The organism is Blastococcus sp. TF02A-30, from assembly GCF_003319185.1.
GTDB lineage: Bacteria > Actinomycetota > Actinomycetes > Mycobacteriales > Geodermatophilaceae > Blastococcus.
Window position 1 is genome coordinate 113,294 of the sequence record NZ_QOHJ01000004.1, and the last position, 55,496, is coordinate 168,789.

Consider the following 55,496-nt stretch of genomic DNA (forward strand, 5'->3'; position numbering starts at 1 on the left):
CGCCGAGGTCGACGTCCGGCGGCGGCTCGAACGCGCCCGCCGGCCCGGTGGCCTTCGGGGTGCCGACGACGCGGGACAGCCGGAAGACGCGCGGCTGCTGCCGGTCGAGATCCAGCCCGCCCAGGTACCAGCGGCCGTGCCACGCGATGACGCCCCAGGGCTGCACGTGCCGGCGGCGCGGCTCCTCCTCGTCGGGACGGCGGTAGTCGAACTCGAGCACGCGCCGGTCGCGGGCGGCGGCGTAGGCGGGCTCGAAGGCGGGCTCGCCGGCGTCCAGCCGCGGCTGCAGCGGGATGCCGCGGCTCGCGTCGACGTCGACGCCGGCGGCCTTCAGCTTGACCAGTGCGCTGTGCGCGGCGCCGGCCAGCTGGGCCGATTCCCACAGCCGCAGGGCCAGGCCGACGGCGGCGGCCTCCTCGCCGGTGAGCGTGATCTCGGGCAGCTCGTAGTCGGCCCGGGCGATGCGGTAGCCGTCCTCGGTGTCGAAGGCGCTGGTGCGTCCGGTCTCCAGCGGGACGCCCATCTCGCGCAGCTCGGCCTTGTCCCGCTCGAACATCCGCTTGAAGGCCTCGTCGGCGCGGTCGGTGCCGTCGTCGGGCTCGTAGCCGGGCACGGTCGCGCGGATGCGGGCCGCCGTCACGTACTGCCGGGTGCTGAGCAGCGCGATGACCAGGTTGACCAGCCGCTCCGCCCGCTTCGCCGCCATGGCGGACAGGCTAGATCAAGGACCCCCTGCCCCCCTCCGCGCGCACGCTCGCGCGGGACCCTGCAGCGGGCCGACCACCGGCCGGCGACATAGGCTGCCCGCGTGCCGAACTCCTCCCGCATCCGCTGGCGCCGCGGCGAGGTCACGGCCGTCGGCCGGGCGTGGCGGGACGCGCTGGAGCTGACCGTCGCCGTCCCCGACGACGGCGAGGTGCGGGCGCTGGCCTACCCGTCGCTGGTGGGCGTGCCCGAGGTGGGCGACGCGGTGCTGCTCAACACCACGGCCTGGGCGCAGAACCTCGGCACCGGCGGGTACGCGCTCGTCGTCGCCGTCCCCGACCGCCTGCCCGCCGACCCCACCGGGCCCGGCCACCTGGTGAAGGCGCGCTACACGCCGTTGCAGGTGACCGTGCAGGGCGTCGACGAGCAGGAGACCGAGCACCACGCGACGCTGGCCGAGGCCGACTCGCTCGAGGGCATGCCGGTCGTGGTCGCCGACCTGCACTCCGCGCTGCCCGCCGCCCTCATCGGGGTGCTGGCCACCGACCCGGACCTGAAGGTCGCCTACGTGATGACCGACGGCGGCGCGCTGGCCGCCGGGTTCTCGCGGACCCTCGACGGGCTGCGGAAGTCGCTCGCGGGCGTGGTCACGGTGGGCCAGGCGTTCGGCGGCGACCTGGAGGCGGTCACCGTGCACACCGGGCTGCTGGCGGCCAGGCACGTGCTGGGCGCCGACGTCGCCATCGTGGCCCAGGGCCCCGGCAACCTGGGCACCGGGACGCCGTGGGGCTTCTCCGGGGTGGCCGCCGGTGAGGCGTGCAACGCGGTGACGGTGCTCGGCGGGCAGGCCATCGGCGCGCTGCGGATCTCCGACGCCGACCCACGACCGCGGCACCGCGGGGTCTCCCACCACTCGCTGACCGCGTTCGGCCGGGTGGCGCTGGGCGGGGTCACCCTGGTCGCGCCGCGCGGGCTGGGGTCGGAACTGGGCTCGCAGGTCGACGAGGACCTCGCCGGCCAACCGGCGCGCAACCCGGTGGTGTGGGTGGACACCGACGGCCTGGAGGAGGCCCTGGGCCTGTCCCCCGTTCCGCTGCGGACGATGGGCCGCGGCATGCCCGAGGAGCGGGCCTACTTCCTGGCGGCCGCGGCCGCCGGCCGCTACGCGGCGCTGGCCGTCCCGGTGCCGGTGGAGCCGGTCGGCGACTGATCCGCCGAGTGCGACGAACTCGTGGCCATCAGCGGCTCATGGCCACGAGTTCGTCGCACTCGCTCGCTCACGTGCTGGCGATCAGCTTGTCCACGCGGTCGTCGACGGCCTTGAACGGGTCCTTGCACAGCACGGTGCGCTGGGCCTGGTCGTTGAGCTTGAGGTGCACCCAGTCGACGGTGAAGTCGCGCCGCTTCTCCTGGGCCTTGCGGATGAACTCCCCGCGCAGGCGGGCGCGGGTGGTCTGCGGCGGCACGTTCTTCGCCTCGAAGACCCGCGGCTCGTGGGCCACCCGCTCCACCTGACCGGCGCGCTCGAGCAGGTAGTACAGCCCGCGGGTGCGGCTGATGTCGTGGTAGGCGAGGTCCATCTGCGCGACGCGGGGGTGCGACAGCGGGAGGTCGCGGCTGGCGCGGTAGCGCTCGATGAGGCTGTGCTTGATGGCCCAGTCGACCTCGCGGTCGATGAGGCTGAGGTCCTCGGTGTCCACCGCCTTGAGCACCCGGCCCCACAGCTCGAGCATCTGCCGGTGCACCGGGCCGAAGCCCTCGCGATCGGCGAACTCCATCGCGCGGTCGTGGTACTCGCTCTGGATCTCCAGGGCCGACATCTCGCGGCCGTTGGAGAGCCGGACCTTGCGCCGTCCGGTGATGTCGTGGCTGATCTCGCGGATGGCGCGGATCGGGTTCTCCAGCGTCATGTCCCGGATCGGGACGCCGGCCTCGATCATCCGCAGCACGAGGTCGGTCATGGTGACCTTGAGCAGCGTCGTCGTCTCGCTCATGTTCGAGTCGCCGACGATGACGTGCAGCCGGCGGTAGCGCTCGGCGTCGGCGTGCGGCTCGTCGCGGGTGTTGATGATCGGCCGGCTGCGCGTGGTGGCGCTGGAGACGCCCTCCCAGATGTGCTCGGCGCGCTGGCTGACGCAGTAGATGGCCCCGCGCGGCGTCTGCAGCACCTTGCCGGCGCCGACGACGATCTGCCGGCTGACCAGGAACGGGATGAGGACGTCGGCCAGGCGGCTGAACTCGCCGTGCCGGCCGACCAGGTAGTTCTCGTGGCAGCCGTAGCTGTTCCCGGCGGAGTCGGTGTTGTTCTTGAACAGGTAGATGTCGCCGGTGACGCCCTCCTCGGCCAGCCGCTGCTCGGCGTCGACCAGGAGGCCCTCGAGGATCCGCTCGCCGGCCTTGTCGTGCACGACGAGCTCGGTCAGGTCGTCGCACTCGGCGGTGGCGTACTCGGGGTGGCTGCCGACGTCGAGGTAGAGCCGGGAGCCGTTGCGCAGGAAGACGTTGGAGCTGCGGCCCCACGACACCACGCGGCGGAACAGGTAGCGGGCGACCTCGTCCGGGGAGAGCCGGCGCTGCCCGCGGAAGGTGCACGTGACGCCGTACTCGGTCTCGATGCCGAAGATCCGTCGGTCCACGTCCCGAGACTAGGCCCGTGGAGCGACAGCGGCCGGGTGCGCAGCGCCGGTCTCGCTACCGGCGCTCGTCGACGCGCCGGAGGAGCTCGTCGAACGCCTCCTCGACGTCGTCGTGCCCGTTCTGGGCGGCGCGCTGCTTGCCGTGGATCAGCGCGGCGCGGTTGACCGTCCGGAAGTCCCCGTAGGGGAACCGGTGGCGCGCCTTGGTCTCCTCGTTGGCGTCCTCGTCGATCGCGAGGTGCCAGGCGGCGTAGGCGTGCCAGCCGTGCTCCTCCAGCTCGGTGTTGCCGTCGTCGGCGGAGGGCGCGGCGTCCGACCACTCGGTGGTGTCGTCGACCTTCCCGTCGTCGATGAGCTGCCGGGCCTGCTTCACGGCGTCGTGGTTCACGCGGTAGGTGGGCATGCCGCTCCCCTACCCCGGCGGCGTCAGCTGTTCTCGTCCTCCCCGGTGTCCGGGTGGGCCTCGCCGGTGTGCTCGGCGCCGCCGGCGGTGTCCGGCGCGGCCGGGTCGCCGAGGCCGGCCGGCGTGCCGGGGGCCGGGTGCGACGGCGCGTGGTGGGCGGTGCCGTGCTGCGCGCCGTGCGGTGCCTGCTCCCCGAGCAGCGAGCGCAGCGCGGCCCCGGTGATCCGCCGGAACGCGCGCTTGGGCCGGCGCCGGTCCAGAACGGCGACCTCGAGCTGCTCGGCGGTGAGCGTCGTGGGCCCGCCGTTGCCGGAGCCGGCGGTGACCGGGCTGACCGCCGACAGCGCCCGGACGCCGACCTGGAGCGCGTCGGTGAGGCTCATGCCGGGGTGGAAGTTGTCCCGCAGGTGGCCGGTGACCGCCTCGGCCTGGCCGCCCATGACCACGAAGCTGGGCTCGTCGACGACCGAGCCGTCGAAGGTCAGGCGGTAGAGCTGGTCGCTCTCGGGCCGGTCGCCGACCTCGGCGACGCACAGCTCGACCTCGTAGGGCTTCATCTGCTCGGTGAAGATGGCGCCGAGGGTCTGCGCGTAGGCGTTGGCGATGACCCGGCCGGTCACGTCGCGGCGGTTGTAGGAGTAGCCGCGGACGTCGGCCAGGCGGACACCGGCGACGCGCAGGCTCTCGAACTCGCTGTACCGGCCGACGGCGGCGAAGCCGATCCGGTCGTAGATCTCGCCGACCTTGTGCAGGGTGGAGCTGGGGTTCTCGGCGATGAACAGCACGCCGTCGGCGTAGGTCAGGACGGCGACGCTGCGACCGCGGGAGATCCCCTTGCGGGCGTACTCCGAGCGGTCGCGCATGACCTGCTCGGCGGAGGCGTAGTACGGCATGGTCATGGCTCAGGCCTCCCGCGTCATGTTCTGGCGGTCGGCAGCCGCCCGCTCGGTGACGATCGTGTCCGCGACGGCGGCCACCTCGGCGTCGGTGAGCCGAACGGCGCCCTCGGCGTCGACGCGGTAGACGATCGGGTAGAGCCGGCGCACCGGGTCCGGGCCACCGGTGGCGGAGTCGTCGTCGGCGGCGTCGTAGAGCGCCTCGACGACGGTGCGGACGGCGGCGGGGGCGTCCAGGCCCTGGCGCCAGGTCTTCTTGAGGCTGTTCTTGGCGAAGAGGCTGCCGGAGCCGACCGCGGCGTAGCCCCGTTCCTCGTAGTTCCCGCCGGTGACGTCGTAGCTGAAGATCCGGCCGGGGGTCGCGCCGGGCGCGGCGTCGAGGTCGAAGCCGGCGAACAGCGGGACGACGGCGAGGCCCTGCAGGGCGGCGCCGAGGTTGCCGCGGATCATCTGGGCGAGGCGGTTGGCCTTGCCGTCGAGGGACATCGTGAGCCCCTCGATCTTCTCGTAGTGCTCCAGCTCGACCTGGTAGAGCTTCACCATCTCGATGGCGATGCCCGCGGCGCCGGCGATGCCGATGACGCTGTAGGAGTCGGCCGGGTAGACCTTCTCGATGTCGCGGGAGCTGATCAGGTTGCCCATCGTGGCGCGCCGGTCGCCGCCCATGAGGACGCCGCCGTCGTAGGTCGCCGCGACGATCGTGGTGCCGTGCGGGGTGATGTCACCCACCGGCAGCTGCGGGACGGGGCGCCGGCCGGGGAGCAGGTCCGGCGCGGTGGACGCCAGGAAGTCGGTGAACGAGGAACCCACCCGGTCCAGGTACGCGGGCGGGAACCCGCTCCGGCCAGCTGACGACTCGTTCACCCATCCGCCTCTCCCGCCGTCTTCCGTCGGCGTGACCTGCTGGTACGGCCCGTGCTGCGAACGCTGCCCGGGCGTCGGTCCGACCCTACCGGCGCCACGTCCACCCGGATGGCCCGGACCGATGGGAAGCCCGCCGCGTGGAACATCGCTATCAAGCGTTGGCTCATGGCGTGGAAGCGGACGTACTCCGCCGCGGCACGGAGGATCTCCGGGTCGTCGCGGAACTGGCCGAGCCCACCGTTGCAGTTGAAGCACAGCAGGGCGCGGACCGCGCCGGTGCCGTGATCGTGATCGACGTGCACCGCCGGCGCTGACCGGCAGATCGCGCACAGGCCACCCTGCTCGTCGAGCATCGCGTCCGCCTCGGCCCCGGTCATGCCATACCGCCGGCGGAGGTGGTAGGTGCGCTCGCCGCCGACCGCTTCCTTCGAACGGCGGGTCCGCGCGTTGTGGCATGGCTTGCAGTAGCTGTTCAGGCCACTCCGTGCGGCTGCATTTCGACCGAAGGCCTCGAGCGGTAGCACCTCTCCGCAGTCTGGGCACCACTTGTGGCCCTCAGGCACCTGGATGCCGCGTGGAGAGCGACGTCCGGGACCGCCCGTGCGGCGGTCACGGCTGTCCTGATGCCGCCTGCGCGCGTGGTCACGGCAGTAGAAGGCGTAACCGTCCCTGGAATTGCGGTTACGCGTGAACTCGGAGAGTGGACGTTCTTGCCCGCAGTCCCGGCAGAACTTCTCCTCCATGCCGATGGATTACGGAACAAGATCGTTCACTGACCCCCTTTTTGCACGTACGAGCGCACGAACTCCTCGGAATTCTCCTCGAGGACGTCGTCGATCTCGTCGAGAAGAGAGTCGACGTCCTCGGTCAGCTCCTGGCGGCGCTCGGCGGCCTCGGTGTCGACCGAGGCCTCGACCTCGTCGGTCTCCTCGCGCGACCGCGTCGCCTTCTGCTGCCCGCCGGTGTCCCTGGTGGCCATGTCATGCCCTCCCGTCGTGGGAACTGCTGCTGAGCGTGAAAGTACCCGCCGGATGTGACATCCGGGGTCCGCCGGACGGGTGCCGTGGACGAGCTTCCGGACCTGTGGATCAGCCGCCGGTGATGGTGTCGACCAGCTCCTGCGCCGTCGCCGACGCCTCGAACAGCGCACCGACGTGCTCGCGGGTGCCGCGCAGCGGCTCCATGGTCGGGATCCGCACCAGGTTCTCCCGGCCGAGGTCGAAGACCACCGAGTCCCAGGAGGCGGCGGCCACCTGCGCCGGGAAGCGCCGCAGGCACTCGCCGCGGAAGAACGCCCGGGTGTCCGACGGCGGCGAGGTCATCGCCCGCGTCACCTCGTCGTCGGTGAGCAGCCGCTGCATCGAGCCGCGCGCCACCAGGCGGTTGTAGAGGCCCTTCTCCGGCCGGACGTCGGAGTACTGCAGGTCGACCAGCTGCAGCCGCGAGTCCCCCCAGCCCAGCCCGTCCCGCGACCGGTAGCCCTCCAGCAGCCGCAGCTTCGCCGGCCAGTCCAGCCGGTCGGCCAGCCGCATCGGGTCGACCGCCAGGTCCTCCAGGACCTCGGACCACCGCTCCAGCACGTCGGCGGTCTGCTCGTCGGCGCCCTCGCGCTCGACGAACTTCCGCGCCTGCTCCAGGTACACGTGCTGGATGTCCAGCGCGGTCATCGTCCGGCCGTCGCGCAGCCGGACCGTGTGGGTCAGCGACGGGTCGTGACTGATGGCCTGGAGCGCCTCGACCGGCTCCTCGAGCGCGAGGTCGCGCGGGAGGTAGCGGGCCTCGATCATCGCCAGCACGAGCGACGTCGTCCCGACCTTGAGGTAGGTGGACAGCTCGGCGAGGTTGGCGTCGCCGATGATCACGTGCAGCCGGCGGTACTTGTCGGCGTCGGCGTGCGGCTCGTCGCGGGTGTTGATGATCGGACGCTTGAGCGTCGTCTCCAGGCCGACCTCGACCTCGAAGAAGTCGGCGCGCTGGGACAGCTGGAAACCCTGGGTGCGGCTCTCGGTGCCGATGCCCACCCGTCCCGCACCGGCGAAGACCTGGCGGGTGACGAAGAACGGCACGAGCCCGCGGATGATGTCGATGAACGGTGTCCGCCGGTCCATCAGGTAGTTCTCGTGCGAGCCGTACGAGGCACCCTTGCCGTCGGTGTTGTTCTTGTACAGCTGGATCGGCTGGGTCCCCGGCACCCGCGCGGCCCGTCGGGCCGCCTCGGCCATCACCAGCTCCCCCGCCTTGTCCCAGAGGACGACGTCGCGCGGGTTGGTGACCTCGGGCGTCGAGTACTCGGGGTGCGCGTGGTCCACGTACAGCCGGGCACCGTTGGTGAGGATGACGTTGGCCATCCCGGTGTCCTCGTCCAGGTCGTTGTGGTCGAGCGCCTGGGCCGGCGTGAGGTCGAACCCGCGGGCGTCGCGCAGCGGCGACTCCTCCTCGAAGTCCCACCGCGCCCGCCGGGGCGTCGGCGCCTCGGCCACCGCCCAGGCGTTCACCACCTGGCTGGACAGCGTGGTGGGGTTCGCCGTCGGGTGCCCGGGCACCGAGATGCCGTACTCGACCTCGGTGCCCATGACCCGCCGCACGCTCATGCCCCAACCCTAGGCGGCTGCCGCGGAGGCGGCCGGGACAGGATGGCGGCGTGGACGCACCGCCCTTCGGGCTCTTCCTGGACGTGGACGGCCCGGTCTCGAGCCCCGCGACCCGCACCGTGCCGGCGCCGCTGCTGGACGACCTGCTCACCCTGCTGGCGCGCGGGATCCCGGTCGTGCTGAACACCGGCCGGTCGACCGACTTCGTCCTGGCGCAGGTCGTCGCCCCGTTGCGCGACCGCGGCCTGCCGGCCGGTGCCCGCCTGCACGCGGTCTGCGAGAAGGGCGCCACGTGGGTGTCCGCCGGCGACGGCCGGGTGCACGCCGATCCCGAGCTCACGGTCCCCGCGGTCTGCCACGAGCTGCTGGAGACGCTGATCGCCGACTACGGCGACGCGATGTTCGTCGACCGCACCAAGCGGGCCATGGCCACCGTCGAGGCGCGCACCGACGTGCCGCCGGAGGTCTACGGCCGGCGCCAGCGGGAGTTCGACGCCGACCTGCTCGCCGGGCTCACCGCCGCCCGTCTCGGCGTGCGGCTGCGCGACCAGCGATTCCCGGACGCGGACGGGCGGACCCCGTGGCGGATCGACCCGTCGGTCATCGCCACCGACGTCGAGGCCGATGCCTCGGGCAAGGCGCTCGGCGCCCGCCGCGGCCTGGCCCTGCTCGCCGCCGACGGCCCGCTCCCCCGGGCCTGGCACACCGTCGGTGACTCGCGGTCGGACTACGCCATGGCCGACGAGCTGCACGGCCGCGGCGACGACGTCACGCACGTCGACGTCAGCCCGCAGGGCCCGCTGACTGGCACGCCGTACGCGGTCACGGCCGTGCCGGGGCTCGTCTACGAGGCCGCGGGTGCGGCCTACCTCTCCGGGCTGCTGCCCACCTGACGACGGCGGCCCGGCCCGCGCTCGCGCGCGGACCGGGCCGCCGGCCGGTCAGAGGTACTGGCCGGTGTTGGTCGCGGTGTCGATCGCGCGGCCGGACTCGCTGCCCTTGCCGCTGATGAGCGTGCGGATGTAGACGATCCGCTCGCCCTTCTTGCCCGAGATCCGCGCCCAGTCGTCGGGGTTGGTCGTGTTGGGCAGGTCCTCGTTCTCCTTGAACTCGTCCACGCACGCCTGCATCAGGTGGCCGACCCGCAGACCGCCGGTACCGGTCTCCAGGCGCTCCTTGATGGCCATCTTCTTCGCGCGGTCGACGATGTTCTGCAGCATCGCGCCGGAGTTAAAGTCCTTGAAGTAGAGGACCTCCTTGTCACCGTTGGCGTAGGTGACCTCGAGGAAGCGGTTCTCCTCGCTCTCCGTGTACATGCGCTCGACGGTGCGCTGGATCATCCCGGCGATGGTCGCCTCGCGGCTGCCGCCGTGCTCGGCCAGGTCGTCGGGGTGCAGCGGCAGCGACGGCAGCAGGTACTTGCTGAAGATGTCCCGCGCCGCCTCGGCGTCCGGCCGCTCGATCTTGATCTTCACGTCGAGTCGGCCGGGCCGCAGGATCGCCGGGTCGATCATGTCCTCGCGGTTCGAGGCGCCGATGACGATGACGTTCTCCAGGCCCTCCACGCCGTCGATCTCGCTGAGCAGCTGCGGCACGATCGTCGACTCGACGTCGGAGGAGACCCCCGAGCCACGCGTCCGGAAGATCGAGTCCATCTCGTCGAAGAACACGATGACCGGCGTGCCCTCGCTGGCCTTCTCCCGCGCCCGCTGGAAGACCAGGCGGATGTGCCGCTCGGTCTCGCCGACGTACTTGTTGAGCAGCTCGGGGCCCTTGATGTTGAGGAAGTAGGACTTCCCCTGGCCCTCGCCCTTGAGCGCCGACACCTTCTTGGCCAGCGAGTTGGCGACCGCCTTGGCGATCAGCGTCTTCCCGCACCCGGGCGGGCCGTACAGCAGGATGCCCTTCGGCGGGCGCAGCTGGTACTCGCGGAACAGGTCCGCGTGCAGGAACGGCAGCTCCACGGCGTCGCGGATCTGCTCGATCTGCCGCGACAGCCCACCGATGTCGGTGTAGTCGATGTCGGGGACCTCTTCGAGGACGAGCTCCTCGACCTCGCTCTTCGGGATCCGCTCGTACACGTAGCCCGACCGCGACTCCAGCAGCAGCGAGTCACCGGCGCGCAGCGGCTGGTCGGCCAGCGAGTCGGCGAGGTAGACGATCCGCTCCTCGTCGGTGTGCCCGATGACCAGCGCCCGCTGCGTCACGCCGTCGACCGGCTCCAGCAGCTCCTTGAGCATGACGACGTCGCCGGCGCGCTCGAAGCCGCGCGCCTCGACGACGTTCATCGCCTCGTTGAGCATGACCTCCTGGCCGGGGCGCAGCTGGTCACCCTCGACGTTGGGCGAGAGCGTCACCCGCAGCTTGCGGCCGCCGGTGAAGACGTCGACCGTCCCGTCGTCGTGCCGGGACAGGAAGACGCCGTAACCGGACGGCGGCTGCCCGAGCCGGTCGACCTCCTCCTTGAGCGCCACCAGCTGCTCGCGCGCGTCGTGCAGCGTGCCGGCCAGCTTGTCGTTGCGCTCGGACAGGAAGGCCGCGCGGCCCTCCGCCTCGGCGATCCGCTCCTCCAGCACGCGCACCTGGCGCGGGCTGTCGGCCACCTTGCGGCGCAGCAGGCCGATCTCCTCCTCGAGGTAGGAGATCTGGCTGAGCAGGGCGGCGACGTCGCGCTCGCGACGCGCCTTCATCTCGTCGGGACCGTTGCTCGGACCTGGGCCCATCGCGCACCTCCGCACACATCGGGAGAGCCAGGAGCCAAATCTATACACGCGCGCCGACAGTCCGCTCCGGGCTCGCGGGCACCGCGCGCAACGTCCGCGTGAACCACCGTCCCAGCCGCCCCAGGGGCGGCTGGGACCGTCAGTGCTTCTGGGCGCGGCGCTGGCGGATCGGCGCGACGGCGCCCTCGGCGAGCCGCCGGGCGGTCACCAGGAACGCCGTGTGCGCCACCATCCGGTGCTCCGGGCGCACCGCCAGGCCGACGGCGTGCCACGGCCGCAGCAGCGTCTCCCAGGCGTGCGGCTCGGTCCAGACGCCCTGCGCCCGCAGCGCCTCCACGTAGGTGGACAGCTGCGTCGTCGTGGCCACGTAGCCCACGAGGACGCCGCCGGGCCGCAAGGCCGCGGCCACGGTCGGGAGCACGGCCCACGGCTCCAGCATGTCGAGGACGACGCGGTCGACGACCTCCTCGGCCGGGTGCTGGTCGAGGTCGCCCAGCCGGAGCGACCAGTTGGCGGGCACCTCGCCGAAGAAGGCGCCGACGTTGCCGCGGGCGACGTCGGCGAAGTCCTCGCGCCGCTCGTAGCTGGTCAGCGATCCCTCCGAACCGACCGCGCGCAGCAGCGAGCAGCTCAGCGCGCCCGAGCCGGCGCCGGCCTCGAGCACCCGCATGCCGGGACCGATGTCGCCGAAGCCGACGATCTGCGCGGCGTCCTTCGGGTAGATGACCTGCGCCCCGCGCGGCATGGAGAGCACGAAGTCCGCCAGCAGCGGCCGGAACGCCAGGTAGCCGGTGTTGGCGGTCGAGTGGACGACGGAGCCCTCGGGGGCGCCGATCAGGTGGTCGTGCTCGATCGCGCCGCGGTGGGTGTGGAACTGCTTGCCGGGCTCGAGGACGACGGTGTGCATCCGGCCCTTGGGGTCGGTCAGCTGCACCCGGTCGCCGACGACGAAGGCGCCCTCCACCGGCTCGCCGCGGGGCGCGGGCGCCGGCTCGGTGGGCACGTCGACGTCGGGCTGCTCGATCTCCACGGGCGACGAGCGTACGGACGGGGTCGGTGTGACCCGTGTCCCCGGTGCGGCGCGGGCGCTCGGAACTGTCGGACCCCCGGCCTAGCCTCGGGTGCATGACGGCGATCGACGCGCAGCCCGCTCCCCCGGAGGCCACCGCCCCGCGCCGTCCGTCGCTGTCGCCCAGCCGCGCGGCGGACTTCAAGACCTGCCCGCTGCTGTACCGCTTCCGGACCATCGACCGGCTGCCCGAGCGCAAGTCGCTCGCGGCGGTCCGCGGCACCCTCGTGCACAGCGTGCTGGAGAAGCTGTACGACCTGCCGGCCGCCCAGCGGACGCCGGAGAGCGCCCTGGAGCTGGTCGAGCCGGCCTGGGCGGAGCTGCGCGACGAGCCGGGCATCGCCGAGCTGTTCGAGACCTCCCAGGACGACGGCGCCGAGACCGACGCGAACGCCCCCGAGTCGGTGGCCGCCTGGCTCGCCTCGGCCGGGAAGCTGGTCGAGAAGTACTTCACCCTCGAGGACCCGCGGCGCATCGAGCCGCACGGTCGCGAGGAGCTGGTCGAGGTGACGCTGCCCGACGGCCTGCTGCTGCGCGGCTACGTCGACCGGCTGGACGTCGCCCCGAACGGTGCGCTGCGGGTGGTCGACTACAAGACCGGCTCGATGCCCCGCGAGGCGTTCGAGGCCAAGGCGCTGTTCCAGATGAAGTTCTACGCGCTGGTGCTGTGGCGCACCCGCGGCGTGGTCGCCGCCCAGCTCAAGCTGCTGTACCTCGGCGACGGCGACGCGCTCACCTACGCGCCCGACGAGGCCGAGCTGGTGCGCTTCGAGCGCACCCTGCTGGCCATCTGGGCGGCGATCGAGCGGGCCGTCGCCACGCAGGACTTCCGGCCGAGCCCCAGCCGGCTCTGCGGCTGGTGCGACCACCAGGCGTTCTGCCCGTCCTTCGGGGGCACTCCCCCGCCGTTCCCGACCGAGGCCGCCACGGCCGCCGGCTGGCAGACCCTGCCGATCGTCGAGCGCGACTGAGCGCAGCGTCAGTTCTGCGCCGGCTCGGCGCGGACGTAGGCGACGAGGGCGTTCGCGTGCCCGTGGCCGAGTCCGTGCTCGTTCTTGAGCCAGTTCACGACGTCCATGTGCTTCTGCAGCGGGCTGGCGCGGACGAGGTCCAGCCACTCCCCCACCGGGCGCCCGTACTTCTTCTCGATCGAGGGGAAGTAGGACGCCGGTCCCTTGACGCTGCCCGCGCTCACGCTGCTCTCCTGCCATCCGGTCACGGCCCCACGTGGGCCGCCGTCAGGAGATCAGACCAGGGCAGCGCCCGGAACCCATCGGTGGGAGGTCAGCTCGCCGGGCTGCCCGCCGGCGCCCGCCCGTTCAGCGCCGCGGCGAGGTCGTCGACCGCGAGGCCCACGAGCGACTCCACCTGGGTCAGCCCCGGCGCCGGCGGGACCTGCTGCATGCCCGCCACCCCGAGCACCGCCGCGCCCGCGGTCAGACCCGAGGTGACGCCGGTCAGCGAGTCCTCCACGACCACGCACTCCCCCGGCCGCACGCCGAGGGCCGCCATCGCCTGCAGGTACGGCGCGGGGTCGGGCTTGCGCGCCGGCACCTCGTCGCCGCAGACGGTGAGGTCGAACGGGCTCTCGCCGTCGAACGCCGCGACGACGTGCGCGATCACGAGATCGGCGACGGCGCGGCCCGTCGTCGTCACCAGGGCGGTCCGCAGGCCGGCCGCGCGGACGGCCGCCAGCAGTTCCCGCGCCCCGGGCTGCCACCGGACCGACCGGGCCATCATGTCCGCCACGGCGGACTCGATGCCGGCGATGTCCTCGGCCTGCTCCTCCGGGGTGCGCACCACGCCGAGGTCGGCGTAGAGGATGCCCATCGACACCGCCATGCTCGACCCGACGGTGCGGGCCCGGGCCTCCGCGGACATCCGGCCGCCCAGCCGCGCGGCCAGGGCGAACATCGCCTCGCCCCAGTACTCCTCGGTCTCGACGAGCGTGCCGTCCATGTCGAAGAGGACGGCGCGCAGCTCCGGTCGGCTCATCCCCGGTAGTTCACGTGCACGTGGTCCATGTGGTTGGCCGTGGCGCTGCCGCGGTCCTCCATGGTCTTCCACGAGCCGCCCGGGGAGGAGAGCATCCGCTGCTTCCAGATGATGTACTCCACGCCCAGCTCGTCCCAGTGCGCCCGGTGGTAGTCGACGATCGCGTCGCCGAGGGCGCCGCTGGTCATGTAGTCCAGGGCGAGGCCGGAGGGGTGTCCACCAGGGTCGGCCGCGCTGGCGCGCGTGCCGCCGATGGTCATCCCGGCGGCACCGGGCACGTGGGTGACGACGGCGTTCGCGGCGGCCTGGGCCACCGCCTTGATCGGGCCGGCGCTGTTGCTGATCCGCGCGACGGCGGTGGCGGCCGCCGGAGCGGCGGCGGCGACCTCGGCCACCTGGGCGGCCTTTGCGGCCTCCGCCTCGGCAGCGGCCCGGGCGGCGGCAGCCGCGGCCGCCTCGGCAGCCGCACGGGCCTCCGCCTCCGCCTTCGCCGCGGCGGCGGACTCCTCCGCCTGCGCCTGCACGGTGGCCGCCTCGACCTGCTCGGCGTCGCGCTCGGCGCGGCTCGCGGTGAGCTCCTGCAGCTGCTCGGGTGCCGCCGAGGCCGCGGCGTCGGCGGACGACGCGGTGATGCCCAGGGCGTCCGCCACCGATGCCGCGTCGCGGGTGCCGGCCTCGGCGGGCTCGCCCGGGAGCAGGTTCACCACGGCGATCGCGCAGACGCCGGCGATGCCCAGCGAGTAGGCGACGCGGGAACTGGGGGCCGGCCGGAACCGGCGGGCGGTGCGGGTGGAACGGGGGGCGGCGACCTCGTCGGTACCGGTGGCGCCGTCGTCGTGCACGTGCGTGTTCAGGCTCGCCACAGGGGCGGAACTCCGTTCTTCCAGTACCGCCTACCGGGTTAGCTGACGGGTTCGGGCGGGAAGACGCCCTACCGGCGCGCAGGCACGCGCGCAGGATTCACCCCAGGGGAACCATGGGTCCCCGGTCCGCGCGCGGCACTCCACCGTGCGCGGTTCGGCGGCGTCCGGCCGAGGTCCTCGTTCTGAGGCGCGGGGCTCGGGCAGACGGAGAACAAACCTACTCACGTCGTCGGCCCACGGCACCTCCACGACCGGACCGGTCCGTCACGCGGTACCCGTCGCCGCAGGTGAGCGGAGCGCGCCGTCCCGGCCCATGGCGCAGCTCACGTGCCCGCCGGCGTGTCGCTACTCGTCCTGCGTGCGGTAGCCGAGGTTCGGCGACAGCCAGCGCTCCGCCTCCGCGAGCGTCCAGCCCTTGCGCCGGGCGTAGTCCTCGACCTGGTCGCGACCGAGCCGCCCCAGGACGAAGTAGCGCGACCGCGGGTGCGAGAAGTACAGCCCGCTGACCGCGGCACCGGGCCACATCGCCATGCTCTCGGTCAGCTCGATGCCGGTGCTGGCCTCGACGTCGAGGAGCTCCCAGATGGTCTGCTTCTCGGTGTGCTCGGGGCAGGCCGGGTAGCCCGGCGCCGGGCGGATGCCGGTGTACTTCTCGGCGATCAGCTCGTCGTTGCCCAGGTCCTCGCCGGCGGCGTAGCCCCAGAACTCGGTGCGCACCCGCTCGTGCAGCCGTTCGGCGAACGCCTCGGCCAGCCGGTCGGCCAGCGCCTCGAGCATGATCGCGCTGTAGTCGTCGTTGTCCTCCTTGAACGCCATGACGCGCTCGGTGGAGCCGATCCCCGCCGTCACCGCGAAGGCGCCGACGTAGTCGGCCAGGCCGGTCTCCTTGGGCGCCACGAAGTCGGCCAGGGACTTCCGTGGCGCGCCGTCGCGCCCCTCGGTCTGCTGGCGCAGCTGGTGCAGCACGGTGCGCACCTGCGCGCGCGACTCGTCGGTGTAGACCTCGATGTCCTCGCCGTCGACGCGGTTGGCCGGGAAGAGGCCGAAGACGCCGTTGGCCCGGAGCCACTTCTCCTCGACGATCCGGTCGAGCATCGCGTTCGCGTCCTCGTACAGCCTGCGCGCGGCCTCGCCCGTGGTCGGGTTGTGCAGGATGTCGGGGAACCGCCCCCGCATCTCCCACGCCAGGAAGAACGGCTGCCAGTCGATGTACTCGCGCAGCTCGCCGAGGTCGTAGTCGGTCAGAGTCTTCACGAACTGCGTGGCCGGGTGGCTCCGGTGGTCGCAGGCCGGGCCGGCGCAGGTGTCCAGCGCCTGCTGCAGCAGCATCCGTGGGCGCGGCGGCCGGTACCCGCTCCAGTCCAGCTCCGGGGCGTTGGCGCGGGCGGCGGCCAGGGGCAGCAGCGTGCGGGTGTCCTGGCGGGCGGCGTGCCGCTCGCGCAGCGCCTCGTAGTCGGCCTCGGTGTCGGCCAGCAGCTTGGGCCGCTGCTCGTCCGACAGCAGCGCCGCGACGACCGGGACCGACCGGGAGGCGTCCTTCACCCAGATGACCGGCCCGTGGTACTTCTGCGCCACCTTGACGGCGGTGTGCGCGCGCGACGTCGTCGCCCCGCCGATCAGCAGCGGGATGTCGAAGCCCTGCCGCTCCATCTCCGACGCCAGGTTCACCATCTCGTCCAGCGACGGCGTGATGAGCCCCGAGAGGCCGATGACGTCGGCGCCCTCGTGCTTGGCGGCGTCCAGGATCTTCTGCGCCGGCACCATGACGCCGAGGTCGACGACGTCGTAGTTGTTGCACTGCAGCACGACGCCGACGATGTTCTTGCCGATGTCGTGGACGTCGCCCTTCACGGTGGCCATGACCACCGTGCCGTTGCTGCGCTCGGCGTCGCCCGGCTTCTTCTCCGCCTCGATGTACGGGATCAGGTGGGCGACGGCCTTCTTCATCACGCGGGCGGACTTCACCACCTGCGGCAGGAACATCTTCCCGGCGCCGAACAGGTCGCCGACGACGTTCATGCCGTCCATCAGCGGGCCCTCGATGACCTCGATCGGCCGGCCGCCGCGGGAGGCGATCTCGGTCCGCAGCTCCTCGGTGTCGGCCTCGACGAACTCGTCGATGCCCTTCACCAGGGCGTGGGTGATCCGCTCCCCCACCGGCAGCGACCGCCACTCCTCGGTGGCCGCCTCCTTGACCGAGCCGTCGCCGGCGTAGTCCCCGGCGATCTCGAGCAGCCGCTCGGTCGCGTCGGGGCGGCGGGCCAGGACCACGTCCTCGATCCGCTCCCGCAGCTCGGCCGGCACCTCCTCGTACACCTCGAGCGCACCGGCGTTGACGATGCCCATGTCCATGCCGGCGCGGATGGCGTGGAAGAGGAAGACGGCGTGGATCGCCTCGCGGACGGGGTTGTTGCCGCGGAAGGAGAACGACACGTTCGAGACGCCGCCGGAGACCAGCGCACCGGGCAAGTTGTCCTTGATCCAGGCGGTGGCCTCGATGAAGTCCAGCCCGTACCGCGCGTGCTCCTCGATGCCGGTGGCGACGGCGAAGACGTTCGGGTCGAAGATGACGTCCTCGGCCGGGAACCCCACCTGGGTCGTGAGGATGTCGTAGGCCCGGCGGCAGATCTGCTGCCGCCGCTCGAGGGTGTCGGCCTGGCCGTCCTCGTCGAAGGCCATGACGACGACGGCGGCCCCGTGCTTGCGGCACAGCCGGGCCTGCTGCACGAACTCCTCCTCGCCGTTCTTGAGCGAGATGGAGTTGACGATCGACTTGCCCTGGATGTTCTTCAGCCCGGCCTCGATGACCTCCCACTTCGAGGAGTCGACCATCACCGGGACGCGGGAGATGTCGGGTTCGGCGGCGATCAGCTTGGTGAAGCGGTCCATCGCCTCGACGCCGTCGATCATCCCCTCGTCCATGTTGACGTCGATGACCTGTGCGCCGGCCTCGACCTGCTGGCGGGCGACGGCGAGCGCGGCCGGGTAGTCACCGGCCTTGATCAGGTTCCGGAAGCGGGCCGACCCGGTGATGTTGGTCCGCTCGCCCACGTTGACGAACAGCGATTCGTCGGTGACGACGAGCGGCTCCAGGCCGGACAGCCGCAGCGCGGCGCGGGAGACGGCCGGCGTGCGGGGCGGAGCCCCCTCGACGGCGCGCGCGATGGCGGCGATGTGCGCCGGCGTGGTGCCGCAGCAGCCGCCGACCAGGTTCACGAACCCCGCCTCGGCGAACTCGCCGACGATCGCGGCGGTCTCCTCCGGCGCCTCGTCGTACTCGCCGAAGGCGTTGGGCAGACCGGCGTTGGGATAGGCGGAGACGAAGGTGTCGGCGATCCGCGACATCTCGGCGACGTAGGGGCGCATCTCCGCCGCACCCAGCGCGCAGTTGAGGCCCACCATCAGCGGGGCCACGTGCCGCACCGAGTGCCAGAAGGCCTCGGTCACCTGGCCCGACAGCGTGCGGCCGGAGGCGTCGGTGATCGTCCCGGAGATCATCACCGGCCAGCGGCGGCCGTGCTGCTCGAACAGCGTCTCCAGCGCGAAGATCGCCGCCCGTGCGTTGAGCGTGTCGAAGATCGTCTCGACCAGCAGCACGTCGGCGCCGCCCTGGACCAGGCCGTCGGCCTGCTCCAGGTAGGCCTCCACCAGCTGGTCCCAGCTGACGTTGCGGGCGCCCGGGTCGTTGACGTCGGGCGAGATGGACGCCGTGCGCGTCGTGGGCCCGAGCGCACCGACGACGTAGCGGGGCTTGTCCGGGGTGCGGGCGGTCATCGCGTCGGCCTCGGCGCGCGCCAGCCGCGCGGAGGCGACGTTGAGCTCGTGCGCCAGGTCCTGCATGCCGTAGTCGGCCAGCGAGATCCGGTTCGCGTTGAAGGTGTTGGTCTCGATGAGGTCCGCGCCGGCCTCGAGGTACTCGCGGTGGATGCCGGTGATGATCCCGGGCTGGGTGACGCTGAGCAGGTCGTTGTTGCCCTGGACGTCGCTCGGCCAGTCGGCGAAGCGCGTTCCCCGGTACCCCGCCTCGTCCGGGCGGTCCCGCTGGATGGCGGTCCCCATGGCGCCGTCGAGCACCAGCACGCGCTGCCGGAGCAGGGCGGTCAGCTCGTCGGTGGCGTCCGGGCGGAGGTCAGCAGACACCGACCAAGACTAGACGCGCGGGACCGGACGGAGGTTCCCGCCACGTGGACCCGCCCGCGCCGATCGGGCGAGGAGCAGGGGCGTTGTCGGCGGACCGACGTAGGCTCGGAGGGGTGATCGACCCGATGTCCGGCACCGACGACCTGCCCGAGCTGACCGACGCCGTGGCGGTGGTCGCCTTCGAGGGCTGGAACGACGCCGGGGACGCCGCGACCGGGGCCGTCGAGCACCTCGAGCTGATCTGGGACGCGAAGCCCCTGGCCGCCCTGGACCCCGAGGACTACTACGACTTCCAGGTGAACCGGCCCACCGTCTCCCTGGTGGGCGGGGTGAACCGGCGGATCGAGTGGCCGACCACCCGGCTGTCGGTGGCCCGGCCCCCGGGCAGCGACCACGACATCGTGCTCATCCGGGGCATCGAGCCCAACATGCGCTGGCGGGGCTTCTGCGAGGAGCTCATCGAGCTGCTCCAGGAGCTCGACGTGCAGACCGTCGTCGCGCTCGGCGCACTGCTCGCCGACACGCCGCACACCCGGCCCACCCCCGTGACCGGCTCGGCCTACGACGACGAGTCGGCGCAGGCGTACGGGCTGGAGACGTCTCGCTACGAGGGGCCCACCGGCATCCTGGGCGTGTTCCAGGACGCCTGCGTGCAGGCCGGCATCCCGGCGATCAGCTTCTGGGCCGCCGTGCCGCACTACGTCTCGCAGCCGCCGTCGCCGCGGGCGACCGTGGCGCTGCTGCAGCGCGTCGAGGAGGTCCTGGAGCTCACCGTGCCGCTCGGTGCGCTGCCGCAGCAGGCCGACGACTGGGTCAAGACCGTCGACGAGATGGCCCGCGAGGACGACGAGGTCGTGGAGTACGTGCGCTCCCTCGAGGAGCGGGCGACCGAGGTCGACCTCTCCCAGGCCAACGGCGACCAGATCGCCCGCGAGTTCGAGCGCTACCTCAGGCGCCGTGGCGGCTCCGCCGGCGGAGCCTGACAGAGGGCCCCCTCCTCCCCACCCCTCGCACGCTCGGGGCGGTGCCCTGGAGGGGGCCGGAGGCGCTCGGCCCTAGCGCAGCAGCGGCCGCATGCGGGCGCTGGCGTCGTCGCCGAACAGCCGGTCGTGCGTGTTGAGCGCGAACCGGTCGGTCATGCCGGACACGTAGTCCACGACCTGGGTGAGCACGTCGGCCTCGGGGTCGCGGTAGCTCTCCGGCATCAGCTCCGGGTGCGCGACGTGGTGGTCGACGAGCCGGCGGATGACGCTGATGGTCAGGTGCTTCTGCCCCGCGGCGGTCTCGGAGTTGTAGACCCGCTCGAACATGAAGGCCCGCAGCTCGTGCATCGCCTCCAGCGGCTCGGGCGACATGACCACGCGCCCGCCGTCGGCCAGCGAGCCCTCGACGACGGCGTCGATCATCGCGCCCACCATCTGGCTGCCGGGCTCGCCGAACACCGCGCGGGCGCGGGCGGGCAGGTCGGTCGGCCGCAGCACCCCCGCCCGGACGGCGTCCAGCGCGTCGTGGGACAGGTAGCCGATCCGGTCGGCGTACCGCACGCACTCGCCCTCGCGGGTGGACGGCGGCGGGTCGATCTTCCAGCTGTGCGCGCGGACCCCGTCGCGGACCTCCCAGGTGAGGTTCAGGTGCTCGAGGACCTCCACGATGCGCACGCCCTGGGCGGCGTGGTGCCAGCCGCCGGGCACGTAGGGGTCGAAGGCGTCCTCGCCGATGTGTCCGAACGGCGAGTGGCCCACGTCGTGCGCCAGCGCGATCGCCTCGGCCAGGGTCTCGTTGAGGCCGAGCGCCCGGGCCAGCGAGCGGGCCACCTGGGTGACCTGCAGCGTGTGGGTCAGCCGGGTGACGAAGTGGTCGCCGTCGGGGTTGAGGAAGACCTGCGTCTTGTGCTTGAGCCGGCGGAAGGCCTTGGCGTGCAGGATCCGGTCGCGGTCGCGCTCGAAGGCGGTGCGCAGCGGGTCCTCGGGCTCGGGGCGCTCGCGGCCGCGGGTGGCCGCCGACCGCGTGGCAGAGGGGGCGAGCAGCTCCTCCTCGCGCTCCCGCGCCGCCCGGTCGGTGAACCGGAAGGCACCGCCGCCGGCCATCAGCAGTCCTGCAGCGCCACGCCGAGCAGGGCGTCGACCGTGTCGCACACGACGGCCGGGGCCTGCTCCTCGCGCTCGCCCTCGCCGGAGAGGGTGGCCGCGGCCCACGCGTCGACCAGCGCGATCGCGCCGGGGCTGTCCAGGTCGTCGGCCAGCCGCTCCCGCACGCCGTGCAGCACCGGGCCGGCCGGTGCGCCGGAGTCCTGGGCGACGGCGCGGCGCCAGGTGCCCAGCCGCTGCTGCGCCTCGCGCAGCAGGTCGGGGGTCCAGGCCCGGTCGGTGCGGTAGTGGCCCGACAGCAGCGCCAGCCGGATCGCCATGGGGTCGACGCCCTCGCCGCGGAGCTTGGAGACGAACACCAGGTTCCCGCGGCTCTTGCTCATCTTCTCGCCGTCGAGGCCGATCATCGCCGCGTGCACGTAGGCCTGGGCGAAGGGCTTGGTGCCGGTGAGCGCCTCGCCGTGGACGGCGGAGTACTCGTGGTGCGGGAACACCAGGTCGCTGCCGCCGCCCTGCACGTCGAAGCCCATGCCGATGGTGTCCAGCGCGATGGCCGCGCACTCGATGTGCCACCCCGGGCGGCCCTTCGCCCCGCGCGGGCCCGGCCACGACGGCTCGCCCTCGCGCTCACCACGCCACAGCATGGGGTCCAGCGGCTGGCGCTTGCCCGGGCGCTCCGGGTCTCCCCCGCGCTCGGCGAAGAAGCCCAGCATGGTGGCCTCGTCGTAGCGGGACTCGCTGCCGAAGCCCGGGGCCCGCGAGATGTCGTGGTAGACGTCACCGGTGCCGTCGTCCAGGACGTAGGCCAGCCCCTCGTCGAGCAGCGTCTCGATGTAGCCGACGATGCGCGGGATCGCCTCGACGGCGCCGACGTAGTCCTCCGGCGGCAGCACGCGCAGCGCGGTCATGTCCTCGCGGAACAGGGCCGTCTCGCGCATGGCCAGGACGATCCAGTCCTCGTTGTCGCGGTCGGCGCGCTCGAGCAGCGGGTCGTCGATGTCGGTGACGTTCTGGACGTAGTGCACCGCGTGCCCGGCGTCCCGCCACACCCGGTTGACCAGGTCGAAGGCCAGGTAGGTGGCCGCGTGGCCGAGGTGCGTGGCGTCGTAGGGGGTGATCCCGCAGACGTACATCCGCGCCGTGCGGTCCGGGTTCGTGGCCACCACCTCGCCGCGGGCGGTGTCGTGGACCTTGAGCACGGGGCCGGTCCCGGGCAGGGTCGGCAGCAGCGGAGCGGGCCAGGAGAGCACGGCACGAGCCTAGTTCGCAGGTCCGACGCCGCTGGGCCGCCGGTCGGCCCGGCCGACCCGGGAGGGGGATGCGTGGAGGTCGACCAGTACCTGCCGGCGCTGCAGCGGGTGAACGCCCGCTTCGCCGACGTCGTGTCGGAGGCGGTGCTCGCCCACGGGTGGCGCGCCGCGGTCCCGGGCTGCCCCGGCTGGACGCTGGCCGACCTGGCCTGGCACCTGGCCGAGGTGCAGCACTTCTGGGCCTGGGTGGTCCGCACCCGCGCCCAGGACCCGTCCACGTACGTCGAGCCCCGACGGCGCACCGACGACGAGCTGATCGGCTACGTGCTCGCCCAGAGCGCCGAGCTGGAGACCGTCCTGGCCGGCGCCGACCCGGCGGAGCGGGTGTGGACGTGGGCGCCGCGGCAGGACGTCGCCTTCGTGCTGCGCCGGCAGGCCCACGAGGCGACCGTCCACACCGTGGACGCCGAGCAGGTCATCGGCGACGTCCGCCCGATCCCGGCCGAGCTCGGCCTCGACGGCCTCGACGAGTGGCTCGAGGTGATGGTGCCCGGCGCGCTGCCCGGCGGAGCGCCCGAGGGCGCGCACCCGGTGGTGTTCCACGCCGTGGACGCCGACGCCGAGCGCACCCTGTTCCCCGGCTCCCGTCCCTTCCCCATCGCCACGCTGACCGGGACGGCCGGCGACCTGCTGCTGGCCGCCTGGCGCCGGGTGCCGCTGGAGGTGGTGACCGTCGACGGCGACGGCCTCCAGGCGGCCGCGATGATCGGCCTGGTGGAGCTGGACTGACGCCTGCGGAGAGCTCAGCAGACGAAGGCCGACCAGCAGAGCTCGTTGCGCCGCCGCTGGTCGTCGAGGACCAGCTCGCGGACGGCGTCCGGCAGCTGGTCGCGCTGCCACCGGCACTCGCGCCGCCCGGCCGCCTCCGCCTCCCCCGGTGGGGCCGCCGCACGGGCGGCCTTGATGGCGTACGCGGCCGCTCCGAGGTCGTGCTCGGCCACGTGCGCCACGACCGCCGCCTGCCCCGCGGCGTAGGCGGCGTGCCGGGCGGCGCCGGTCAGGTCCCTGGCCGCGCCCATCGCGTGACCGCCCGCGGCGCGCGCCCGCATCATCGGCAGGTCCCCGCCGGCCCAAGCACGTGCGGCCTCGATCGCCCGCCGCGGCCTCGGGTCGTCGGGCCGGACCGCCTCGAAGAACGGTAGGACGTGCTCGGCGCACGCCGCGGCCCACAGCGCGAGCAGGTGGTGGTCCTCGTCCGTGAGCGATCCACCACGGCGGACGGTCACCAGGCGGGGGTCGCGGACCTTCGGGAGGATCACCGCCCGGGACGGTACCGGGCAGCGCGGGCGCTAGCGTCTGGCGGATGTACGTCCCGCAGCACTTCGCGATGGGCCATGCCGACCTGCGCGCGCTGCTCGCCCGCCCGGCCGGGGACCTGGTGACCGCGACGGCGGACGGGCTCAAGGCCACGTTCCTCCCGTTCGTCCACGACGCGGGCGCCGGTCCGCACGGCGCGCTGCTGGGCCACCTGGCCAGGAACAACGACCAGTGGCGGGTGCCGCCCGTCGGCGAGGCGATGGTGGTCCTGCGCGGGCCGGACGGCTACGTGTCGCCCGGCTGGTACGCGTCGAAGGCCGAGCACGGCCGCGTCGTCCCGACGTGGAACTACGTCACGGTGCACGTGCACGGCGAGCTCGTCGTCCACGACGACGTCGCCTGGCTGCGCGACCTGGTCGGGAGGCTCACCGACCTGCACGAGGCCGGCCGGCAGGGCCCGTGGTCCGTCGCGGACGCCCCGGACGCGTTCGTGGCCGGACAGCTGCGCGCCATCGTCGGCGTGGAGCTGCGGATCAGCCGGATCGAGGCCAAGGCCAAGCTGAGCCAGAACCGCCCGCCCGCCGACGTCGACGGCGTCGTCCGCGGTGCCCGCGCGGCCGGCGACACCGCGCTCGCCGACGCGGTGGAGGCCGCCCGCCGCTGACCGCTCAGGGCCAGCTGACGGCGTGGCGGTCGAACTCCTCGCCGGTCTGCACGCCGACGACGCAGAACACCAGGCCGGCCGGGTCGAGCAGCTGCCAGAACGAGCCCATGTCGCGGTGCCGGGTGGCGCCCAGCGCCTCCAGCCGCGCCACCTCGGCGGGGATGTCGTCGGTCTCGATGTCGACGTGCCACCGCGGCGGCGTCCCCTCGCCGGTGCGCTGGACCTCGACGTGCCAGCCGTCGGCGAAGGAGCCCAGCGACGCCCACTTCTCGTCGGTGGGGTCGGCGTCGGCGGTCCGGCCGGTCGCGCCGGCCCAGAACGCGGTGCCGGCGGCGTGGTGCTCCGGCGGCAGGTCGAGCAGCAGGATGGACAGGCGGCTGCGGTGCGGCATGCCCGCAGGCTAGGAGCCACCCCCGACGAGATCTGCGCACTCGGGGCTCTCCCGCGGCGGGAAGCCCCGAGTGTGCAGATCTCGCGGGGTCAGAAGGGGGGCCAGGGCAGGGCGGGCCACTCGCCGCTGGGCTCGGGGTGCAGCTTCGTGCGCAGCAGCTCGGCCACCCGCTGCTGCGTGCACCGCACCTCGCGGCGGGTCAGGTGCTCGTGCAGCTCCTCGCCCAGGTCCCCGCGGAGGTCGTCGGCGAGCTGCTCCAGCACCTCGAGGGCGGCCAGCGGGACCGGCCGGCCGGCCCAGCGCCACAGCAGGGTGCGCAGCTTCGGGTCCACGGAGAAGCAGATGCCGTGGTCGACCCCGTACGCGTGCCCGTCGGGCATCGGGATGATGTGCCCGCCCTTGCGGTCGGCGTTGTTCACCACCGCGTCGAACACGGCCATCCTACGCAGCGCGGGGTCGTCGCGGCGGACGTACTCGGCCAGGTCCACCTCGGGGTCGCCGTCCACCCAGAGCTGCACCATGCCCGGCCCGAACAGCCCCTCGCGCAGCACCGTCGGCGGGACGACGCGCCACCCGGTGGCCTGCGAGACCAGGAACGCGGAGATCTCCCGCCCGGCGAGCGTGCCGTCCGGGAAGTCCCAGAGCGGCCGCTCCCCCGCGACCGGCTTGTAGACGCACTCGGCGGCCAGGTCACCGGAGCGGACGGTGCCGACGAGCGTCACGTTGGACGCGTCGAGCATCCGCCCCTCGAGGTCGATCTCGCCGTCGCGCAGCAGCGCCAGCGCCTCGGCGTCGTCCCCCGGGGCGCGCAGCGCCGGGTCGAGCGGCTGCTCGCCCATGGCGGGGCCGCCGCTCAGCGGCGGTAGCCGTTCTGCCGCGGGCAGACGTGCCCGGTCGGGTCCAGCGGGAGCGAGCACAGCGGGCAGGACGGACGGCCGGCGGCGATCACCCGGCGGGCACGGGCGATGAACGCGCGAGCGGCCATCGGGGTGATGGTCACCCGCAGCGCGTCGGGGCCCTCGTCGCTGTCGGAGAGGATCGCGTCCTCCTCGATCGGCTCCTCGCCGGCGGCCACGGCCTCGACGACGACGGCCTGCTCGGCGCCGTCCCAGGCCAGGCCCATGGCGGCGACGCGGAACTCCTCGTCGATGGGCGCGGTGAGCGGGTCGAGGTCGTCGACGTCGGCGTCGGGCGGGATGACGGCGTTCGCCCGGCCCGCGACCTCGTCGAGGAGCTCGGCCATCCGGTCGGCCAGCACCTGCACCTGGTTCTTCTCCAGCGCGACGCTGACCGTGCGGCCGGTGTCGTCGGAGGCCTGCAGGTAGAAGGTGCGGTCCCCGGGCTGGCCCACGGTTCCGGTGACGAACCGGGTCGGACGGTCGAAGAGATGGACCTGACGGGGCACGCGCCCAGGTTACGCGGCGACGGCGACCGGAGCCGGGGACGACGGCGAGGTCAGACCGCCGTGCCGGCCCCGCCGCCCACCACGGCGTCGGAGGACGCCTTCTTCCGCCGTCCGCGCTTCGGCGGCGGGATCAGGGCGGAGACGTCGCCGCCGGTGTCGTTCACGCGGACGACGAACGGGCGGGTGTCGGTGTAGGTCACCACCGAGATCGAGGCGGGATCGACGACGATCCGCTGGAACTGGTCCAGGTGCAGCCCCAGCGCGTCGGCCAGGACCGCCTTGATGACGTCGCCGTGGCTGCACGCCAGCCAGACGGCGTCCGGGCCGAGCCGGGCGTTCCACTCGCGGACGGCGGCGACCGCGCGGGCCTGGGTGTGCGCCAGCCCCTCGCCCTCCGGACCGGGGAACACCGCCGCGGAGGGGTGCTGCTGCACGACCTTCCACAGCGGCTCCTTGGCCAGCTCCTTGATCGTGCGGCCGGTCCAGTCGCCGTAGCGGGCCTCGCCCAGCCGGTCGTCGGTGGCCAGCTCCACCGACCGGCCGTCGAGGACCGCGGTCGCCGTCTGCACGCAGCGCTCCAGCGGGCTGCTCACCACCGCGGCGAGCGGCACCGTCGCCAGCCGCTCCCCCACCGCGCGCACCTGCGCCGCACCGGCCTCGTCCAGCTGCACGCCGGGCGTCCAGCCGGCCAGGACCCCGCCCGCGTTCGCCGTCGTCCGCCCGTGCCGGAGCAGGATCACCGTGGTCACGGGCGGGAGCCTACGAGGACGTCGTCGCCGAGTTCGGGTCGAGGACGCCGGCGAGCACGAGCGCGAGGATCAGCAGGCCCAGCAGGATCCGGTAGACGACGAACGGGGTGAACGACCCGCGGTCGAGGTAGCGCAGCAGCCAGGCGATCACGGTCAGCCCGACGCCGAAGGCGAGCACGGTGGCCAGCAGGGTCGGCCCCCAGCTGATGCCGGGGCCCTCGGTGTCGCCGGTCAGCGCCTCGTAGACCTGGAAGAACCCGGACGCGAGGACGGCGGGCACGGCCAGCAGGAACGAGTAGCGGGCCGCCGCCGCGCGGGAGTAGCCCAGGAACAGCCCGGCGGTGATCGTGCCGCCGGACCGGGAGACCCCCGGGATCAGCGCCATGGCCTGGGCGAAGCCGAACCCGATGCCGTGCGGCACGGTGAGGTCCTTCAGCTCCCGCTGCTTGGCACCGATCCGGTCGGCCCAGAAGAGGATCAGCGAGAACAGGATCAGCGCCGTCGCCACGATGCGCAGGTCGCGGAACGTCGTCTCGATGTCGTCCTGGAACAGCAGGCCGAGCACGCCGATCGGGAGGCTGCCGACGATGATCAGCCAGCCCATCCGGGCGTCGGGGTCGCCCTTCCGGCGGCCGCCGAGCGAGCCGACCCAGGCGGTGATGATCCGCCAGATGTCGTGCCGGAAGTAGAGCAGGACGGCCGCCTCGGTGCCGATCTGCGTGATGGCGGTGAAGGCCGCACCGGGGTCGTCCCAGCCGAACGCCTCGCCGACGACCCGCAGGTGGGCGCTGGAGGAGATCGGCAGGAACTCGGTCAGCCCCTGGACGATCCCGAGGACGACGGCTTCGAGCCAGCCCATCAGCGGGCCTCGGCGGGGGCGGTGGTCAGCGGGGGCACGAGGGGTCACCTTAGGCGTGACGCGCCCGACACCCCCGGCAGCGCTCCGGACGGCGGGTGCTCCCCGGTCGGTGTCCTCGCGCGCCGGTAGGTTGGCCGGTCGTGGAGCAACGCGCGCTGGGACGCAGTGGTCTGGTCGTGTCCCGGCTGGCACTGGGCACCATGACCTGGGGCCGCGACACCGACGAGGACGAGGCCGCCATGCAGCTCACGGCCTTCGTCGACGCCGGCGGCACGCTGGTCGACACCGCCGACGTGTACTGCGACGGCGAGAGCGAGCGCGTCCTCGGCCACCTGCTGGCCGACGTCGTCCCCCGGTCCGACGTGCTCGTGGCGACCAAGGCCGCCGGCCGCACCGGCTCCGGACCGATGGGACGCGGGTCCTCCCGCGGCCACCTCATCTCCGCCCTCGACGCGTCGCTGGAGCGGCTCGATCTGGACCACGTCGACCTCTGGCAGCTGCACACCTGGGACGACGCCACCCCGCTCGAGGAGACGCTGGCCGCCTGTGACCTCGCCGTCTCCTCCGGGCGCGCCCGCTACATCGGCATCAGCAACTTCACCGGCTGGCAGACCGCCCAGGCGGCCACCTGGCAGCGGGCCTGGCCCGGCCGCACCCCGGTCGTGAGCACCCAGGTCGAGTACTCGCTGCTGCAGCGCGGCGTCGAGCGCGAGGTCGTGCCCGCCGCCGAGGCGCTGGGGCTGGGCGTGCTGGCCTGGTCCCCGCTGGGCCGCGGCATCCTCACCGGCAAGTACCGGCACAGCACGCCGTCGGAGTCGCGCGGGGCCACCCCGCAGTGGCAGGGCTTCATCGACGGCCTGCGCTCGGCCACCTCCGACCGGATCGTCGAGGCCGTCATCACCGCGGCCGAGGGTCTGGGCACCAGCCCGCTGGCCGTGGCGCTGGCGTGGGTGCGCGACCGGCCCGGCGTCGTGGCGCCCGTCGTCGGTGCCCGCACCGCCCAGCAGCTGCAGGCCTCGCTGGACGCCGATGCCGTCCGGCTGCCGGCCGCGATCCGCACCGCCCTCGAGGACGTCTCGGCCCCGCACTTCAGCTACCCCGAGCGCCGGGCGGACCGGTGACGGCAGCGGCTCCCGTGCCCGGCGGGGATCCGGTCTTCGCCGCCTTCTGCGCGGCGGGGCTGTGGCCCGGGCTCGGCCGCCGGACCGCCGCGGAGCTGCCCGCCGCCGGCATCACCCAGCCCGACGACGTCACCGCCGACCGGCTGACCAAGCTGCTCCGCGTGGGCCGGCAGCGGGCCGAGCGGCTGTTCTCCAGCTTCCTGTCCGCGCAGCCCACCTACGAGGTGGTGGAGCTGCTGGTGGGTGCGGGGCTGGAGGCCAAGCTGGCGTCCGGGGTGGCCGACGCGCTCGGCCCCGACGCCGCGCGCCGGTTGCGCGACGACCCGTGGGCGCTGCTCGGGCTGTCCGGGGTGTCGCTGGTCGACGCCGACCGGCTGGCCATCGCCGTGCTCAAGGGCGCCGACCGGCAGGACGCCCGCCGCGGCCGGGCCATCGTCGGGCTGACCCTGCGCACCGCCACCCGCGACGGGCACACGGTGCTGCCGGCCGATCTGGTCGTGTCGGCGCTGCAGGCCGAGCGGTTCGACGACCCGGCCGCCGCGATCGTGGCCGCCGTCGAGTCCGGCGAGGTGCTGGAGCACGAGCCGCCCGAGCCGGACTGGGACGGCGAGGGTGAGCCGCCCGAGCCCGATCCCGCGCTGCGGACGCTCTCCCTGGCCCGCTACGGCATGGCCGAGGAGGCGGTCGCCGAGAACGTGCAGCGGCTGATGGTCACCGCCGAGCCGATCGCCGACCCGGTGTCGGTGCGGTCGGTGTCCAAGGGCCTGGACACGGCGCAGGCGCAGGCGGTCGCCCAGAGCCTGACCGCGGGCGTCTCGCTGCTGACCGGCGGACCCGGCACCGGCAAGAGCCGCACCGTGGCCGCCGTCGTCCAGCTGCTGCGCAAGAAGGGCACCGAGGTGGCGCTGGCCGCCCCCACCGGCCGGGCGGCCAAGCGGCTGGAGGAGCTCACCGACCACCCGGCGACGACCGTGCACCGGCTGCTCGGCGCGCAGGGCATGACCGGCGGCTTCTCCCGCAACGAGGAGTGGCCGCTCGACGCCGACGTCGTCGTGGTGGACGAGGCCTCGATGCTGGACGTCGAGCTGACCGCGGCCCTGCTGGAGGCCTGCCAGGACGGCACGCACCTGCTGCTCGTGGGCGACCCGGCGCAGCTGCCCTCGATCGGCCCCGGCCACGTGCTCGGCGACCTGATCGACTCCGGCGCCGTCCCGGTCACCGAGCTGACCACGCTGTACCGGCAGGCCGAGGGCGGGGCGATCGCCCGGCTGGCCACCGCCGTGCGCGGCGGCGACCTGCCGCCGGTGGACTCCCCCGACCGCGAGGTCGTGGTCGTGCCGGCCACCGGGTCGGCGGAGGCCGCCCGCCGGGTGGTGCAGCTGATCACCGACTCCATCCCCCGCGCCCTGGGCATCCCGGCCGGCTCGGTGCAGGTCGTCACGCCGGTGCACCGCGGCCCGGCCGGCACGATCGAGCTCAACAAGGCCATCAAGGCGGTGCTCAACCCCGGCGAGGGCACGGTGTTCGGCTTCGACGTCGGCGACCGCGTCGTCGCCACCGCCAACCACCTCGACCTGGAGCCGATCGGCTTCGCCAACGGCGAGGTGGGCACGGTGACCAAGGCCGGCGACGGCTCGCTGGGCATCGACTTCAGCTCCGGCCCGGTCACCGTCACCGGGACGGCGCTGTCGGACCTGCGGCACGGCTGGGCGATCACGGTGCACCGCGCGCAGGGTTCCGAGTGGCCAGGCGTCGTCGTCTGCCTGCCCCCGGAGGCCGGCGGCATGCTGTCGCGCCCGCTGGTCTACACCGCGCTCACCCGGGCGCAGAAGCACCTGTCGATCGTGCACGCCAGCGGCGCGGCGCTGGCCCGCGCGGTGCGGGAGGTCGACGTCCGGCCGCGGCGCACCCGGCTGGCCCGGCTGCTCGCCGAGACGGCGGGCTGACGCCTCCCGTCGTGATCAGGTCACCTGATCACCAGGGGTCCTGGCTCACCGTCGACGGTGAGCCAGGACCCCGTGCGGTGAGCCAGGACGACGGTCAGCCCTTCAGCGACTCCTCGACGTCCGGGTTCTCCTCGAACCAGGCCTCGACGGCCTCGTCGTAGCTGCCCTCGCCGTACTCGTTGACGACCAGGTTCTCCAGGGTCCCGTACTGCTCGTCGGTGAGGGTGAAGTCCTCCATCAGCCCCGCGACGTCGGCGCAGTCCTCGGTGAACCCGCCGCGGGCGAGGTTGTGCAGGCCCTCGGCCTCGCCGAGCGCGCCCTCGGGGTCCTCGAGGTCCTTGACCGGGAACTGGCTGTAGGCCCAGAACGGTCGCCACAGCGTGACGACGACGTCCTCCTGCGCGTCCACGGCCGACTGCAGCTCGGCGAGCATCGCCGTGGTCGAGGACTCGACCAGCTCGTAGGAGCCGTCGAGGCCGTAGGCCGGCATGACGCTCTCCTTCGTGGTCCGGGTCAGGCCCGCGCCCGGCTCGATGCCCACGATCCGGCCGTCGAACATCTCCGCGTTGCCGGCCAGGTCGGCGATCGACTCGATGTCGGTATACTCCGGCACCGCGAACGTCAGGACCGCGCCGTCGTACCAGGCCCCGAGGTCCTCGATGTCGTCGCCGAACTCCTCCATGTAGTCGGCGTGGGTGACCTCCGACCACGCCGACGGGTAGACGTCGACGTCGCCCTCGGACAGCCCGGCGTACAGCGGGGCGGCGTCGGAGATCTCCTCGAACTCCACCTCGTACCCGCGGTGCTCGAGCACGTTCTTCCAGAGGTGGGCCATGCTCAACCCGTCGGTCCAGGACGGGATGAAGCCCAGGGTGACCGAGTCGCAGGCGCTGCTGCCGCCCCCGGTGCCGCCGGACGCGGCGGTGTCCTCGGTGTCGTCCCCTCCGCAGGCGGTGACGGTCAGGGCGACGGCGGCGAGCCCGGCCGCCAGGCGGGTGGTCGTGCGCAGACGGTGCGCGCTCATGGGAGTGCTCCTCTCGGTGGTGCCGACCGCGTCGTCGCGGGCGGCCTCGTGCACGCCGAGACGGCGGTCGTCCCCGTGGACCGACCGCCGCGCTCGGCGCAGGCGTGGGGTGGTGCGGCTAGCGGGCCGGCACCGGGGCGGCCGCGACTGCGGGCTCCCGCCCGACCGGCGCCGGCGGGCGCGTGCGGCGCCGGACCAGGGCACCACGCAGGCCACCGCTCTCGCGGTCGCCCAGGGCTGCGGTGAGCCGGTCGAGGTAGATCGCCAGGATGACGACGGCGAGACCGGCCTCGAAGCCGAGCCCGACGTCGAGCCGGGAGATGCTGGTGACGACGACGCCGCCGAGCCCGCCGGCGCCGATGAGGCCGGCGATGACCGTCATGGACAGCCCGAGCATGATCACCTGGTTGATGCCGGCCATGATCGTCGGGCGGGCCAGCGGGAGCTCGATGCCGCGGAGGATCTGCCCGGGCGAGCTGCCGAAGGCGTGGCCGGCCTCGACGGTCTCCCGGTCGACCTGGCGGATCCCGAGCTCGGTGAGCCGGACGCCCGGCGGCATGGCGAAGACGATCGTCGTGACGATGCCGGGCACCAGGCCGATGCCGAAGAAGATGACCGCCGGCACGAGGTAGACGAACGCCGGCATCGTCTGCATGAAGTCCAGGACCGGCCGGACCAGCGCGCTGACCCGGTCGCTCTTGGCCGCGGCGATGCCCAGCGGAACGGCGATCACCACCGCGACCACCGTGGCCACCAGCAGCAGCGCCAGCGTCTCCATGGCCTCGGGCCACAGCTCCATGCTCTGGACCAGCAGGAGGCCGGCCAGCGAACCGACCGCGAACGCGACCGACCGCGCGAGCAGGCCGAGGGCGGCCAGCAGCACCGCGAAGAGCACCGGCGGCAGCACCAGCAGTCCGTCGGTCAGCCCCTCGACCGCGCCCTCGGTCGCCGCGCTGACCGCGTCGAGGACGGGGTCGAGGTGGTCCTTGAGCCAGTCGAAGGCGGCGTCCACCCACTCGCCGACCGGGACGCGGGGCAGCGCCCCATCCTCGGCGGCGAGCGCGGTGCCCGGGAGCTCAGCCACGCCGACCACCGGCCAGCGCCACGCGTGAGCCGTTCACCGCGGGGCCGGGTGCGTCTCCCGGCAGCACCGCGGGCGGGCGGCCGTCGGGGCCGGGGGCGGGGGTGCCGGCGAGCGCGGCGAGCACGGCTTCGGGCCGGACGAGGCCGCACGGCCGGCCGGCGTCGTCGACGACCACGACCGGCTCGCTGCTGCCCAAGGCGTCGAGCAGCGTCGCCACCGGCGCCGTCGGCGGCACCCGCACGGCTCCCGCGGTCCCCGTGGTGCCCACCTCTGTCATCACGTCCGCGGCCGTGAGCACGCGGGAGCGGTCGACGTCGGCGAGGAAGCGCTCGACGTACTCGTCGCCCGGGTCGGCCAGGATCTCCTCGGGCGTGCCCAGGCGCACCACCCTGCCGTCGCGCATGATGGCGATCCGGTCGCCCAGCCGCATGGCCTCGTTGAGGTCGTGGGTGATGAAGACGATCGTGCGCCCCAGACGGCGCTGCAGGTCGATCAGCTGGTCCTGCATCTCGCGGCGGATCAGCGGGTCCAGCGCGCTGAACGCCTCGTCCATGAGCAGCACGTCGGCCTCGGAGGCCAGCGCGCGGGCCAGCCCGACCCGCTGCTGCATCCCCCCGGAGAGCTGGTGGGGCCGGCGGTGGGCGTCCCCCTCCAGGCCCACCATCGCGAGCGCCTCCCGGGCCGCCGCGTGCCGGGTGCGGCGCTCGACGCCCCGCACCTCGAGCGCGTACGCCGCGTTGTCGAGCACGCTGCGGTGCGGGAGCAGGGCGAAGTGCTGGAAGACCATGCTGATCCGGCGGCGGCGCACGTCCCGCAGCCGTCGCGCGTCCAGCCCGGTGATCTCCTCGTCGCCGACGTGCACGCTGCCGGCCGTCGGCTCGAGCAGGCCGTTGAGCATGCGCAGCAGGGTCGACTTGCCCGAGCCGGACAGCCCCATCACGACGAAGATCTCGCCGGGCTCGACGTCGAAGCCGACGTCGATCACCGCGGGGGTGGCGCCGGAGGACCGGAGCTCCGCGAGGTCGGCCCCGTTCCGGAGCCGGTCCACGACCTCTCGGGGGCGTCGACCGAACACCTTCCACAGGCCTTCGACACGGAGTGCGGGCACGTTCCCTCTTTCGCCGTCGGGTGCCGTCGACCTCGGCACCGCACCCGCTGCCCTGCCCGGAGGCGGGGTGCGGGGGCACGGGCGGGCCGCGACGTCCATCTGCTGCGCGGGGGCGGCACCCGACCGCGGGACGCGTGGTCCGCGCCGGTCGGGCCGTCCTGGCAACGGCGAGCGAAGTTACCGGCGGACCGGGACGGATCCGGCCGGATCGACCCGATCGACAACGTTCCGCAAAGAGATCGTCATGCGGCTCGCCGGGGCCGCGCGGGGCGCCGGCAGGGGCTCACACCGTGGTCAGGCGGGCACGGGCGGCCGCCAGCAGCTGCTGGGTGGCCGGTCCCAGCTGGCCCGGGCAGCTGAGCGGCGCGGCGAAGGGCGCCCGGACGTCGGTGTGGCCGCGCGGTCGCTCGATCCGCAGCCGGTAGCCGAACCGGTCGACGCCGAGCGGGCGCACCCGGTCCCCCGGGGCGACCGCACCGGCCGGCAGCAGGCCGCGCAGCAGGTCGAGGACGTCGGGGTGGTCGGCGTCCAGGTGGCGCAGGGTGTCGGCCTCGATCGACGCGAGCGGATCGGGCCGGGCGGTCAGGAAGTCCTGCGGGCCGACGTCGGTGCCCGGCCCGCCCTCGCCCAGCACCACCTCGGCGAGGTCCAGCCGCAGGAGCACCGCGCCGCGGCCGACGTCGAGCAGCGCGGCGTCGGGGCGCGCCTCGGCGAAGGCGAGGACCTCCCGGCGCTCGTCCTCCGCCCGGACCGGCGTCACCCAGCCCGACAGCCACAGCTGCGCCCGCACCGGTCGGCGCAGCGGGACGGCGCGTGGTCGCTGACCATGAGCAGCGCCGACAGGTCCTGGCCGGGGGCCTGGCGCACGGCGGTGGCGAGGTCGCCGTCCGCGGGGACGACGAGCAGCAGCCGGCCGGAGGTCGTGACTGCGTGCGCCAGCACGCGGGAACCCTCGACGCCGGGCGCGCAGACCGTGGCCCCGTGCTGGAGGGCGACGGTCCGCGCGCGCTCGGCGGGCGTCGGGCGGCAGGCGGCCGCGGCGGGTGCCGCGGAGCTGCTCGGGCAGGTCGTCATGACGGCCTCCTCGGTGCAGTTAGGGAAGCCTAACCACACTCAGGTGTCCGCGGAAGGGGCTGGCGGTGACCATCGCGAGCCTCGAGCACCGCCAGGTCGCGGACGGCGTACCGCCGGTGCTCGCAGTGCTCGTTGAGCACCACGGCCAGTGCGTGCCGGACCGGGATGGGCTCGGGCTCGCCGGCGGGCGCCGGCGTCGCGGTGCGCACCTCGTCCAGCCGGGCCTCGGTCAGCCCGTCCAGCACCCGGCGCACCTGCGCCCGCCGGTCGGCGTGCGCGGCTTCCGCCTCCTCGAACGACGGGCGGGCGTCGCCCGACCCGACGCGAGCCCGCTCCTCCTCCGAGAAGTCGGTCGGCGGCAGCCCCAGCGGGTGCCACGGCGCGGCCGCCCCGTCGACGACCTTCCCGATCCAGGAGTCGACGGCGAAGACGAGGTGGCGCAGCGTCTCGGCGACCGACCACTCGCCGTCCACCCGCTCCTGCCGCAACTCCTCGGGCAGCTGCCGGGCGCGGGCCACCGTCGCGTCCCAGAGCTGCTCGAGGGTCGCCCACATCGCGCGGTGGTCCTCCGCCGTCCGGACCGCCCGCAGCTGCACCCGCTCGGGGTGCCGCCGGTCGAGCTCGTCGCGGACGAAGCCGGAGACGTCGACGTCGTCGACCAGCACCCGGCCTGCCGAGCCGTCGAAGCCGTCCACCCGGAGGCCGTCGACCCACGAGCTGACGATCCGCGCGCCGCTGAGGTCGCAGTCGCGGAAGGTGGCGCCGGCGAGGTCGGCGACGGCGAAGGTGGCCCCGCGGAAGGCGGCGGTGCGCTCGTGGTGCTGCGGCATCGCGCCAGTCTGCTGGCGGCCGCACCCCGGGGGAAGCGGTCAGTCCTCCTGGAGATCGTCCTCCACCGGCACGTCGAGCTCCTGCTCCAGGACGTCGGCCTCGTTCGCATCGCGGTCGCCGACCGGCCCCCGGGGCCCGCCCGCCTCACCGGGACGGGCGGCCAGCTGCTGCTCGAGCGCGTCGGCCTCCGGCACGCCGTCACCGGGAGCGGCGGCGTCCCCGGCGAGGGAGACGGCGGGCGGGTCGAGCAGGGCCTCCTGCTCGGCGCGATCGGCGTCGTTCGCGGTACCGGGTTCGGTCACGTCGTCCTCCGTCGGTAGCGGTTCGGGTCCGGTCCCATCCTGCCGCCCGGAGCGGGCTCCGGCAGACCGGCCGGTGTGATGCGGGGAACGACCACGTGACCGATCGTCGACGGAGAGGCACAATCGGGCCGATGGAGGCGCCTGCCGGGGAGTACGAGTTCGCGCCGCTGCGGATCCCACCGGGCACGTCCCGGTCCGCGGCGGCGACCATGCTGAGCCTGCAGGCCGACGTCGGCGGATGGGAGCTGGCCCGGCTGCAGCTGCACGCCGACGGCACGCGCAAGGTGATCATGCGCCGGCGCGCGCGGCTGTCCTACCTGCCCAAGCCGGTCATCTAGCCACCGGGTCGAGCTGCCCGGCGCGGGCGAGCTCGGAGCCCAGGTCGCGCAGGATCGCGACCACCTCCTCGACGGCCGGGCGCGGCGTCGCCTCGACCCGCTGCACCACGGAGATGCGCCGTGCCGCCCGGATGCCCGCCAGCGGCACGCGCACCAGCGGTCGCGCGAGCCGGACGAACCGGGGCATCAGGGCGACGCCGACACCCGCGGCGACCAGCTCCTCGGTGACCCGGAAGTCGATCACCCGCTGGACGACGTGCGGGGAGAAGCCGCCGGCCTTCGCCATGCCGCCGAGCACGTCGTCGATCATCCAGCCCTCCGCGACGGAGATCCACGGGTCCTGGGCCAGGTCGTCGAGCGCCACGGCATCCCGCCCGGCCAGCGGGTGGTCCGGGGGCAGCAGCACGTCCAGCGGCTCCCGGAGCAGCTCGGTGGACCGCAGCCGCGCGGTGCCCACGGGCCGGTCGCGCTCGTCCTGGTGCACCACGACCAGGTCGACGTCGGCGAGCATCGCCTGCACCTCGCCGACCGGCCGGTCGGGATCGCGGCCGCTGACGCCGATCCCCCGCGTCGCGGCCCGGGTGATGAGCTCGGGCAGCAGCATCGCCGCGCCGGTGGGGAACAGCGCGATCCGCACCGTGCCGCGGGGTCCGCTGCGGTAGGCGGCCATCTCCTCGTCGGCGGCGGCGAGCGCGGCGAGCACGTCGTCGGTGCGCCGGACCAGCGCCCGCCCCGCGTCGGTGAGGCGCACACCTCTGCCGGACCGCTCCAGCAGCGGCACCCCGGCCTCCCGGGCGAGCACCTTCAGCTGCTGGCTCACCGCCGACGGCGTCAGGACCGCGGCCTCCGCCGCGGCGGTGATCGATCCGCGGTCGGCCACCTCGCGCAGCAGGCGTAGCCGCTCCACGTCCATGAAGCAACGCTACACAGTCGATGCAGATGTCATCGCTTGTCACGAACCGTCACGGGACGCAGGCTCGGGCACGTGACTGCAGGGAACGGGGCGCCGGCGGGCCGGGGCGTGGATCTGGCGCTGCTGGCGGTGGCGGTCGCCTGGGGGTCGAGCTACCTGGCGGCCAAGTCGTCCACTCCCCCGGATGCGGTCTTCGCCGTCATCGCCCTGCGGTTCGCCATCGCCGTGCTGGCGATGGTCCTCCTCCTGGCCCCCCGGCTGCGCGGGCTGACCCGGCAGGAGCTGGGCGTGGGGGCCGTGCTCGGCGCCGTCCTGGCGCTGATCTTCGCGCTCGAGACGTACGGCGTGACCCGGACGTCGGCGGCGAACGCCGGGCTCATCATCTCCCTGACCATCCTCATGACGCCGCTGCTGCAGGGCTGGGTGACCGGCCGGGTGCTGCCTTCGACCTTCTTCCTGGCCGCGGGCACCGCGGTCGCCGGCGTCGTGCTGCTCACCCAGGCCGACGGGTTCCGGGCACCCGGCGCCGGCGACGTCCTCGTCCTGCTGGCGGCGGCGGTCCGGGCGGTGCACGTGGTGGCGATCGCCGGTCTCACCCGGGGCCGGCAGCTGGACTCCGGCCGGCTCACGCTGGTGCAGCTCGGCACGGTGCTGCTGCTCTGCACGGGGGCGTCGGCGGTGTCCGGGCCCGCCCCGTGGTCGGTGGCCGCCGCCCTGCCGGCGGGCGACTGGCTGCTGCTGGGGTACCTGGCGCTGGCCTGCACGGTGCTCGCCTTCGCCGTCCAGACGTGGGCGGTCCGCAGGACCTCGCCGGCCCGCGTGAGCCTGCTGCTCGGGACGGAGCCGCTGTGGGCGTTCGCCGTCGCGCTGTCGTTCTCCGGTCAGCCGTGGCGGCCGGTCGCGCTGGCCGGGGGCGTCCTCGTGCTGGCCGGGGTGACGTGGGGCCGGGCGGTGGAGGCCGGCGCCGCTACGCCCAGTGCGCCGGCGGGTGCACCGCCGCGGGGAGCCGGGTGGCGGCGTCGCCCCTGGCGGCCTCGACCTGCGGCCGGGTGAGGAACAGCACCCGGCTCAGGTCGGTGCCGCGGACGTCGGCGACGCGGAGGTCGGCTCCCAGCAGGTCGGCGGGCCCGAGGTCGACCCCGCGCAGGTCGGCGCCGATCAGGTAGGCGCCGCGCAACGACGCCGCCCGCAGGTCCACCCGCCGCAGGTCCCGCCCCATCAGGTCCGCGCCGCGCCGGTCCTTCGCGCGGGCCGGTGCCCCTGCGCGGACCCGGTCGCTCACCCGGCCGAGCAGCTCCCCCACCCGGGCGCGCAGGTCGCCCACGTCGAGAGCCCCGAGCTCGTCGGCCGTCCCGGCCGCCAGGCGCTCGACCTCCTCGCGGGCCGCCGCCACCTCGGCCGCCAGCGCCCGTGCCTCGGGCCGCTCGGCCGCCTCCGCGAGGTACCAGAGCACCTCGTGCAGCTGCCGCACGACGGGCAGGACGGCGAACTGCGCCGCTGCGATCTCCGGCGCCTCCCGCCAGCTGCGCCCGCCGAAGGTGCCCTGGGTGATCCGCTGCCCGGCGCCGAAGCAGTCGAACACCGTGCAGCCCGGGAAGCCCCGCTCGCGCAGCCGCGCGTGGATGCCGCACCGGAAGTCCTCGCCCAGGTGCCGGCAGGGCGTGCCGGCGGGCTTGTCGATGGCGAAGTCCGCCGACGCGGCGAAGGCCGGCGCGACGCAGCACAGCCCGGCGCAGCGGGAGCAGTCGGCCCGCAGCTCCGCGCGCGGGTCGACGACGGGGAGCTGCGGGCCGGGCACGACGCACCAGCCTAGGCGGCTACGGGACGAGGACGACCTTGCCCACCGTGTCGCGGGAGGCCAGGCGGGCCAGCGCCGCGGGCGCCTGGTCCAGCGGCAGCACCTCGCCGACCAGCGGGTCGACCGAGCCCTCGGCGACCAGCCGGGTGAGCTGCTCGTGCACCTCGCCGAAGATGGCAGGCTCGTGCTTGCGGTAGAGGCCCCAGTGCAGGCCGACGACGCTGTAGTTCTTCACCAGCAGGTGGTTGGCCTTGGCCTCGGGGATCCGGCCGCTGGTGAACCCGACGACGACCAGCCGCCCCTCGAACGCGATGCACTTGGTGCTCTTGTCGAACACGTCGCCGCCGACCGGGTCGTAGACGACGTCGGCGCCGTGGCCGCCGGTGACCTCCTTGACGACCGGCACGAAGTCCTCGCTCGTGTAGTCGACGACGACGTCGGCGCCGAGCTCCCGGCACACCTCGGTCTTGCGCGGCCCGCCCGCGGTGGCGATGACCTTGGCGCCGGCCGCCTTGCCCAGCTGGATCGCCGCCGTCCCGACGCCGCCGGCCCCCGCGTGGACCAGCAGCCACTCCCCGGCCTGCAGGTGCGCGCGGCGGTGCAGGCCGACGTAGCCGGTCTGGTAGGTCAGGTAGAGCGAGGCGGCCTTCTCGTCCGACAGCCCCTCGGGGGCGGGGAAGGCGGCGGCCTCGTCCATGAGCACGTACTCGGCGAACGCTCCCGGGCCGCCGGCGGGCGAGCCGATGACCCGCTGGCCGGTGCCCACGACCTCCCCGCACAGCTCGACGCCCGGGGTGAACGGCAACGGCGGCTTCTCCTGGTACATCCCCATCGCCATGAGGACGTCGGGGAAGTTGAGCGCCGCCGCCCGCACCTTCACCAGCACCTGGCCCGGCCCTGGAGTGGGCTGCTCGACCTCGTCGAAGCTCATCACCTTCGAGGGGTCGCCGAGTTCGTGTACCCGCCATGCACGCATGCCCGCGACCCTGCCAGACGCCTCGTGACCGCCGTCACCCGGTCCGGTGGGTTCGCGCCCGCGGCGGCTCCCGTGCCAGTGTTCGGGGGACGACTTCCCGCCCCTCGGACGGATGGACGCATGATCCGACCCCTGACCGACCGGCTGCGCTTCCTCGCGGCCTTCCTCGCCCACCCCCGCCAGGTGGGTGCGGTGCTGCCGACCTCCCGGACGGCGGTGCGCGGGATGCTCGACCTCGCCGACGTGCCCGGCGCCCGCCTGGTCGTCGAGCTCGGCGCGGGCACCGGCAGCCAGACCGCCGAGGTCCTCGCCCGGCTGGCACCGGACGCCCGGCTGGTCTCGGTGGAGATCGACCCGAAGCTGGCCAAGGTGCTGGAGAACCGGTTCGACGACCCCCGCCTGCAGGTGGTGGTCGGCTCGGCCGAGCAGCTCGCCGACCACCTGGGCGGGCAGGCCGCCGACGTCATCGTCTCCGCGCTGCCCTACACGTCGCTGGAGCCGGGGCTGCGCGGCCGCATCCTCGACGTCCTCCCCCGCTGCCTGGCGCCGGACGGCGACGTCGTCGTCATCCAGTACTCGCCGCTGATGCTGGGCGAGCTGCGGGCGCGGTTCCGCGACGTGCGCTGGCGGGTCACCCCGTGGAACGTGCCGCCGGCGTTCCTGATCGGTTGCCGCGGACCGCGCTGATCAGCGCATGCCCGGCGGGCGCAGCGCCTCCGGGACGACCGCGGTCTCGCCGCTCCCGGTGCGCGCGGCCGGCACGCCCTTGAACTTGTAGGGCACCGTGCCGACACCGGGCTGGATGACGTAGGCCGCGCCCGGCTCGGCCGAGGTCCAGGCCATCACCATCGCGTCGGCGACCTCGTCGGCCGACAGCACGGGGAAGTTCGCCGCCGTGAACTGGTCGCGGATGCGGTCGATGATGGCGGTGTCGGCGAAGCCGGGGCAGAGCGCGCTGATCGTCGTCCCCTCGGCGGCCAGCCGCGGCGCCATCGAGCGGACGAAGGCGATCGCGCCCCCCTTGGCGACGCTGTAGCCCGGGTCACCGGCCATCGGGGAGAGCCCGGCCAGGGAGGCGGTGACCACGATCGCCCCGCCGCCGGCCCGCTTGATCGCCGGGCGGGCGGCGACCGCGCCGTAGACCACGCCGAACAGGTCGATGTCGACGACGCGCAGGAACTCGTCGAGGTCCAGCACGTCGTCGCTCTTGGCCGCGGAGATCCCGGCGTTGAGGTAGGCGGCGTCGAGCCGGCCGTGCTCGGCCTCCACCTGGGCGACGACGGCCTCGTTGGCCGCGCGGTCGGTGACGTCGAGGACGACGAACGGGCAGCCGAGGTCGGCGGCCACCGAGCGGTTGCGCTCGCTGTCGAGGTCGGCGAGGACCGGGGTGACGTCGAGCGCCTTCAGCTTGGCGGCGAGGGCGCGGCCGAAGCCACCGGTCCCCCCGGTGATGAGAGCGACGGATCCGGCGGCGGGTGTGGGGGTCGTCACTCCCCCATCATGCAGAGCGCAGGAAACGGTCGAGCACCCGGATGCCGAACTTCAGCGACTCGACGGGCACCCGCTCGTCGATGCCGTGAAAGAGCGAGGCGAAGTCCAGGTCGGCGGGCAGCCGCAGCGGCGAGAAGCCGAAGCAGCGCATGCCCAGGCGCTGGAAGCTCTTGGCGTCGGTGCCGCCGCTCATGGTGAACGGCACCGGGCGGGCGCCGTCGTCCTCGGCCTGGAGCGCGGTGACCATCTGGTCGACCAGCGGGCCGTCGAACGTCGTCTCCACCGCCTGGTCGTGCACCAGCCACTCGCGCTGCACGCCCTCGCCGATGAGGCTCGCCAGCTGCCGCTCGAACTCCTCCTCCTGGCCGTAGAGGAAGCGGCCGTCGACGGTGGCGCTCGCGGTGCCGGGGATGACGTTGGCCTTGTAGCCGGCGTCGAGCATCGTGGGGTTGGCGGTGTTGCGCAGCGCCGCGCCGATCATCCGGCTGATGCTGCCCAGCCGGGCCAGGGCCAGCTCGGGCTCGGCCGGGTCGATCTCGATGCCGTAGGCGTCCTCGACCGCGGCGAGGAACGCGCGCATCGGCGGGGTGAGGGTGAGCGGGAACCGGTGGCTGCCGATGCGGGCCACCGCCTCGCACAGCCGGGTGACGGCGTTGTCGTCGTGCACGAAGGAGCCGTGACCGGGCTTCCCGCCGGCGGTCAGCCGCATCCAGGCCAGCCCCTTCTCGGCGGTCTGCACGAGGTAGAGGCGCAGGTCGTCGCGGACGGTGATGCTGAAACCGCCGACCTCGCTGATCGCCTCGGTGCAGCCCTCGAAGAGGTCGGGGTGCTCGTCGACCAGGTGGTGCGCGCCGAGCGTGCCGCCGGCCTCCTCGTCGGCGACGAAGGCCAGCACGATGTCGCGGTCGGGCTGCACGCCGGTGCGGGCCCAGTCGCGCACCAGCGCCAGCACCATCGCGTCCATGTCCTTCATGTCGACCGCGCCCCGGCCCCAGACGTAGCCGTCCCGCTCCTCCCCGGAGAACGGGTGCACGCTCCACTCGGCCGGATCCGCGGGCACGACGTCGAGGTGCCCGTGGACGAGCAGCGCGGGGCGGCTGCGGTCACGGCCCGGGACGCGGGCGACCAGGCTGGCCCGGCCCGGCTCGGACTCGTGGATCTCGCTCTCGATGCCGGCGTCGGCGAGCTTGCAGGCCACCCACTCCGCGGCCTTGCGCTCCCCCGCGCTGGTGGCGGTCGCACCGGTGTTGGTGGTGTCGATGCGGATGAGGTCGGACAGGAGCTCGGCCACCTCGTCCTGGGCGCCGGCGAGCGGGGCGGGGGTCTCGGCCATGGCCCGATCGTGCCGCACCTGGGCGCGCCGTGCCCCGGTCGGGTGAACCGGCCCTGTTCCGTCTGCCTGTGACGGCCGATGATCGGAGCGTGACGGTCGTGCGCGCGCTGCGAGCCCGGGACTTCCGAGCTGCCGCGCACAGCGCCGCCCTCATCCTGCTGGTCAGCGCGGTGGTGCTGAGCCTGCTGCCGCTGTTCGCCGTGCCGGTCGGCGGTCCCGTCGCGCAGGCGGTCCACTGGACCGGCGTCGTCACGATCCTCGGCGCCGCGCTCGCCTGCCGGGTGCTGCGCCCGGAATTCCTCGACCGCTGGGCGGTCTGCACGGTGCTGGCGCTGGCCGGCGTCGGGCTCATCGGCACCCTCAACGTGCTGACCGAGGACACCTCGGCCGGGTCCCAGGCGTTCTACGCCCTGCCGGTGCTGTGGGTGGCGTTCCACCTCCGCGCCACCGCGGTCGCCCTGGTGACGGCGTCGGCCGTCGCCGTCAACACGCTCGCCCTCCTGGCCCTGCTGCCGACGGCCAAGGCGCTCACCGACGCCACCTTCTTCGGCGCCGTGCTGATCGTCATCGCCGCGCTGCTCGTCCGGGCCAACCGGATGCAGGAACGGCTCGTGGACGCGCTCCAGCGCCAGCTGACCGTCGACTCCCTGACCGGCCTGGCCACCCGGAGGGCCTTCGACGAGGCGCTCGAGACGGCGATCAACCGCCCGGTCCCCGGCGGGACGGCGCTGGTGCTCATCGACGTCGACTCGTTCAAGTGGATCAACGACACCCACGGCCACCCGGTCGGCGACGACGTCCTCGTGCACCTGGCCCGCGTGCTGCGCGGGCGGATCCGGGCCGAGGACGCCGTCCTGTCCCGGCTGGGCGGTGACGAACTCGCCGTGCTGATGCCCGGGTGCGGCCGCGAGGTCGCCGCCCGCCGGGCCGAGGAGCTGCTCGACGCCGTGCGCGGCGAGCCGCTGGCCCTGGCGGACGGCACGCTCGTGGCGCTGTCGATCAGCCTCGGCGTGGCGCACCTGCCCCGCTACTCCCGCGACCGGCGCGGGCTCTACACCTCCGCCGACGCGGCGCTGTACGAGGCCAAGCGCGGGGGTCGCGGCCGGGTCGCCCTCGCCGTCTGAGGGACCGTGCCGGCCGGCCGGGGGGTGCGTGATCGCCGCCGGGCCGTCGGGTAGTCTTCTGCTCGCACTCGTCCGGGTGGCGGAATGGCAGACGCGCTAGCTTGAGGTGCTAGTGCCCTTTATCGGGCGTGGGGGTTCAAGTCCCCCCTCGGACACTCCTCACGGGGGAGCTTCCCCAGCACTACGTGACGCAGCTCACGCGAATCCGGCTGCGCTCACGATTTCGTCCGGCACCTGTCTTGAGGTGCCAACCCCCTCCGGCCTGATTCGGGCCAAGCAGACCGAGCGGCTGGTCGCCGCGCTCATCCCGCCGACCACCGCTCCGACCGTCGCCGTCCCTGACGCCGCCGCGACGGTCCTGCCGCTTCCGGCGCTGGCTCCGGTCCAGCCCGCGCGGTTCCTTCACCGCACCGCCCTGCTCGATGACCACGGCCGCGTGCGGGAGGCGACTCTCTTCGCCCTCCTCGGCTGGAAGCCCGAGCAGGCCGTGGAGGTCATCGAGCACGGTGCCGGCCTGCTCGTGCGTGCCACACCCGACGGCTCGGTCGTCCTCGACTCGAAGGGCCGCGTGCGCGTTCCGGACGCCTTGCGGAAGTTCCGCGGCTGGGCCGCCGGTGAGGTGCTGCTGCTGTCGGCCTCCTCCGCCGCCGGCGTCCTCGTTCTCTCCTCCACGGCCCTCCTCGACTCCCTGGTGGTGCTCGATGCCTGTGCCTGACTCCCTCACCCCCGACGACCTCGCGGCCCTGCTGGCCGACCCGACCGCGGCCGGGGTCATCAAGGCGCTCGCGGCCGGCCTCGGACTCCAGCCGGCCGCAGCCGCGACGGTCCCCACGGTCCGCGAGTACGCGCCGACGGTGCTCGCTGCGGCTACGCCCGGCACTCGCCGGACGTACTCGACGTACTGGAACCTCCTGGTCCGCGAGCACGGGGACGACCGCATCACCGAGGTGACCACGAGCAAGCTGCGCGCCCTGGCCCAATCGGCGCGCGCCAACGCCGTGCGACGCCGCAACGGCCAGAGCGGGGCCAGCGCCGAGGAGAACTGCGTCGCGGCCCTGCGCGCGTTCTTCCGCTGCGCGGTCGAGGACAAGTACCTCACCGACAACCCGGCCGCCGCCGTCCGGAAGCCGGTGCGCCCACCGAGCCAGCGCCGGGCGCTCACCGAGCAGGAGTTCCGCGAACTGGACGAGGTCACCCGCACCGGCGGCAACGACCCCGTGCTCGACACGCTCCTGCTGCGCTTCCACGCGGAGACCGGCGCGCGGCGGGGCGGCGCGCTCGCTCTCAGCCTGGCCGACCTCGACGAGCCCCGGCTGTGCGTGCGCCTGCGCGAGAAGGGCGGCAAGGCTCGCTGGCAGCCGGTCAGCCCCACCCTGTTCGCAGCCCTCGTCGAGCACGCCGCCGCCCGCGGTGCCCGGGACCCGGAGGAGCAGGTCTTCCGCTACCGACCGCGTCGCGGCGAGGAGAAGGGCGCGCCCCTCACCCGCCGTCGGTACAACACCCTGGCCGACCGCTGGCAGCGGTCGCTGCCCTGGGCCGCGCAGTACGGCGTCAGCCCGCACTGGCTGCGGCACACCGCGCTCACGGCCGCCGAGCGGGTGGGCGGCTCCTACGGCATCGCCCGCGCCTACGCCGGCCACGCCGAGCCGGCCGACGCGACGACCACCTACATCAAGGCCCAGGTGGGCGACGTGGCTCGGGTGCTGGCCGCCATCACCGGCGAGCCGCACCCCCTCGCGTCCTCCTGAGTCGAGGCAGGCGGTGGTGGGTCATCCCCGGCGCTGTGGGCGGTTTGGCAGCGCCCAAAGCGGTACCCACCCCGCCTCGCCGCGAGCGGCACGGTCGTGTGCTTCGGCGTTGTCCGCGGCCACGTTCTCCGCGAGGCTCCAGACGGCTTGCTCCCACTCCTCGCGCTCGACGGGAACGCCGACGCCGACGCCGTGACCGAGGAGAAGCAACGTCCACTCGTCGGGCGTGCCGGGGTCTCCGAGCGGCTCCAAGCGAGCCCTTCCCGCCAGCTCTACAGCCATGTCCGCAGGGCAGCCGACGTCTCGAAGAGCGGCCGCCAGTGCCGCACTCATCCACGGCTCGAAGCTGAGGCTCTGGTCAGCGGGCACCCCGGGACGGTAGCGACCGGACGGCCGACAAGGCGGGACCCGACGGCTCCTGGCCGAGTGACGAGGCCGCCGGACGGTCCCGGCGGTGACCGCCACCGAACGCCTCCACAGCAGCACCCACGGCCCCTGCGCCCGGCCCGTCCAACTGGCCGGCACCGAGTTCGATGCCTCGACCGGTGAGAGGCTCGGCCGCAAGACCGTCGAGCGCCGCTGCGGCAGCCGGCTCGCCTCCCAGTGCCCGTCCTGCTCCGCGCTCTACGCCGCCGACGCCCGAGCGCTCATCCGTGCCGGGCTCACCGACCCCGACACGGGTCGGCCACTGCCCGCCACCTTCGTCACCCTCACCGCTCCGGGAGCAAGCGTCTTCGGCCAGGTCCACTCCCAGCGGCGCAGCGGCGGCAAGCGGGGCAAGGTCCGCACCTGCCGCTGCGGTCGGCGGCACCGCGACGGCGACCCGCTCCTCGGCTTGCCGCTGGACGAGGCGAGCTACCGCTACGACCTCGCGGCCGCCTACAACGCCGCCGCCGGCCGCCTCGCGGCCGTCACCTGGCAGAAGCTCGGCCGCGTCCTGGGCGAGCGTCTCCGCGTGGTCCGCGTGATGGAGTACCAGGCGCGCGGCCTGGTCCACGTCCACGCCCTCGTCATCGGCACCGTCTCCCAGGCCGACCTCGACCTCGTCGTCTCCGGCGGCACCAACCCCCGCACCGGCCGGCGCATCGCGCCGGTCCGGCACGGCCGGTGGAACTGGGGACCGCGCTGCCACGCCCGCCCGGTCCGGACCGGCCACGCCGACCGGCTGGGGGCCTACATGAGCAAGGTGACCGCCTACGCGGTCAAGGCAGCGGGTGAGGACCGGCCCAGCGGCGGATTCGCCGAGAAGATGGCCCGAGCCGGAGCCGCCGCCTGCCGGTGCTCTCACCCGCGCCCCGACTGCTGCGACGGCGAGCGCACCAGCATCCTGACCGCAGCTGACGGCAACCCGGTCACCGTCGTCTGGCAGTCCCGGCCGTCGCAGGTCCCCTGCCGCCGGCACAAGCTGGCCCGTCGCGGCTGGGGCTACCGAGGTCACGTCTTCGCGTCCTCCCGGAACTGGGGCACCACCTTCGGCGAACTGCGCGCGAAGCGCGCGGCGTGGGCCGCCGGCCGGCAGGCCGGCGCGTCTACGCCCACGGTCGTGCTCTGGGAGCCCCCGCAGTACCGCACCGACCGCCCAGGACCAGGCGCAGCCTGGTCCCTTGATTCCGTAAGGAAAGTCGTCACACCAGGACCCACCGGGACGGCTACTGGCACGGACGGACGAGCTCCGGACGGTGCCCAGTGGCCGGCGACCGCCGGCCCCGACCCCCGGAGGCCCTGATGCTCCTTCCCATCGACACCGCTCCCCTGCGCTTCCTGCTCACCGGCGAACCGACCGCCGTCCTCGACTACGAGACCCGCCTGCCTCGCACCGACGCGGCTGGTCGGCCGCTGCTCCGGGTGCCCGTGGTCGTCACCGGCACCGGTGAGAAGCGCGCGCCGGCGGTCGAGGTGACCGTCCCCGGGCCGCTCCCCGAGGTCGAGCTGGGCAGCCTCGTCGCCTTCACCGGGCTCGCGCTGCGCACCTGGTCGGTCCCTGGCACCGACGGCCGTGAGCGCAGCGGGACCAGCCTGCGCGCCGACGCGATGGACCTCGTGTGAGCCTGCTCCTGCGCGGGCTCTCTCGGGTGGCCTCTCCGCAGCTCCTCTGGCCCACCGCCGCCCGGGAGGTCGGGTTGCTCGGCACCCGCGCCGTCGGCTGCCGCCCCACAGCTCTCGGCTGGGCACTCACGCTGCGCCTCCGCCCGCCGGCCACCGCGACCGTCCTCGACGCCTACGTGGAGCCGCTGGCCACCGCCTTCGGCGTTGCCCGCGTCCGGGTCGCCGCCGACCCGTTCAGAGCCGACCGTGCGACGGTCGCACTGGACCTGCGGCCATCGCTGGGAGCCGTCGCCTACCCCGATGACAGCCGCCTGGTCTGGCTGCCTCGGGTGAGCGCCACCCCGGTTCCGCTCGGCATCGACGAGGACGGCGAGGAGGTCCGCCTGCCGCTGTACGGGTCGAGCCTGCTCGTCGCCGGCAGCCCGGGCTCCGGGAAGTCCACGGCGCTGCGCACGGTGCTGGCCGGACTCGCCGGCCAGCGCGACACCGCCCTGGTCGGCATCGACCCCAAGCGAGTCGAGCTGACGCCCTGGCGGGACCGGTTCAGCGCCCTGGTTGTCGGCAACGAGGCCGAGCCGACCCTCCGCCTGCTCCGGGACCTGGTCGCTGAGGTCCAGCACCGCGCCACCCGGCTCGCGGACCAGGGCCTCGTCGCCGTCCACCCTGACGCGGAGACACCCGCGCTGGTGCTCGTGGTGGACGAGTGGGCCGAGCTGGCGGCCGACGGGACGAGCAAGCAGCGCGCCGAGGCGCACGACCTGCTGCGCCGCTTCGTCTCGCTCGGGCGCGCGGTCGGCTGCTCCGCCGTCCTGGCCACCCAGCGACCGACCAGCGACACCGTGGACACCGGCACCCGAGCGCTGCTGGCACACCGCCTGGCCCTCCGCTGCGGCGACCGCTGGCAGTCCGAGGCCATCCTCGGCCAGGGCAACGACCAGGCGGCGCGCATCCCGTTGTCCTCGCCCGGCTGGGGGCTGCTCGCCAGTGGCCCGGACCTGCGTGGGGTCCAGGTCTACGACCTCGACCCGTCGCGGATTCCGCAGCAGCAGTGCCGCGCGCTGGCCGTGCCGTCGCCGTGGTGAGCTCGTTGCCGGTGATACTGCGGCCGTGACTGAGGCACGCGCGACGCTGCGACTCGAGCCCGCCGTCGTGACCCGGGTGTTCCACGACGGCAACATCACGCGTCACCCCGAGTCGCACTTCCTCGACCTCGTGGTCAGTGGCCAGTCGCTGAGGCAGGTCACCGCAACGCCGGGGCCGGAGCTCGTGACCGAGCTGAACCGGCCGTGGCTGCCCGGGGTACCGGACGCCGTGGCGACGTTCCTCGGCCGGCGTCCGGGCGAGTTCCTCGCACCAGGCCGCATCCCACTCCTGGTCTGCGCCGTGGACGGTGACCTCGGCTGCGGAGCGCTCACCGCGGCCCTCGACGTGGGAGCTGCCGAGGTCACCTGGTCGGACCTCCTGTGGGAGGACGGCATCGTCGAACCCCGGCCGGTGGAGCACCTCGCCCAGGCGCTCACCTTCGACCGAGCTGACTACGAAGCCGCCTTCGCAGGCGCCTACGAGCGGGTGGCCGCGTTCCCCTACGACGAGCTGGCCCACCACGGCCGCCGGTTCCTCTGGCCCTGGCAGTGGGGGTGGAAGCTGCCTCGCGACTGACGGCCCGCCGCCTCTACAGTCCTCCGCACAGGAGGTGTCCACCGTGGAGAACACGACCACGGGGAACCTTCCCCACGTAGAGGACACAAGTCCCCCCTCGGACACCACGAAGTGGTCGCGGAAGACGTCGCGGCCCACGTCAGGGACCGCTCACGGCGTCGTGGGGGTCCACGACGCCCGCGCGAGGTCAACGCGCACGTCCTCGCCGGGGTCCAGCAACGCAGTGGATTCCTCGAGGAACTGCGCGAGTGCCTCCTGGGCCGCGCCCCTGACCGGCCGCCCCATCGCATCGACGACGCGCCACCACGGCACGTCGTGACCGCCGCTGCGCAGGACCTGCCCGACGGCGCGCGCCCCCGTCCCGGCCGCCTCCGCGACATCGCCGTAGGTCATCACGTGCCCGCTGGGAATCGAGGACACGATGCGCAGGACCCGCTCGGCCACGTCGTTCACGATGTCGCCCCCTGCTGCCGTCGTGGACCGGGTGTCCCCTGGAGCGCTCGTCGCTCTCGGCGGGCGTCGTCGTCACCGTCCTCGTCCGCGGGCGCCCTTCCCAGGACGAACTCCCGCGGTGGGGAGAGGACCCCGTTCGCCTGCACGGTGACGGAGTGCGCCCCCGGGTAGTAGGTCCGGGTGGTGATGGGGCGGAAGGAGTGGGTCTTCGTGACGACGGTGCTGCCGCCGGCGGCGATGTGTCGTGACCCGAGCTTGAAGGTCTTCGCGCTCACCGACCCGTTGGCGCGTCGGAATCCGATGGAGTAGTCGATCGCCACGGTCGCGTCCGTCTCCCCGTCGTTCGTGACGACGGCCGTGAACGTGAGGTCCCCGCTCCAGGGAACGACATCCGCGGGGATGCGCGGTCGGCCTACGTGCAGCCTGTCCCCGGTGAACCCCACGAGCGCCAGCGCGGTGGGATCGGCCCGCTTGATCAGGGTCCTCAGGCCGTGCCGGAGCAGCCAGGGGGTGGTGGCGTCCGGGTCGCCGGCCCACGCGGCGGCGGCTTCCGTGACGACGGAGGGATCGACGCGACTGAGGTCGTTGAGGTGGTTGGCGACCGAGCGCCGCACGTACTCCGCCGGGTCGCGGTAGGTGGCGTCGAGGATGCTTCGTGTCGCCCGGGGATGGGCGAGCAGCCACGGCACCCGTCTGGCCCAGGGCAGGTACGCGCGGGACCCTTCGGTGGCCAGTCGCCGCACGTGCTCGCTGTCGTGCGCCGTCCAGGTCCGCATGATGCGCAGACCGCGCTCGGGTCGCGCGTTCAGCAGGTGGCGCACGGCGAACTCACCCGTCAGCCCCACGGTGAGCCGGCCAGGAGTGCCATGGCGGCGTCGAAGTCCCGCGTCGACCCGCTGTCGAGTGCTCGTGCGGCGATGAACTCCGTGGTAGGCCAGATCATCCACCCGTCGAACCGCGGCTCCTCCAGCACGTCGAGCACCAGGCGCTCGGCGGCGGCGAACCCCGCCGGGACGTCGTCGAGGAGAGCATCGCGGACGACGTCCACCCGCTGCCGGAGCCGGGCACCCCGCACCGCACCTTCCGCCCGGACCAGAGCGGCGAAGTCGCTGGTGGGCGCGACCGCTTCCAACGCGGCCCGCAGCCGTGCGACGACGACCGGGCTGATCAGCTCGTCCATGGCTCCCACGGCAGTTCCTCTCCCTCCGACGACGTCCGGCGGTCGATGCTCGGCGGTCTAGATCGTCGGGACGGTGCCGCCGTCGATCACGTACTCCGCACCCACGATCGCCGACGCCTGGTCGGACACCAGGAAGGCCGCGAGTTCGGCGATCTCCTCCGTTCTCGCGAAACGGCCGAGCGGTACTCCGCCGAGGGACTCGAGGATCTTCTCCTTCGCCCCCTCCCGGCTCAGGCCGTTCCCTTCGGCGATGCGGTCCACGAACCGCTCGTAGGCCTCGGTCTCGATCCCACCAGGACTGATCGCGTTGACCCGCACGCCGTGCGGCGCGAGTTCGTTCGCCAGCCCCTTGCTGTAGGTGCGCAACGCGGCCTTGGCGGCCGCGTACGCGAGAGATGCGTCGTACTGCGGCAGCTGCCGCTGGATGGACGTGAAGTGGAGGACGACGCCGTACCCGGACCGGATCATCGCGGGCAGCAGCGCCCGATCGAGCCGCACGGCCCCCAGGAAGTTGAGGTTGAGCTCGATCATCCACTGCTCGTCCGTGATCTTGCGGAATCCTCCGGACGGCGTCGACGCGCCTCCCACGACGTGCACGAGGATGTCGACGCCCCCCGCCTCCTCGAGGCGCGAGGCGACGAGCGCTGTGCCCTCGGCAGTGGAGGTGTCGGACGCGATGAAGCGGTCCGGGAACTCGTACCCGTCGGGCATCGTCCGGGCCGTCACGTAGACGTCGGCGCCCAGATCGCGAAGCCGTTCGGCCACGGCCTTGCCCGATCCCTTCGACCCGCCGGTGACGAGCGCCCTCCGCCCGTCCAGCCGCCCGGGCTGCGCTCTCGTCCGTCCGCTCATGCACCGACCGTGCGGCCTCTCGGGACGGGAGTGTCAAGCACGGGACCCTCCCCCTGGGGGAGGGTCCCGGCTCTCGGAGGGCCCGTCGTGTCCGGGCTGAGCCGGTCAGCCGGCGTGGACCCGTTCGGAGATCTGGCGCTCGAGGGCGTTGAAATCGGCCGCGTTCACGTCCCGGTCCTCCCCCAGCAGCACCGGGACGACGTCGCTGATGTGCCCGGGCACCCCCTTGGCGGCGCCGCCGGTCATCACCACGACCCGATCGGCGAGGTACACCGCCTCCTCGATGGAGTGGGTCACGAAGACGACGGTGGTACCGGCCTCGCGGTAGAGCCGGCGCAGCTCGTGCTGCATCTGCGTCCTCGTGAGCGCGTCGAGGGCACCGAACGGCTCGTCCATCAGCAGCACCGCCGGGTCGTTGGCGAGCACCCGAGCGATGGCCACGCGCTGCTGCATACCGCCCGAGAGCTCTCCCGGGAACCGGTCGGCGAAGCGGGTCAGGCCCACGACCTCGATGAACGCATCGGCGATCTGCCCCGCCCTGCGGCGGGGCGTCCCCCGCTGCCGCAGCCCGAACCGGACGTTCTCGGCCACCGTCAGCCAGGGGAACAGCCCGTAGTCCTGGAACACCACCCCCCGGTCCGGGCCGGGGCCCGTGACGGGCCGGCCGCCCACCTCGACCCTCCCCCGGGTGGGCGCCTCGAAGCCGGCCAGGATCCGGAGCAGGGTGCTCTTCCCGCAGCCGCTCGCGCCGACGACGGCGACGAACTCCCCCGGCGCGATGTCGAGGGACACCCCGGCCACCGCGTCCACTCCCCCGGCCCCGCCGTACCTCTTGCCGAGGTCGTCGACGAGCACCCGGCCACCCTCGGTGTGGCGGGTGAGACGGGACAGGTCGGGCGCGCTCACGTGGACCTCACCAGGGGACGACGACGGAAGATGCCCTTGAGGCCGTGTACCAGGATGCGGTCGGAGAGGAAGCCGGCGAGCCCGATCACGATCATCCCCACGACGACGCGGTCGGTGCGGACCTGTTCGCGGGCCAGGGTGATCATGCTGCCCAGGCCCCACTCGATGCCGTTGCTCTCGCCGAGCACGAGGATCACCCAGGCGAGGCCGAGGCCGATCCGCAGCCCGCTGACGATGCCGGGGGTCGACGCGGGGACGATCACCTTGAGCAGCACGTTGGCCCGCGAGGTGCCGAGCATCTGCGCCGCCTCGACCAACCGGGGCGGCACCTCCCGAACCGCCCCCACGGTGTTGAGCAGGATCGGGAAGAAGGCCGAGAGCGTGATCAGGAAGATCGTCGCCTGGCTGCCGAACCCGATGATCAGCAGGACGAGGGGCACCCATGCGGTCGCCGGGATGGGGCGGAACAGGTTCACCGCAGGGTCGAACGCCGCGTGCACCAGCCGGTAGCGGCCCATCAGCACGCCCAACGGGATCGCCAGCGCCGCCGCCAGGCCGAAGCCGGCGAGCACGCGGCCGGTGCTGGCCCACAGGTGCTGCCACAGGGTGCCGCTGAACGCGTCGTCGAAGACCCCGCCGAACGCGAAGTCCCAGAGCAGGCGAGCGACCTCGACGGGCTCGGGCAGGAAGCCCATCTTGATGTCGAAGACGAGCACCCACTGACCGCGCACCCCGAGGTGCCACAGGCCGACGATGCCGACCAGGACGCCGAAACCCAGTGCTGCCCGGCCCGCCGCGGCCGACCGGCCGCTGGTCGGGGACGTCACGACCCTGCGGGCTCGTCGCGCGACGCGAAGGACGCGTCCACGACGTCCTCGAGCGCCGGAGCCTGCGCGATCATGCCGAGGCGGGCCATCTGGGCGGCGAGGTTGCCGATCTGCTCCTCGTAGGTCGGCGAGAGGTCGGCGCGGAGCCAGAAGTTCTCCAGCGCGCTCTCGAGGACAGCCTGGTCGCCGCCGTACTCCTCGATCATCTCCGGGAGCCACTCGTCCTGGTTGTCGGCCATGTAGGCGGTGGTCGCGGCGTGGGTGTCCACCACGGCCTGCACGAGGTCGGGGTCCTCCTCGATCATCGCGCCGGTGGTGAGCAGGGCGATGTTGAGCCGGCCGATCTCGGTCGAGTACGGGTCGGCGATCGCATGCCCGCCGGCGCCCAGCGCGAGGGACACGCCGATCTCGGGTGCGGCGAAGGCGTCGATCTGGCCGGTGCTGAACGCGTTGAAGAACTCCGGCGCGCTGAGGGACACCAGCTCCACGTCATCGACGTCCACGCCCTCGCGCTCGAGGATGAGCCGCAGGCCGACCAGCTGGGAGCTGGACTCGAGGTACCCCATGCGCTTGCCGACCAGGTCCCGCACGGACTCGATGCCCGGGCCGCCGATGATGCCGCTGCCGCCGTCTGCGGCGGCGGCGACGATGCGCACGTCCCGGCCGGTGGCAGCGCCGGCGATCGACGCCGTGATGCTGCCGACCGCGAAGTCCACCGAGCCGCTGGCGAGCGCGTCGTTGAGCGCCGGCGCCGTCTCGAGCGCGACCACCTCGAACTCGACATCGCCTTCGGCGTGCTCCGCGTACAGGTACGGCGCGTAGAAGTGCGGCTGGCCCCGCAAGGTGCCCACCGTGACGACCTGCGCTTCCCCGCTGCCGTCCCCGCTGGTGTCCGTGCTGGCGCCCGTCGACGTGCACGCCGCCGTCGCCGCCACCAGGGCGAGTGACGCGAGGGCGCTGACGGATCGACGGAGAAGGGGCGAGGGCTGCGACGCATTTGGCATGCGCCGATGTTCGGGGGCGCATGTTGCGCCGTTGTAGCCCGGACATTTCCCGACGGGGCATCACGCACTTCGCCGGGTGTGCTCCTCGTCGCACACCGCCGCCGAGACGGCGTGCAACGGGACGGAGGTCACAGACGTGCCGGTCCGCCGCAGCGCGGAACACGGCTGAAACCTCGGTTCCGTAGCTTCCCGCCGGTGATCCCACCCGTGCTCCAGCCTGGGAGCGGCCCGATCCCCGCCGGTACGTACCTCCCCGCCACCCCGGACGCGGTGCTGTGGGGCCGGCTGCCCTGCGCGGCGGACTCCCCGCTGCTCACCGTCGCCGCCGGCTCCGAGGTCACCGTCGACACCGTGAGCCACGAGGGGATCCTGGAGGACCAGGGTCGCGACCCCGTGACCTGGTTCGGCCGGCACGGCGTCACCGAGGTGCTCGAGGACGCCGTCGCCCTGGCCAAGAGCGACGACCCGCATCGCTTCGGCGTCGACGGGCCGCACGTCGTCACCCGGCCGATCGCCGTCGACGGGGCCCGCGTCGGCGACCTGCTGGCGATCACCCTCCTCGACGCCACGCCACGGGTGCCGTACGGCGTCATCTCCAACCGGCACGGCCGCGGCGCGCTGCCCGGCGAGTACCCGGGCGAGGGCATGCCGCTGTTCAGCGCCTTCGCGGGCGTGGACGGCGACGGCACGCACGGTCTCCTCCCGCTCGTCGACGGCGGCGAGCGCACCGTGCGGTTCCCGCTGCGCCCCT

General features: G+C 73.7%; 61 protein-coding genes, 1 tRNA gene and 1 riboswitch (2 of these 63 running past the window's edge). Of the genes, 20 read left to right on the forward strand and 42 right to left on the reverse strand.

All coding sequences use genetic code 11. The features are described from left to right. Window positions 1–706, reverse strand: the 5' portion of a protein-coding gene (locus DQ241_RS10170) for a YafY family protein (protein WP_113830078.1). It extends 272 nt beyond the left edge of the window; the window shows 706 of its 978 coding nt (coding positions 1–706); the start codon lies at window positions 704–706; the stop codon falls past the left edge of the window. A 102-nt stretch (window positions 707–808) separates the two neighbouring features. On the opposite strand from DQ241_RS10170, the gene DQ241_RS10175 reads away from it, so the two are divergent. Further along, window positions 809–1,915 carry a DUF3866 family protein gene (locus tag DQ241_RS10175; RefSeq protein ID WP_199584341.1) on the forward strand — a complete coding sequence of 369 codons (1,107 nt, stop codon included), beginning with the start codon at window positions 809–811 and terminating at the stop codon, window positions 1,913–1,915. Between the two features lie 67 nt (window positions 1,916–1,982). On the opposite strand, the gene pafA is transcribed toward DQ241_RS10175, so the two are convergent. The 7 genes from pafA to dop form a co-directional block, all read right to left on the reverse strand. After that, the gene (gene pafA / locus DQ241_RS10180) at window positions 1,983–3,341 is read right to left on the reverse strand and encodes a Pup--protein ligase (protein WP_113830079.1); all 1,359 of its coding nucleotides are present in this window, start codon (window positions 3,339–3,341) and stop codon (window positions 1,983–1,985) included. Window positions 3,342–3,396: 55 nt separating this feature from the next. Then, window positions 3,397–3,744, reverse strand: coding sequence for a hypothetical protein (locus tag DQ241_RS10185; protein WP_113830080.1), 348 nt, complete (start codon window positions 3,742–3,744; stop codon window positions 3,397–3,399). Between the two features lie 23 nt (window positions 3,745–3,767). Beyond that, on the reverse strand, window positions 3,768–4,643 hold the full coding sequence (prcA, locus tag DQ241_RS10190) for a proteasome subunit alpha (protein WP_113830081.1): 876 nt from the start codon (window positions 4,641–4,643) through the stop codon (window positions 3,768–3,770). Window positions 4,644–4,646: 3 nt separating this feature from the next. Next, complete coding sequence (gene prcB / locus DQ241_RS10195; protein WP_233492355.1) at window positions 4,647–5,450, reverse strand: proteasome subunit beta; 804 nt, start codon at window positions 5,448–5,450, stop codon at window positions 4,647–4,649. Between the two features lie 50 nt (window positions 5,451–5,500). Next, window positions 5,501–6,247: an endonuclease VII domain-containing protein gene (locus DQ241_RS10200; protein ID WP_113830082.1), complete on the reverse strand. Its 747-nt coding sequence runs from the start codon at window positions 6,245–6,247 to the stop codon at window positions 5,501–5,503. Between the two features lie 26 nt (window positions 6,248–6,273). Continuing rightward, window positions 6,274–6,483: a ubiquitin-like protein Pup gene (locus DQ241_RS10205; RefSeq protein WP_113830083.1), complete on the reverse strand. Its 210-nt coding sequence runs from the start codon at window positions 6,481–6,483 to the stop codon at window positions 6,274–6,276. Between the two features lie 109 nt (window positions 6,484–6,592). Then, window positions 6,593–8,095 (reverse strand): depupylase/deamidase Dop, encoded by a 1,503-nt coding sequence (dop, locus tag DQ241_RS10210; RefSeq protein ID WP_113830084.1) that lies wholly within the window; start codon window positions 8,093–8,095, stop codon window positions 6,593–6,595. A gap of 50 nt (window positions 8,096–8,145) precedes the next feature. Here dop and DQ241_RS10215 point away from each other — a divergent pair, with 50 nt between their 5' ends. Beyond that, window positions 8,146–8,988 carry a hypothetical protein gene (locus DQ241_RS10215; protein WP_113830085.1) on the forward strand — a complete coding sequence of 281 codons (843 nt, stop codon included), beginning with the start codon at window positions 8,146–8,148 and terminating at the stop codon, window positions 8,986–8,988. Between the two features lie 48 nt (window positions 8,989–9,036). Here DQ241_RS10215 and arc read toward each other — a convergent pair whose 3' ends face one another. Beyond that, window positions 9,037–10,818, reverse strand: coding sequence for a proteasome ATPase (arc, locus tag DQ241_RS10220; RefSeq protein WP_199584358.1), 1,782 nt, complete (start codon window positions 10,816–10,818; stop codon window positions 9,037–9,039). Between the two features lie 139 nt (window positions 10,819–10,957). Further along, a complete protein-coding gene (locus DQ241_RS10225) occupies window positions 10,958–11,842 on the reverse strand; it encodes a tRNA (adenine-N1)-methyltransferase (protein ID WP_370444376.1) in 885 nt (294 codons plus the stop codon). A 101-nt stretch (window positions 11,843–11,943) separates the two neighbouring features. Here DQ241_RS10225 and DQ241_RS10230 point away from each other — a divergent pair, with 101 nt between their 5' ends. Further along, window positions 11,944–12,858 carry a PD-(D/E)XK nuclease family protein gene (locus tag DQ241_RS10230; protein ID WP_113830086.1) on the forward strand — a complete coding sequence of 305 codons (915 nt, stop codon included), beginning with the start codon at window positions 11,944–11,946 and terminating at the stop codon, window positions 12,856–12,858. A gap of 8 nt (window positions 12,859–12,866) precedes the next feature. On the opposite strand, the gene DQ241_RS10235 is transcribed toward DQ241_RS10230, so the two are convergent. The 4 genes from DQ241_RS10235 to metH form a co-directional block, all read right to left on the reverse strand. Continuing rightward, on the reverse strand, window positions 12,867–13,082 hold the full coding sequence (locus DQ241_RS10235) for a DUF4287 domain-containing protein (protein WP_113830087.1): 216 nt from the start codon (window positions 13,080–13,082) through the stop codon (window positions 12,867–12,869). 89 nt (window positions 13,083–13,171) lie between these two features. Further along, window positions 13,172–13,882, reverse strand: a complete 711-nt coding sequence (locus DQ241_RS10240; RefSeq protein WP_113830088.1) for an HAD family phosphatase — start codon at window positions 13,880–13,882, stop codon at window positions 13,172–13,174. Beyond that, window positions 13,879–14,745, reverse strand: a complete 867-nt coding sequence (locus DQ241_RS20860; protein ID WP_233492356.1) for a hypothetical protein — start codon at window positions 14,743–14,745, stop codon at window positions 13,879–13,881. The genes DQ241_RS10240 and DQ241_RS20860 overlap by 4 nt, the downstream gene beginning before the upstream one ends. A gap of 12 nt (window positions 14,746–14,757) precedes the next feature. Continuing rightward, window positions 14,758–14,915, reverse strand: a riboswitch (cyclic di-AMP (ydaO/yuaA leader). A gap of 175 nt (window positions 14,916–15,090) precedes the next feature. Then, window positions 15,091–18,885, reverse strand: a complete 3,795-nt coding sequence (metH, locus tag DQ241_RS10255; RefSeq protein WP_113830090.1) for a methionine synthase — start codon at window positions 18,883–18,885, stop codon at window positions 15,091–15,093. Between the two features lie 113 nt (window positions 18,886–18,998). Here metH and DQ241_RS10260 point away from each other — a divergent pair, with 113 nt between their 5' ends. Then, the gene (locus tag DQ241_RS10260) at window positions 18,999–19,868 is read left to right on the forward strand and encodes a PAC2 family protein (RefSeq protein ID WP_199584360.1); all 870 of its coding nucleotides are present in this window, start codon (window positions 18,999–19,001) and stop codon (window positions 19,866–19,868) included. Window positions 19,869–19,940: 72 nt separating this feature from the next. Here the strand turns inward: DQ241_RS10260 and DQ241_RS10265 are convergent, their stop codons facing one another. Then, window positions 19,941–20,972, reverse strand: a complete 1,032-nt coding sequence (locus tag DQ241_RS10265) for an HD domain-containing protein (RefSeq protein WP_113830091.1) — start codon at window positions 20,970–20,972, stop codon at window positions 19,941–19,943. Continuing rightward, window positions 20,972–22,222, reverse strand: a complete 1,251-nt coding sequence (mshC, locus tag DQ241_RS10270) for a cysteine--1-D-myo-inosityl 2-amino-2-deoxy-alpha-D-glucopyranoside ligase (protein WP_113830092.1) — start codon at window positions 22,220–22,222, stop codon at window positions 20,972–20,974. Before mshC ends, DQ241_RS10265 begins: the two co-directional genes overlap by 1 nt. Before the next feature lie 72 nt (window positions 22,223–22,294). Here mshC and DQ241_RS10275 point away from each other — a divergent pair, with 72 nt between their 5' ends. After that, window positions 22,295–23,011, forward strand: coding sequence for a maleylpyruvate isomerase family mycothiol-dependent enzyme (locus DQ241_RS10275; RefSeq protein WP_113830093.1), 717 nt, complete (start codon window positions 22,295–22,297; stop codon window positions 23,009–23,011). Between the two features lie 14 nt (window positions 23,012–23,025). On the opposite strand, the gene DQ241_RS10280 is transcribed toward DQ241_RS10275, so the two are convergent. Next, window positions 23,026–23,541 carry a putative immunity protein gene (locus DQ241_RS10280; RefSeq protein ID WP_113830094.1) on the reverse strand — a complete coding sequence of 172 codons (516 nt, stop codon included), beginning with the start codon at window positions 23,539–23,541 and terminating at the stop codon, window positions 23,026–23,028. Window positions 23,542–23,585: 44 nt separating this feature from the next. Between DQ241_RS10280 and DQ241_RS10285 the strand changes: the two genes are divergently transcribed. Beyond that, entirely contained in the window at window positions 23,586–24,203 is a 618-nt protein-coding gene (locus DQ241_RS10285; RefSeq protein WP_113830095.1) for an FMN-binding negative transcriptional regulator, read from the forward strand. A 4-nt stretch (window positions 24,204–24,207) separates the two neighbouring features. Here the strand turns inward: DQ241_RS10285 and DQ241_RS10290 are convergent, their stop codons facing one another. The 5 genes from DQ241_RS10290 to DQ241_RS10310 all read right to left on the reverse strand — a co-directional run bounded on the left by DQ241_RS10290 (window position 24,208) and on the right by DQ241_RS10310 (window position 27,607). Beyond that, complete coding sequence (locus DQ241_RS10290; protein WP_113830096.1) at window positions 24,208–24,594, reverse strand: VOC family protein; 387 nt, start codon at window positions 24,592–24,594, stop codon at window positions 24,208–24,210. 89 nt (window positions 24,595–24,683) lie between these two features. Then, the gene (locus DQ241_RS10295; protein ID WP_113830097.1) at window positions 24,684–25,433 is read right to left on the reverse strand and encodes an SCO1664 family protein; all 750 of its coding nucleotides are present in this window, start codon (window positions 25,431–25,433) and stop codon (window positions 24,684–24,686) included. 14 nt (window positions 25,434–25,447) lie between these two features. Next, window positions 25,448–25,999 (reverse strand): DUF3090 family protein, encoded by a 552-nt coding sequence (locus DQ241_RS10300; protein ID WP_113830098.1) that lies wholly within the window; start codon window positions 25,997–25,999, stop codon window positions 25,448–25,450. A 50-nt stretch (window positions 26,000–26,049) separates the two neighbouring features. Continuing rightward, window positions 26,050–26,748 (reverse strand): histidine phosphatase family protein, encoded by a 699-nt coding sequence (locus DQ241_RS10305; protein ID WP_113830099.1) that lies wholly within the window; start codon window positions 26,746–26,748, stop codon window positions 26,050–26,052. A 10-nt stretch (window positions 26,749–26,758) separates the two neighbouring features. Next, window positions 26,759–27,607, reverse strand: coding sequence for an undecaprenyl-diphosphate phosphatase (locus DQ241_RS10310; protein WP_113830100.1), 849 nt, complete (start codon window positions 27,605–27,607; stop codon window positions 26,759–26,761). 140 nt (window positions 27,608–27,747) lie between these two features. Here DQ241_RS10310 and DQ241_RS10315 point away from each other — a divergent pair, with 140 nt between their 5' ends. After that, complete coding sequence (locus tag DQ241_RS10315; RefSeq protein WP_113830101.1) at window positions 27,748–28,728, forward strand: aldo/keto reductase; 981 nt, start codon at window positions 27,748–27,750, stop codon at window positions 28,726–28,728. Continuing rightward, entirely contained in the window at window positions 28,725–30,674 is a 1,950-nt protein-coding gene (locus tag DQ241_RS10320; protein ID WP_113830102.1) for an AAA family ATPase, read from the forward strand. Before DQ241_RS10315 ends, DQ241_RS10320 begins: the two co-directional genes overlap by 4 nt. A gap of 94 nt (window positions 30,675–30,768) precedes the next feature. Here DQ241_RS10320 and DQ241_RS10325 read toward each other — a convergent pair whose 3' ends face one another. From DQ241_RS10325 to DQ241_RS10350, 7 genes are all read right to left on the reverse strand, one after another. Continuing rightward, on the reverse strand, window positions 30,769–31,698 hold the full coding sequence (locus DQ241_RS10325) for a glycine betaine ABC transporter substrate-binding protein (protein WP_113830374.1): 930 nt from the start codon (window positions 31,696–31,698) through the stop codon (window positions 30,769–30,771). Window positions 31,699–31,816: 118 nt separating this feature from the next. Next, entirely contained in the window at window positions 31,817–32,782 is a 966-nt protein-coding gene (locus DQ241_RS10330; protein WP_233492357.1) for a proline/glycine betaine ABC transporter permease, read from the reverse strand. Continuing rightward, window positions 32,775–33,890, reverse strand: a complete 1,116-nt coding sequence (locus DQ241_RS10335) for a glycine betaine/L-proline ABC transporter ATP-binding protein (RefSeq protein WP_113830103.1) — start codon at window positions 33,888–33,890, stop codon at window positions 32,775–32,777. Before DQ241_RS10335 ends, DQ241_RS10330 begins: the two co-directional genes overlap by 8 nt. Window positions 33,891–34,173: 283 nt before the next feature. Beyond that, the gene (locus tag DQ241_RS21080; RefSeq protein WP_233492358.1) at window positions 34,174–34,680 is read right to left on the reverse strand and encodes a DUF2470 domain-containing protein; all 507 of its coding nucleotides are present in this window, start codon (window positions 34,678–34,680) and stop codon (window positions 34,174–34,176) included. Further along, window positions 34,647–34,964, reverse strand: coding sequence for a hypothetical protein (locus DQ241_RS21085; RefSeq protein WP_233492359.1), 318 nt, complete (start codon window positions 34,962–34,964; stop codon window positions 34,647–34,649). Before DQ241_RS21085 ends, DQ241_RS21080 begins: the two co-directional genes overlap by 34 nt. A gap of 29 nt (window positions 34,965–34,993) precedes the next feature. Then, window positions 34,994–35,794, reverse strand: a complete 801-nt coding sequence (locus tag DQ241_RS10345) for a DinB family protein (protein WP_113830104.1) — start codon at window positions 35,792–35,794, stop codon at window positions 34,994–34,996. A gap of 39 nt (window positions 35,795–35,833) precedes the next feature. Further along, a complete protein-coding gene (locus DQ241_RS10350) occupies window positions 35,834–36,097 on the reverse strand; it encodes a hypothetical protein (RefSeq protein ID WP_113830105.1) in 264 nt (87 codons plus the stop codon). Window positions 36,098–36,228: 131 nt separating this feature from the next. Here DQ241_RS10350 and DQ241_RS10355 point away from each other — a divergent pair, with 131 nt between their 5' ends. Continuing rightward, entirely contained in the window at window positions 36,229–36,435 is a 207-nt protein-coding gene (locus DQ241_RS10355) for a DUF5703 family protein (RefSeq protein WP_113830106.1), read from the forward strand. Here the strand turns inward: DQ241_RS10355 and DQ241_RS10360 are convergent. After that, a complete protein-coding gene (locus DQ241_RS10360; protein WP_113830107.1) occupies window positions 36,428–37,348 on the reverse strand; it encodes a LysR family transcriptional regulator in 921 nt (306 codons plus the stop codon). The two genes, DQ241_RS10355 and DQ241_RS10360, sit on opposite strands and share 8 nt — an antisense overlap. A gap of 72 nt (window positions 37,349–37,420) precedes the next feature. On the opposite strand from DQ241_RS10360, the gene DQ241_RS10365 reads away from it, so the two are divergent. Next, window positions 37,421–38,401, forward strand: coding sequence for a DMT family transporter (locus DQ241_RS10365; protein WP_113830108.1), 981 nt, complete (start codon window positions 37,421–37,423; stop codon window positions 38,399–38,401). On the opposite strand, the gene DQ241_RS10370 is transcribed toward DQ241_RS10365, so the two are convergent. Both DQ241_RS10370 and DQ241_RS10375 read right to left on the reverse strand, forming a co-directional pair. After that, window positions 38,316–39,146 carry a pentapeptide repeat-containing protein gene (locus tag DQ241_RS10370; RefSeq protein WP_113830109.1) on the reverse strand — a complete coding sequence of 277 codons (831 nt, stop codon included), beginning with the start codon at window positions 39,144–39,146 and terminating at the stop codon, window positions 38,316–38,318. The genes DQ241_RS10365 and DQ241_RS10370 overlap by 86 nt on opposite strands. 19 nt (window positions 39,147–39,165) lie before the next feature. Next, a complete protein-coding gene (locus DQ241_RS10375) occupies window positions 39,166–40,122 on the reverse strand; it encodes an NADPH:quinone oxidoreductase family protein (RefSeq protein ID WP_113830110.1) in 957 nt (318 codons plus the stop codon). Window positions 40,123–40,242: 120 nt separating this feature from the next. On the opposite strand from DQ241_RS10375, the gene DQ241_RS10380 reads away from it, so the two are divergent. Beyond that, window positions 40,243–40,809, forward strand: a complete 567-nt coding sequence (locus DQ241_RS10380; RefSeq protein ID WP_113830111.1) for a class I SAM-dependent methyltransferase — start codon at window positions 40,243–40,245, stop codon at window positions 40,807–40,809. On the opposite strand, the gene DQ241_RS10385 is transcribed toward DQ241_RS10380, so the two are convergent. After that, window positions 40,810–41,613: an SDR family oxidoreductase gene (locus tag DQ241_RS10385; protein WP_113830112.1), complete on the reverse strand. Its 804-nt coding sequence runs from the start codon at window positions 41,611–41,613 to the stop codon at window positions 40,810–40,812. 7 nt (window positions 41,614–41,620) lie between these two features. Next, on the reverse strand, window positions 41,621–42,946 hold the full coding sequence (locus DQ241_RS10390) for a M20/M25/M40 family metallo-hydrolase (RefSeq protein WP_113830113.1): 1,326 nt from the start codon (window positions 42,944–42,946) through the stop codon (window positions 41,621–41,623). A gap of 89 nt (window positions 42,947–43,035) precedes the next feature. On the opposite strand from DQ241_RS10390, the gene DQ241_RS10395 reads away from it, so the two are divergent. From DQ241_RS10395 to DQ241_RS10415, 4 genes are all read left to right on the forward strand, one after another. Then, window positions 43,036–44,070, forward strand: a complete 1,035-nt coding sequence (locus DQ241_RS10395) for a diguanylate cyclase (protein ID WP_233492360.1) — start codon at window positions 43,036–43,038, stop codon at window positions 44,068–44,070. 70 nt (window positions 44,071–44,140) lie between these two features. Continuing rightward, window positions 44,141–44,225 (forward strand) — tRNA-Leu (locus tag DQ241_RS10400). An 89-nt stretch (window positions 44,226–44,314) separates the two neighbouring features. Next, entirely contained in the window at window positions 44,315–44,785 is a 471-nt protein-coding gene (locus DQ241_RS20565; RefSeq protein WP_158545908.1) for a hypothetical protein, read from the forward strand. Then, window positions 44,778–45,818, forward strand: coding sequence for a site-specific integrase (locus DQ241_RS10415; RefSeq protein ID WP_199584363.1), 1,041 nt, complete (start codon window positions 44,778–44,780; stop codon window positions 45,816–45,818). The genes DQ241_RS20565 and DQ241_RS10415 overlap by 8 nt, the downstream gene beginning before the upstream one ends. Before the next feature lie 21 nt (window positions 45,819–45,839). Here DQ241_RS10415 and DQ241_RS10420 read toward each other — a convergent pair whose 3' ends face one another. Beyond that, window positions 45,840–46,187 (reverse strand): hypothetical protein, encoded by a 348-nt coding sequence (locus DQ241_RS10420; protein WP_113830117.1) that lies wholly within the window; start codon window positions 46,185–46,187, stop codon window positions 45,840–45,842. A gap of 85 nt (window positions 46,188–46,272) precedes the next feature. On the opposite strand from DQ241_RS10420, the gene DQ241_RS10425 reads away from it, so the two are divergent. Genes DQ241_RS10425 through DQ241_RS10440 form a run of 4 tightly spaced genes read left to right on the forward strand, consistent with a single transcriptional unit; the run spans window position 46,273 to window position 49,523 of the window. Continuing rightward, a complete protein-coding gene (locus DQ241_RS10425) occupies window positions 46,273–47,544 on the forward strand; it encodes a replication initiator (RefSeq protein ID WP_113830118.1) in 1,272 nt (423 codons plus the stop codon). After that, on the forward strand, window positions 47,544–47,864 hold the full coding sequence (locus DQ241_RS10430) for a hypothetical protein (protein WP_147252356.1): 321 nt from the start codon (window positions 47,544–47,546) through the stop codon (window positions 47,862–47,864). Before DQ241_RS10425 ends, DQ241_RS10430 begins: the two co-directional genes overlap by 1 nt. Then, window positions 47,861–48,946, forward strand: coding sequence for an FtsK/SpoIIIE domain-containing protein (locus DQ241_RS10435; RefSeq protein ID WP_113830120.1), 1,086 nt, complete (start codon window positions 47,861–47,863; stop codon window positions 48,944–48,946). The genes DQ241_RS10430 and DQ241_RS10435 overlap by 4 nt, the downstream gene beginning before the upstream one ends. Window positions 48,947–48,971: 25 nt before the next feature. Further along, a complete protein-coding gene (locus DQ241_RS10440; protein ID WP_147252357.1) occupies window positions 48,972–49,523 on the forward strand; it encodes a hypothetical protein in 552 nt (183 codons plus the stop codon). Window positions 49,524–49,673: 150 nt separating this feature from the next. On the opposite strand, the gene DQ241_RS10445 is transcribed toward DQ241_RS10440, so the two are convergent. The 7 genes from DQ241_RS10445 to DQ241_RS10475 all read right to left on the reverse strand — a co-directional run bounded on the left by DQ241_RS10445 (window position 49,674) and on the right by DQ241_RS10475 (window position 54,592). Further along, window positions 49,674–49,967, reverse strand: a complete 294-nt coding sequence (locus DQ241_RS10445; RefSeq protein ID WP_199584364.1) for an MGMT family protein — start codon at window positions 49,965–49,967, stop codon at window positions 49,674–49,676. 5 nt (window positions 49,968–49,972) lie between these two features. Next, a complete protein-coding gene (locus tag DQ241_RS10450) occupies window positions 49,973–50,797 on the reverse strand; it encodes a DNA alkylation repair protein (RefSeq protein WP_147252358.1) in 825 nt (274 codons plus the stop codon). 14 nt (window positions 50,798–50,811) lie between these two features. Then, entirely contained in the window at window positions 50,812–51,165 is a 354-nt protein-coding gene (locus DQ241_RS10455; RefSeq protein ID WP_147252359.1) for a hypothetical protein, read from the reverse strand. A gap of 48 nt (window positions 51,166–51,213) precedes the next feature. Next, on the reverse strand, window positions 51,214–52,008 hold the full coding sequence (locus DQ241_RS10460) for an SDR family oxidoreductase (RefSeq protein WP_113830125.1): 795 nt from the start codon (window positions 52,006–52,008) through the stop codon (window positions 51,214–51,216). A 105-nt stretch (window positions 52,009–52,113) separates the two neighbouring features. Further along, entirely contained in the window at window positions 52,114–52,914 is an 801-nt protein-coding gene (locus tag DQ241_RS10465; RefSeq protein ID WP_233492361.1) for an ABC transporter ATP-binding protein, read from the reverse strand. After that, window positions 52,911–53,741 (reverse strand): ABC transporter permease, encoded by an 831-nt coding sequence (locus DQ241_RS10470; RefSeq protein WP_233492362.1) that lies wholly within the window; start codon window positions 53,739–53,741, stop codon window positions 52,911–52,913. Before DQ241_RS10470 ends, DQ241_RS10465 begins: the two co-directional genes overlap by 4 nt. After that, the gene (locus DQ241_RS10475) at window positions 53,738–54,592 is read right to left on the reverse strand and encodes an ABC transporter substrate-binding protein (RefSeq protein ID WP_158545909.1); all 855 of its coding nucleotides are present in this window, start codon (window positions 54,590–54,592) and stop codon (window positions 53,738–53,740) included. The genes DQ241_RS10470 and DQ241_RS10475 overlap by 4 nt, the downstream gene beginning before the upstream one ends. Window positions 54,593–54,940: 348 nt before the next feature. Here DQ241_RS10475 and DQ241_RS10480 point away from each other — a divergent pair, with 348 nt between their 5' ends. Next, window positions 54,941–55,496, forward strand: partial view of an acetamidase/formamidase family protein gene (locus DQ241_RS10480; RefSeq protein WP_199584366.1) — the 5' portion only. Its footprint extends 515 nt past the window's final position; only the first 556 of its 1,071 coding nucleotides appear in the window; the start codon lies at window positions 54,941–54,943; its stop codon lies beyond the right edge, outside the window.

Coding starts and splice junctions, on each gene's coding strand:
- DQ241_RS10240 (WP_113830088.1), bottom strand. CDS start 13,882: ATGAGCCGACCGGAGCTGCGCGCCGTCCTCTTCGACATGGACGGCACG.
- DQ241_RS10230 (WP_113830086.1), top strand. CDS start 11,944: ATGACGGCGATCGACGCGCAGCCCGCTCCCCCGGAGGCCACCGCCCCG.
- DQ241_RS10460 (WP_113830125.1), bottom strand. CDS start 52,008: ATGAGCGGACGGACGAGAGCGCAGCCCGGGCGGCTGGACGGGCGGAGG.
- DQ241_RS21085 (WP_233492359.1), bottom strand. CDS start 34,964: ATGACGACCTGCCCGAGCAGCTCCGCGGCACCCGCCGCGGCCGCCTGC.
- prcA (WP_113830081.1), bottom strand. CDS start 4,643: ATGACCATGCCGTACTACGCCTCCGCCGAGCAGGTCATGCGCGACCGC.
- DQ241_RS10290 (WP_113830096.1), bottom strand. CDS start 24,594: ATGCCGCACCGCAGCCGCCTGTCCATCCTGCTGCTCGACCTGCCGCCG.
- DQ241_RS10205 (WP_113830083.1), bottom strand. CDS start 6,483: ATGGCCACCAGGGACACCGGCGGGCAGCAGAAGGCGACGCGGTCGCGC.
- DQ241_RS10185 (WP_113830080.1), bottom strand. CDS start 3,744: ATGCCCACCTACCGCGTGAACCACGACGCCGTGAAGCAGGCCCGGCAG.
- DQ241_RS10375 (WP_113830110.1), bottom strand. CDS start 40,122: ATGCGTGCATGGCGGGTACACGAACTCGGCGACCCCTCGAAGGTGATG.
- DQ241_RS10360 (WP_113830107.1), bottom strand. CDS start 37,348: ATGGACGTGGAGCGGCTACGCCTGCTGCGCGAGGTGGCCGACCGCGGA.
- DQ241_RS10430 (WP_147252356.1), top strand. CDS start 47,544: ATGCTCCTTCCCATCGACACCGCTCCCCTGCGCTTCCTGCTCACCGGC.
- DQ241_RS10295 (WP_113830097.1), bottom strand. CDS start 25,433: ATGGGCGAGCAGCCGCTCGACCCGGCGCTGCGCGCCCCGGGGGACGAC.
- arc (WP_199584358.1), bottom strand. CDS start 10,818: ATGGGCCCAGGTCCGAGCAACGGTCCCGACGAGATGAAGGCGCGTCGC.
- DQ241_RS10390 (WP_113830113.1), bottom strand. CDS start 42,946: ATGGCCGAGACCCCCGCCCCGCTCGCCGGCGCCCAGGACGAGGTGGCC.
- DQ241_RS10345 (WP_113830104.1), bottom strand. CDS start 35,794: ATGCCGCAGCACCACGAGCGCACCGCCGCCTTCCGCGGGGCCACCTTC.
- DQ241_RS10310 (WP_113830100.1), bottom strand. CDS start 27,607: ATGGGCTGGCTCGAAGCCGTCGTCCTCGGGATCGTCCAGGGGCTGACC.
- DQ241_RS10265 (WP_113830091.1), bottom strand. CDS start 20,972: ATGGCCGGCGGCGGTGCCTTCCGGTTCACCGACCGGGCGGCGCGGGAG.
- DQ241_RS10380 (WP_113830111.1), top strand. CDS start 40,243: ATGATCCGACCCCTGACCGACCGGCTGCGCTTCCTCGCGGCCTTCCTC.
- dop (WP_113830084.1), bottom strand. CDS start 8,095: ATGAGCGTGCGGCGGGTCATGGGCACCGAGGTCGAGTACGGCATCTCG.
- DQ241_RS10285 (WP_113830095.1), top strand. CDS start 23,586: ATGTACGTCCCGCAGCACTTCGCGATGGGCCATGCCGACCTGCGCGCG.
- DQ241_RS10200 (WP_113830082.1), bottom strand. CDS start 6,247: ATGGAGGAGAAGTTCTGCCGGGACTGCGGGCAAGAACGTCCACTCTCC.
- DQ241_RS10325 (WP_113830374.1), bottom strand. CDS start 31,698: ATGAGCGCGCACCGTCTGCGCACGACCACCCGCCTGGCGGCCGGGCTC.
- DQ241_RS10355 (WP_113830106.1), top strand. CDS start 36,229: ATGGAGGCGCCTGCCGGGGAGTACGAGTTCGCGCCGCTGCGGATCCCA.